Source organism: Psychrosphaera sp. B3R10, assembly GCF_018861025.1.
Classification (GTDB): Bacteria; Pseudomonadota; Gammaproteobacteria; order Enterobacterales; family Alteromonadaceae; genus Psychrosphaera; species Psychrosphaera algicola.
In genome coordinates, this window is record NZ_JAHKQH010000007.1 from 1 (window position 1) to 57,671 (window position 57,671).

The 57,671-nt window shown below is 39.8% G+C and carries 50 protein-coding genes, 4 tRNA genes and 1 riboswitch (1 of these 55 running past the window's edge); of the genes, 24 read left to right on the forward strand and 30 right to left on the reverse strand.

Annotated features, from left to right (window positions below; genetic code table 11):
* Nucleotides 1-372 precede the first annotated feature (372 nt).
* From mmsB to KO525_RS01340, 5 genes are read right to left on the reverse strand one after another with little or no spacing between them, the layout of a single operon-like run.
* Nucleotides 373-1,260, reverse strand: coding sequence for a 3-hydroxyisobutyrate dehydrogenase (gene mmsB, locus KO525_RS01320; protein WP_215961993.1), 888 nt, complete (start codon nucleotides 1,258-1,260; stop codon nucleotides 373-375).
* Between the two features lie 11 nt (nucleotides 1,261-1,271).
* Complete coding sequence (locus KO525_RS01325; RefSeq protein WP_215961994.1) at nucleotides 1,272-2,399, reverse strand: enoyl-CoA hydratase/isomerase family protein; 1,128 nt, start codon at nucleotides 2,397-2,399, stop codon at nucleotides 1,272-1,274.
* Nucleotides 2,400-2,412: 13 nt separating this feature from the next.
* On the reverse strand, nucleotides 2,413-3,189 hold the full coding sequence (locus tag KO525_RS01330) for an enoyl-CoA hydratase (RefSeq protein WP_215961995.1): 777 nt from the start codon (nucleotides 3,187-3,189) through the stop codon (nucleotides 2,413-2,415).
* Nucleotides 3,190-3,198: 9 nt separating this feature from the next.
* On the reverse strand, nucleotides 3,199-4,356 hold the full coding sequence (locus KO525_RS01335) for an acyl-CoA dehydrogenase family protein (protein ID WP_215961996.1): 1,158 nt from the start codon (nucleotides 4,354-4,356) through the stop codon (nucleotides 3,199-3,201).
* A gap of 28 nt (nucleotides 4,357-4,384) precedes the next feature.
* Nucleotides 4,385-5,878, reverse strand: a complete 1,494-nt coding sequence (locus KO525_RS01340; protein WP_215961997.1) for a CoA-acylating methylmalonate-semialdehyde dehydrogenase — start codon at nucleotides 5,876-5,878, stop codon at nucleotides 4,385-4,387.
* Between the two features lie 129 nt (nucleotides 5,879-6,007).
* On the opposite strand from KO525_RS01340, the gene KO525_RS01345 reads away from it, so the two are divergent.
* The 3 genes from KO525_RS01345 (at nucleotide 6,008) to phoR (ending at nucleotide 9,023) form a co-directional block, all read left to right on the forward strand.
* On the forward strand, nucleotides 6,008-6,919 hold the full coding sequence (locus KO525_RS01345) for an AraC family transcriptional regulator (protein WP_215961998.1): 912 nt from the start codon (nucleotides 6,008-6,010) through the stop codon (nucleotides 6,917-6,919).
* A gap of 89 nt (nucleotides 6,920-7,008) precedes the next feature.
* Entirely contained in the window at nucleotides 7,009-7,695 is a 687-nt protein-coding gene (gene phoB / locus KO525_RS01350; protein ID WP_215961999.1) for a phosphate regulon transcriptional regulator PhoB, read from the forward strand.
* A gap of 5 nt (nucleotides 7,696-7,700) precedes the next feature.
* On the forward strand, nucleotides 7,701-9,023 hold the full coding sequence (gene phoR, locus KO525_RS01355; RefSeq protein WP_215962000.1) for a phosphate regulon sensor histidine kinase PhoR: 1,323 nt from the start codon (nucleotides 7,701-7,703) through the stop codon (nucleotides 9,021-9,023).
* A 118-nt stretch (nucleotides 9,024-9,141) separates the two neighbouring features.
* Here the strand turns inward: phoR and KO525_RS01360 are convergent, their stop codons facing one another.
* On the reverse strand, nucleotides 9,142-9,741 hold the full coding sequence (locus KO525_RS01360) for a GNAT family N-acetyltransferase (RefSeq protein WP_215962001.1): 600 nt from the start codon (nucleotides 9,739-9,741) through the stop codon (nucleotides 9,142-9,144).
* A 228-nt stretch (nucleotides 9,742-9,969) separates the two neighbouring features.
* Here KO525_RS01360 and KO525_RS01365 point away from each other — a divergent pair, with 228 nt between their 5' ends.
* Complete coding sequence (locus KO525_RS01365; RefSeq protein WP_215962002.1) at nucleotides 9,970-10,818, forward strand: tryptophan 2,3-dioxygenase; 849 nt, start codon at nucleotides 9,970-9,972, stop codon at nucleotides 10,816-10,818.
* Nucleotides 10,819-10,873: 55 nt separating this feature from the next.
* Here the strand turns inward: KO525_RS01365 and KO525_RS01370 are convergent, their stop codons facing one another.
* The 8 genes from KO525_RS01370 to xylB all read right to left on the reverse strand — a co-directional run bounded on the left by KO525_RS01370 (nucleotide 10,874) and on the right by xylB (nucleotide 20,926).
* Entirely contained in the window at nucleotides 10,874-13,468 is a 2,595-nt protein-coding gene (locus KO525_RS01370) for a hybrid sensor histidine kinase/response regulator (protein ID WP_215962003.1), read from the reverse strand.
* Nucleotides 13,469-13,711: 243 nt separating this feature from the next.
* Complete coding sequence (locus tag KO525_RS01375; RefSeq protein ID WP_215962004.1) at nucleotides 13,712-14,521, reverse strand: crotonase/enoyl-CoA hydratase family protein; 810 nt, start codon at nucleotides 14,519-14,521, stop codon at nucleotides 13,712-13,714.
* A 135-nt stretch (nucleotides 14,522-14,656) separates the two neighbouring features.
* Entirely contained in the window at nucleotides 14,657-15,022 is a 366-nt protein-coding gene (locus tag KO525_RS01380) for a hypothetical protein (protein ID WP_215962005.1), read from the reverse strand.
* 120 nt (nucleotides 15,023-15,142) lie between these two features.
* Complete coding sequence (locus KO525_RS01385; RefSeq protein WP_215962006.1) at nucleotides 15,143-15,334, reverse strand: helix-turn-helix transcriptional regulator; 192 nt, start codon at nucleotides 15,332-15,334, stop codon at nucleotides 15,143-15,145.
* Nucleotides 15,331-15,744 (reverse strand): hypothetical protein, encoded by a 414-nt coding sequence (locus tag KO525_RS01390; RefSeq protein ID WP_215962007.1) that lies wholly within the window; start codon nucleotides 15,742-15,744, stop codon nucleotides 15,331-15,333. Before KO525_RS01390 ends, KO525_RS01385 begins: the two co-directional genes overlap by 4 nt.
* A 376-nt stretch (nucleotides 15,745-16,120) precedes the next feature.
* Nucleotides 16,121-17,701, reverse strand: a complete 1,581-nt coding sequence (locus KO525_RS01395; RefSeq protein WP_215962008.1) for a sugar porter family MFS transporter — start codon at nucleotides 17,699-17,701, stop codon at nucleotides 16,121-16,123.
* A 209-nt stretch (nucleotides 17,702-17,910) separates the two neighbouring features.
* Nucleotides 17,911-19,230, reverse strand: a complete 1,320-nt coding sequence (gene xylA / locus KO525_RS01400) for a xylose isomerase (RefSeq protein WP_215962009.1) — start codon at nucleotides 19,228-19,230, stop codon at nucleotides 17,911-17,913.
* Nucleotides 19,231-19,471: 241 nt separating this feature from the next.
* The gene (xylB, locus tag KO525_RS01405; protein WP_215962010.1) at nucleotides 19,472-20,926 is read right to left on the reverse strand and encodes a xylulokinase; all 1,455 of its coding nucleotides are present in this window, start codon (nucleotides 20,924-20,926) and stop codon (nucleotides 19,472-19,474) included.
* Between the two features lie 238 nt (nucleotides 20,927-21,164).
* Here xylB and KO525_RS01410 point away from each other — a divergent pair, with 238 nt between their 5' ends.
* Nucleotides 21,165-22,370 carry a DNA-binding transcriptional regulator gene (locus KO525_RS01410; RefSeq protein WP_215962011.1) on the forward strand — a complete coding sequence of 402 codons (1,206 nt, stop codon included), beginning with the start codon at nucleotides 21,165-21,167 and terminating at the stop codon, nucleotides 22,368-22,370.
* Between the two features lie 61 nt (nucleotides 22,371-22,431).
* Here the strand turns inward: KO525_RS01410 and KO525_RS01415 are convergent, their stop codons facing one another.
* Nucleotides 22,432-23,322 (reverse strand): alpha/beta hydrolase, encoded by an 891-nt coding sequence (locus KO525_RS01415; RefSeq protein ID WP_215962012.1) that lies wholly within the window; start codon nucleotides 23,320-23,322, stop codon nucleotides 22,432-22,434.
* 333 nt (nucleotides 23,323-23,655) lie between these two features.
* Between KO525_RS01415 and KO525_RS01420 the strand changes: the two genes are divergently transcribed.
* Nucleotides 23,656-24,381, forward strand: a complete 726-nt coding sequence (locus tag KO525_RS01420; RefSeq protein WP_215962013.1) for an RNA methyltransferase — start codon at nucleotides 23,656-23,658, stop codon at nucleotides 24,379-24,381.
* A gap of 180 nt (nucleotides 24,382-24,561) precedes the next feature.
* Here KO525_RS01420 and KO525_RS01425 read toward each other — a convergent pair whose 3' ends face one another.
* Entirely contained in the window at nucleotides 24,562-25,434 is an 873-nt protein-coding gene (locus KO525_RS01425; protein WP_215962014.1) for an NAD(P)-dependent oxidoreductase, read from the reverse strand.
* A gap of 118 nt (nucleotides 25,435-25,552) precedes the next feature.
* Between KO525_RS01425 and KO525_RS01430 the strand changes: the two genes are divergently transcribed.
* Nucleotides 25,553-26,545, forward strand: coding sequence for a 2-hydroxyacid dehydrogenase (locus KO525_RS01430; protein ID WP_215962015.1), 993 nt, complete (start codon nucleotides 25,553-25,555; stop codon nucleotides 26,543-26,545).
* 157 nt (nucleotides 26,546-26,702) lie between these two features.
* Nucleotides 26,703-27,389, forward strand: coding sequence for an SDR family oxidoreductase (locus KO525_RS01435; protein WP_215962016.1), 687 nt, complete (start codon nucleotides 26,703-26,705; stop codon nucleotides 27,387-27,389).
* Nucleotides 27,390-27,465: 76 nt separating this feature from the next.
* Here the strand turns inward: KO525_RS01435 and KO525_RS01440 are convergent, their stop codons facing one another.
* The 12 genes from KO525_RS01440 to hemA form a co-directional block, all read right to left on the reverse strand.
* Entirely contained in the window at nucleotides 27,466-28,257 is a 792-nt protein-coding gene (locus KO525_RS01440; RefSeq protein ID WP_215962017.1) for a PhzF family phenazine biosynthesis protein, read from the reverse strand.
* Nucleotides 28,258-28,364: 107 nt separating this feature from the next.
* Complete coding sequence (locus KO525_RS01445; protein ID WP_215962018.1) at nucleotides 28,365-29,507, reverse strand: succinylglutamate desuccinylase/aspartoacylase family protein; 1,143 nt, start codon at nucleotides 29,505-29,507, stop codon at nucleotides 28,365-28,367.
* Nucleotides 29,508-29,533: 26 nt separating this feature from the next.
* Nucleotides 29,534-30,910 carry a lysine-sensitive aspartokinase 3 gene (gene lysC, locus KO525_RS01450; protein ID WP_215962019.1) on the reverse strand — a complete coding sequence of 459 codons (1,377 nt, stop codon included), beginning with the start codon at nucleotides 30,908-30,910 and terminating at the stop codon, nucleotides 29,534-29,536.
* Between the two features lie 89 nt (nucleotides 30,911-30,999).
* Nucleotides 31,000-31,194: riboswitch (Lysine riboswitch) on the reverse strand.
* Nucleotides 31,195-31,339: 145 nt separating this feature from the next.
* Nucleotides 31,340-32,458 carry a beta-ketoacyl-ACP synthase III gene (locus KO525_RS01455; RefSeq protein ID WP_215962020.1) on the reverse strand — a complete coding sequence of 373 codons (1,119 nt, stop codon included), beginning with the start codon at nucleotides 32,456-32,458 and terminating at the stop codon, nucleotides 31,340-31,342.
* Between the two features lie 347 nt (nucleotides 32,459-32,805).
* A complete protein-coding gene (kdsA, locus tag KO525_RS01460; protein ID WP_252736757.1) occupies nucleotides 32,806-33,666 on the reverse strand; it encodes a 3-deoxy-8-phosphooctulonate synthase in 861 nt (286 codons plus the stop codon).
* 29 nt (nucleotides 33,667-33,695) lie between these two features.
* Complete coding sequence (locus KO525_RS01465) at nucleotides 33,696-34,952, reverse strand: DUF819 domain-containing protein (protein ID WP_215962021.1); 1,257 nt, start codon at nucleotides 34,950-34,952, stop codon at nucleotides 33,696-33,698.
* A gap of 287 nt (nucleotides 34,953-35,239) precedes the next feature.
* Complete coding sequence (locus KO525_RS01470; protein WP_215962022.1) at nucleotides 35,240-36,043, reverse strand: tetratricopeptide repeat protein; 804 nt, start codon at nucleotides 36,041-36,043, stop codon at nucleotides 35,240-35,242.
* Nucleotides 36,044-36,192: 149 nt separating this feature from the next.
* On the reverse strand, nucleotides 36,193-36,555 hold the full coding sequence (locus KO525_RS01475; protein WP_215962023.1) for a SirB2 family protein: 363 nt from the start codon (nucleotides 36,553-36,555) through the stop codon (nucleotides 36,193-36,195).
* Between the two features lie 51 nt (nucleotides 36,556-36,606).
* Nucleotides 36,607-38,157, reverse strand: a complete 1,551-nt coding sequence (locus KO525_RS01480; RefSeq protein WP_215962024.1) for a DUF3369 domain-containing protein — start codon at nucleotides 38,155-38,157, stop codon at nucleotides 36,607-36,609.
* Between the two features lie 66 nt (nucleotides 38,158-38,223).
* Complete coding sequence (prmC, locus tag KO525_RS01485) at nucleotides 38,224-39,084, reverse strand: peptide chain release factor N(5)-glutamine methyltransferase (RefSeq protein ID WP_215962025.1); 861 nt, start codon at nucleotides 39,082-39,084, stop codon at nucleotides 38,224-38,226.
* Nucleotides 39,077-40,162: a peptide chain release factor 1 gene (gene prfA / locus KO525_RS01490; protein ID WP_215962026.1), complete on the reverse strand. Its 1,086-nt coding sequence runs from the start codon at nucleotides 40,160-40,162 to the stop codon at nucleotides 39,077-39,079. The genes prmC and prfA overlap by 8 nt, the downstream gene beginning before the upstream one ends.
* On the reverse strand, nucleotides 40,159-41,409 hold the full coding sequence (gene hemA, locus KO525_RS01495; RefSeq protein WP_215962027.1) for a glutamyl-tRNA reductase: 1,251 nt from the start codon (nucleotides 41,407-41,409) through the stop codon (nucleotides 40,159-40,161). The genes prfA and hemA overlap by 4 nt, the downstream gene beginning before the upstream one ends.
* A gap of 130 nt (nucleotides 41,410-41,539) precedes the next feature.
* On the opposite strand from hemA, the gene lolB reads away from it, so the two are divergent.
* From lolB to KO525_RS01510, 3 genes are all read left to right on the forward strand, one after another.
* Nucleotides 41,540-42,196, forward strand: a complete 657-nt coding sequence (lolB, locus tag KO525_RS01500) for a lipoprotein insertase outer membrane protein LolB (protein ID WP_215962028.1) — start codon at nucleotides 41,540-41,542, stop codon at nucleotides 42,194-42,196.
* 3 nt (nucleotides 42,197-42,199) lie between these two features.
* Nucleotides 42,200-43,063: a 4-(cytidine 5'-diphospho)-2-C-methyl-D-erythritol kinase gene (gene ispE, locus KO525_RS01505; protein WP_215962029.1), complete on the forward strand. Its 864-nt coding sequence runs from the start codon at nucleotides 42,200-42,202 to the stop codon at nucleotides 43,061-43,063.
* 71 nt (nucleotides 43,064-43,134) lie between these two features.
* Nucleotides 43,135-44,091, forward strand: a complete 957-nt coding sequence (locus tag KO525_RS01510) for a ribose-phosphate pyrophosphokinase (protein ID WP_215962030.1) — start codon at nucleotides 43,135-43,137, stop codon at nucleotides 44,089-44,091.
* A gap of 147 nt (nucleotides 44,092-44,238) precedes the next feature.
* Here KO525_RS01510 and KO525_RS01515 read toward each other — a convergent pair whose 3' ends face one another.
* On the reverse strand, nucleotides 44,239-46,140 hold the full coding sequence (locus KO525_RS01515; RefSeq protein ID WP_215962031.1) for a choice-of-anchor I family protein: 1,902 nt from the start codon (nucleotides 46,138-46,140) through the stop codon (nucleotides 44,239-44,241).
* A 287-nt stretch (nucleotides 46,141-46,427) separates the two neighbouring features.
* Here KO525_RS01515 and KO525_RS01520 point away from each other — a divergent pair, with 287 nt between their 5' ends.
* The 8 genes from KO525_RS01520 (at nucleotide 46,428) to KO525_RS01555 (ending at nucleotide 51,135) form a co-directional block, all read left to right on the forward strand.
* Complete coding sequence (locus tag KO525_RS01520; protein WP_215962032.1) at nucleotides 46,428-47,051, forward strand: 50S ribosomal protein L25/general stress protein Ctc; 624 nt, start codon at nucleotides 46,428-46,430, stop codon at nucleotides 47,049-47,051.
* 27 nt (nucleotides 47,052-47,078) lie between these two features.
* On the forward strand, nucleotides 47,079-47,669 hold the full coding sequence (gene pth / locus KO525_RS01525; RefSeq protein ID WP_215962033.1) for an aminoacyl-tRNA hydrolase: 591 nt from the start codon (nucleotides 47,079-47,081) through the stop codon (nucleotides 47,667-47,669).
* A gap of 43 nt (nucleotides 47,670-47,712) precedes the next feature.
* The gene (ychF, locus tag KO525_RS01530; protein WP_215962034.1) at nucleotides 47,713-48,804 is read left to right on the forward strand and encodes a redox-regulated ATPase YchF; all 1,092 of its coding nucleotides are present in this window, start codon (nucleotides 47,713-47,715) and stop codon (nucleotides 48,802-48,804) included.
* A gap of 471 nt (nucleotides 48,805-49,275) precedes the next feature.
* Nucleotides 49,276-49,352, forward strand: a tRNA-Met gene (locus KO525_RS01535).
* A gap of 39 nt (nucleotides 49,353-49,391) precedes the next feature.
* A tRNA-Leu gene (locus tag KO525_RS01540) sits at nucleotides 49,392-49,476 on the forward strand.
* A 38-nt stretch (nucleotides 49,477-49,514) separates the two neighbouring features.
* Nucleotides 49,515-49,589 (forward strand) — tRNA-Gln (locus tag KO525_RS01545).
* Between the two features lie 9 nt (nucleotides 49,590-49,598).
* Nucleotides 49,599-49,673: transfer RNA gene (locus KO525_RS01550), tRNA-Gln, on the forward strand.
* A gap of 121 nt (nucleotides 49,674-49,794) precedes the next feature.
* On the forward strand, nucleotides 49,795-51,135 hold the full coding sequence (locus KO525_RS01555; RefSeq protein WP_215962035.1) for an OmpP1/FadL family transporter: 1,341 nt from the start codon (nucleotides 49,795-49,797) through the stop codon (nucleotides 51,133-51,135).
* A gap of 32 nt (nucleotides 51,136-51,167) precedes the next feature.
* On the opposite strand, the gene KO525_RS01560 is transcribed toward KO525_RS01555, so the two are convergent.
* Nucleotides 51,168-52,376: an FAD-dependent monooxygenase gene (locus tag KO525_RS01560; protein ID WP_215962036.1), complete on the reverse strand. Its 1,209-nt coding sequence runs from the start codon at nucleotides 52,374-52,376 to the stop codon at nucleotides 51,168-51,170.
* Between the two features lie 221 nt (nucleotides 52,377-52,597).
* Here KO525_RS01560 and miaB point away from each other — a divergent pair, with 221 nt between their 5' ends.
* The 5 genes from miaB to lnt form a co-directional block, all read left to right on the forward strand.
* Nucleotides 52,598-54,028 (forward strand): tRNA (N6-isopentenyl adenosine(37)-C2)-methylthiotransferase MiaB, encoded by a 1,431-nt coding sequence (gene miaB / locus KO525_RS01565; protein WP_215962037.1) that lies wholly within the window; start codon nucleotides 52,598-52,600, stop codon nucleotides 54,026-54,028.
* Nucleotides 54,029-54,063: 35 nt separating this feature from the next.
* The gene (locus KO525_RS01570) at nucleotides 54,064-55,140 is read left to right on the forward strand and encodes a PhoH family protein (protein ID WP_215962038.1); all 1,077 of its coding nucleotides are present in this window, start codon (nucleotides 54,064-54,066) and stop codon (nucleotides 55,138-55,140) included.
* Nucleotides 55,133-55,597 (forward strand): rRNA maturation RNase YbeY, encoded by a 465-nt coding sequence (gene ybeY / locus KO525_RS01575; RefSeq protein WP_215962285.1) that lies wholly within the window; start codon nucleotides 55,133-55,135, stop codon nucleotides 55,595-55,597. Before KO525_RS01570 ends, ybeY begins: the two co-directional genes overlap by 8 nt.
* 71 nt (nucleotides 55,598-55,668) lie before the next feature.
* Complete coding sequence (locus KO525_RS01580; RefSeq protein ID WP_215962039.1) at nucleotides 55,669-56,544, forward strand: HlyC/CorC family transporter; 876 nt, start codon at nucleotides 55,669-55,671, stop codon at nucleotides 56,542-56,544.
* Between the two features lie 3 nt (nucleotides 56,545-56,547).
* On the forward strand, nucleotides 56,548-57,671 hold the 5' portion of the coding sequence (gene lnt / locus KO525_RS01585; RefSeq protein WP_215962040.1) for an apolipoprotein N-acyltransferase. Its footprint extends 508 nt past the window's final position; only the first 1,124 of its 1,632 coding nucleotides appear in the window; it begins with the start codon at nucleotides 56,548-56,550; the stop codon falls past the right edge of the window.

Sequence of the window (57,671 nt, forward strand, 5' to 3'; positions counted from 1 at the left end):
GAGGCGCATAATACACTCTCCAATTTTGGTGTCAACCCTTTATTTAATAAGTTTTTAAAGACTTTTTAAACACTTGATTGACGCTGCCTTTTGCCAAGGCTTTGAAGTAGGAATGCGCCATGCGTTTCGATCAGACCCAACGAGACACAGCCGAACAGTTGCAATTAAATTCACTTTTTTTGTTTGTTCGGTTAAATATCAATCAAAACGATTATAATACGTACTAAATAGGTACAAAAAGCTTGGGTCACACCTTTAGAGAGTCGTAATTCAATAATGGATAGGAGTCCAAAAGTCCGGAAATTAACTATAGTAAACTTCCGGTTTAGTGCAAATTAGAATGTAAAATTTTCCAAATTAGGCGATTAATACCTATTTAGAAGAAAATTGCTCAAATATACTTGAGAAGTCTTTTTTGCCATTACCTGATTTTTGATGAATTGAGTACAAGTTTCGAGTTAAAGCTCCTAATGGCGTTGTACTTTGTGAACCAACAGCAGTATCCATGGCTAGCCCCAAGTCTTTCAACATCAAGTCTGTCATAAAACCACCTTGGTATTCATTACTTGCAGGTGAAGTTGGCATAACACCCGGACATGGGTTATATACGTCTAATGTCCAATTACTACCAGAACTCTTGGACATGATTTCAGATAAGACTGTTGGGTCTAGTCCATTGTCTACACCAAGTTGTAATGCTTCAGATGTGCCAACCATTAAAATACTCAGCAGCATATTGTTGCAAACCTTCGCAACTTGACCAGCGCCAACCTCGCCAGCGTGAAAGATGTTTTTACCCATTACTTCTAACAAAGGTTTTGCTTGATTAAAGGAAGATAAAGAACCACCAGTCATAAAACTTAATGTTCCAGCTGTCGCGCCCGCTACCCCACCCGAAACAGGTGCATCAATAAAATTGATTTGTTTATTGGCTAAAATAGCCGCGACAGATTGCGCTGTTGCAGAGTCAATAGTAGAGGAGTCGATGACAAGTGTGCCAACATTAAGATAATTAATGAGTCCGTCTTCACCAATATATAACTCTCGGACATGTTTTCCCGCAGGCAACATACTAATGACGACGTCACAATCTTGAACGATATCCTTTGGCGTATCTGCAGTAGTAGCACCTAATGCGACAAGTTGTTCCACCGCTTTCGGAAATAGGTCAAATACATTCACTTCAAAACCAGCTTTAAGTAAATTAGCAGCCATAGGGCCGCCCATATTGCCTAAACCAAAAAATGCTATTTTCATCATAATATTCTTCCTTATTTGCCCAAATCTTTTAACGGATGTAAATCTGTTGTCCAAGGAGAGGTAAACATTTTATTTAACATCTGAGGATCTACATCGTGCACCGTTTCGTAAAACCAACTAGGGCAGTAATCTTTATCTATTAATAGTGCACGCACACCTTCAGCAAATTCGCCAATGGCTGAACAATTACATGACAATCCAAGTTCCAGTCGAAAACAATCGGCTAATGACAATGATTTACCCAAAGCCAACTGTTTCATTATTATATGTGCTGTAAGCGGGCTCCCTTTTGCTAGGCTGTCCTGCGCTTTTAACATCCATTTATCATCACTAGCATGGTCGATAATTAATGTCACAGCCGAGCTAACATCTTCTGTTAATGCTAAATCGCTCAACAAAGTGTTAAATCGACTTATATTGCCAACAGGCATATGTACCTGGTCTTTTTGTTCAAATTTAACGAGAACATCGGAAAGCTTTTGGTGGTTTAGAGCTTCAGTATCGCCCCACTTCACTAAAAGTACTTCTTCAATTAGATCACCTTGATGCTCACTCAATACAAAATGATCTGCAAGTTGTACAAATTTGGCGTCACTGCCATTAATTGATGCCCCTGTTAGCGCTAAAAAAAGCCCCGCACCTTTTGGCATTTTGTTTAAGAAGTAAGTACCACCAACATCCGGATATAGGCCAATCGTAATCTCAGGCATGGCAATTCGGGATTTTTGGGTAACAACCCGATGACTTGCTCCTGCAAATAGTCCTAAACCGCCTCCCATAACAATACCGTGACCCCAACATAAAATGGGCTTTCCGAATGTATGAATTAAGTAATCTAGTTCGTATTCTTGTGTGAAAAACGTTTCTATATAAGGTGCAATAGCCGATTTACCAGCTTCGACAGTTGCTTTATATAGTTGAACAACATCACCTCCAGCACAAAATGCTTTTGCGCCGCTGCCCTCTAACATTACCAAAGCAATATCTGAACGTTGTTGCCATTCTAATAACTGCTTGGTGAGTAACTTCACCATTTCTAGGTTTAGTGCATTTAACGACGTCTCTACATTTAGTGTCGCAATGCCAATCTTTTTACCAGAAACACTTTCTAACTCACGAAATAAAACAGGTTCATTCATTTGAATCTCCTTGTTATTCATTCATCCATATTGCAGGGCGTTTTTCTAAAAAGGCAGTGACGCCTTCTTTCTGATCTTTGGTATCGAATAAAGCGACAAATTGTTCACGTTCATTGGCCAATGCAGCATTAATTGAGCCGTTGCGTCCTGCTTGAATTAGCGATTTACAAGCTGTTATAGAACTCGGGCTTTGTTCAGCTGTTTTCTCTGCTAACGCCAAAGCTGTATTGTATGCCCCACCTTTCGCGACAACTTCTTCAACTAAACCAATTTGCAGTGCTTTTTCTGCTGTTAAGCGCTCACCACATAGGATCATGCGTTTTGCCCAGCCTTCACCGACAAGCCATGACAAATGTTGCGTTCCACCAGCACAAGGCAATAGTCCAACTTTAGCTTCAGGTAATGCGAGTTGCGCCTGCTCTTCACAAACACGAATATCACACGCTAGCGCAACCTCTAATCCGCCCCCCATGGCATAACCATTAATTGCAGCTATAGATACTCCTTGGAAATCTCGTAATGCCTCAAAAGCAGCACCAAAAACACGAGCCATGTCTGACGCAACACCTTTGTCACCGTCGGCAAACAATTTTAGATCCGCCCCCGCAGAAAAGAATTTTTCACCTTCGCCTGTAATGACTAATGCATAAACGGCTTTGTTAATATTAAGCGCCTCGACCAACGTTTTAAGTTCCGATAGCGACTCAAACGTCCACGTATTCGCTGGAGGGTTCGCGATCATAATTGTGGCAACGTGCCCAGAGATAGATAGTTTTAATAAATCAGACATTTGTATTCCTTATTTTATTTCTGCTGCGGCTTCATCTAAAAGACGACGAGCGATGATCAACCGCATTATTTCATTTGTGCCTTCAAGAATTTGATGCACGCGAACGTCCCTAAAGTGACGCTCTAATGGGTATTCTTTGATATAGCCGTAACCTCCATGAATTTGCAGTGCTTCATTACACACTTGAAATCCAACATCCGTCGCAAATCGTTTTGCCATTGCGCAATACGCCGATGCTTCAGGGTCATTTGAGTCAAGCTTAAACGCAGCTAGACGGATCATTTGCCTGGCTGCAACTAATTCTGTTGCCATATCTGCTAATTTAAACTGCAGTGCCTGAAACGCGGCTAATGGTTTGCCAAATTGCGAACGTTCTTTCATGTAATGAATAGCAGTATCCATTGCCTGTTGTGCTGTCCCAACAGAACAAGCACCTATGTTAATTCGGCCACCGTCAAGCCCTTTCATAGCAAATGAGAATCCTTGACCGAGTTCACCTAATAGATGATCCGTTGGAATACGGACATTATCAAACGTAATAAGACGTGTTGGTTGGGCGTTCCATCCGAGCTTTTCTTCTGCTTTACCATAAATCACGCCTTCCGCATCTGCCGGTACAACAACGGCAGAAATGCCTTTGGCCCCTTCGCCGCCCGTGCGCACCATTACAACAAGAACGTCAGTTTCTCCAGCGCCAGAGATAAACATTTTAGAACCGTTAATCACAAAGTACTCGCCATCGAGTTTAGCGCTAGTTCTTAATGACGCCGCATCAGAACCCGCACCGGGTTCTGTGAGACAATACGACGCAAGTTGTTCACCCATTACAAGCTTCTCACACCATGTTGATTTAACCGACTCAGTTCCCCAAGTTGATATCATCCAAGTCGCCATATTATGAATAGTCAACATGGCTGTAGTTGCCGTACAGCCCATAGAAAGCTGTTCAAATATGAGCGCAGAGTCTAATCGACTTAACCCCATGCCACCGGCGTCTTCTGGCGAATACAAACCACAAAAGCCAAGTTCACCGGCTTTTTGCATCACATCTTTTGGAAAAATATGCTCTGCATCCCACTTGGCCGCATTAGGTGCAAGCTCAGAATCAGAAAACTGTTTTGCCAAGTCGACAAATGCTTTTTGATCTTCATTTAAATTAAAATCCATCGTTTAACCCCTGTCTGCTTTGGCGCTCTTATTTTAACGTAATCGACATGTTAGGACCTGACGCTGCTGTTTCTTCGTCAAACCAGCGAGATGTAATCGTTTTAGTTTCTGTATAAAACTTAACTGCTTGTTTACCATACGCATGCTGGTCTCCGGCAAACGAACCTTTCCAACCGGTAAACGAAAAGAATGGCAATGGCACCGGAATAGGAATGTTGATACCAACTTGCCCCACTTCAATATTGTGTTGATATTTACGAGCTGAACCACCAGATGAGGTAAAAATAGACGTTCCATTACCGTATGGATTACGGTTTATTAGGTCTATGGCGTCGTCAAGCGTATCTACGTTCATGGTTAAAAATACAGGACCGAAGATCTCTTGTTTATAAATTTCCATTTCTTCGGTTACATCAGTAAACATAGTTGGGCCAACCCAGTTACCATTTGGAAATCCAGGGACTTCGCAGCCACTGCCATCTAATACACAAGTCGCCCCTTCTTTTTTACCTTGAGCAATTAGCGATTCAATTCGAACTTTTGCTTGAGGTGTAATTTGTGGACCATAGGCGGCTTCAGGATCGGTATAATGACCCGGGCGTACGGAGGCAAGTTTTTGTTGAATTTCTGGGATCCATTTTTGTGCTTCACCAACAAATACAGCGACCGAAATTGCCATGCAGCGCTGACCTGCAGCCCCAACAGAGGCTCCAACGATATTATTAACAACGGCGTCTTTATTTGCATCTGGCATAACAACCATGTGATTTTTCGCACCTAAAAACGCTTGAACGCGTTTCATGTTGTCTGTACCTGTCTTATATATATATTGACCAACACCTACTGAACCAACAAATGAAATGGCCTTCACTTCAGGTTCGTTTAACAAAATATCCACTTGTTCTTTGTCACCGTGAACAACTTGTAACACACCTTTTGGTGCGCCGGCTTCTTCAAATAATTCAACTAAGCGTGTTGGTGTTAATGGATCTTGTTCAGAAGGTTTTAAAATAAATGTATTACCGCAGGCCACAGCTAATGGGAACATCCATAATGGGATCATTGCAGGGAAGTTAAACGGGGTGATTCCCACACAGACGCCTAAAGGTTGGGTATAACTATATGTGTCAATATTGCGCGCTACGTTTTCTACGGTTTCGCCCATCATCATTGAAGGAATATTTGCTGCATGTTCTACAACTTCAATACCACGCCAAACATCGCCCATCGCGTCTTCTTTCGTTTTACCTAATTCTTCGCAAATAATACCGGCGATCTCTTCTTGGTGTTTTTTCAACAAATACGCGTAATTCATCATAACCCGAGCTCGTTGAGGAACCGGGACTTCTTTCCACGTTTTAAATGTTTGCTTTGCACTCTCTATTGCCGCGGTCATTTCCGCTTTGGTTGCACACGGAACTTTGGCTATAACCTCTTGAGTCGCTGGGTTTGTTACGTCTATCGTTCTAGTAGATTTAGAATCTACCCATTCGCCGTTGATAAATAGTGGAACCTGTTTCATGCCGTAGCCTCTTTGATGCAAGTGGTCGTTATTATTAATTTAGTTCTATATGACTAAATAAGATACTTGCATTAAAGCAAACTATTTTTCTAATTAGAATTGAATAAATTGCTTTTATGATGGACTATATTGGCACAAACCATTCAATTACGTAACGATATGAGTACACCTTCTAACTGGCCTCTTTCCGCAGGTAGCGTGCGTTATCTTGTGCCCCGTGGAATAGTTGAAAAACTCGACGTGAACCCAATTAGCCATTTACTGTACCCTACAGCATTTGGTTATTACGAACATGCGCGTGAACATAAGGTTATACGCAATTCCCATGACGACCACTTGTTGATGTTTTGTGTCGATGGAAACGGTCATATTGAAACAGCACAAACCACCACCGAACTTGCTGCCCAGCAAGTGGTTATATTACCCAAAGGCATGGCGCATTCTTATTGGGCAAATGCAAAGTCACCATGGACTATTTATTGGGTTCATATTCAAGGTGCGTTATTTGAAAATATATTGGATATTGTTGGGTTTACGCCAACCAACTTAGTTTTTAACGTTCATAACAAAATACAATATGAAGAAAACTTTCGGGCATTGCTCGAAATACGTAAATTGAGTTACCAAACTAATGCATTTTATTTGGCCGGTGCCATAATCCAACGATTACTCATCGAACTGAGTGTGCAATATCCAAATAGCAGTCGTAACAAAAAACAATTACAGTTCCAACAGATAGACATTTATCTACAACAAAACATTGCTAAAACATTAACATTAGATGACATGGCTGTGGCGTTTGGGTTATCAAAATTTTACTTTGCAAAAAAGTTTCAGCTTATTGTCGGCGTTAGTCCTGTTCGCTATTTTATTGAAAAGAAAGTCCATTACGCCTGTCAATTACTGGATAGCAATGACAACTCGATTAAAACTATCGCAAAACAACTTGGCTACGATGACGCCTACTACTTTTCAAGATTGTTTAAAAATATCATGGGGTTATCCCCACAACAGTATCGTAACTCAGATCATGGACGTTAAAAATAGCCATTGATGCTCAAACTGTCATAAACCTGTCATAAAAAATCGCAATAATGCACCGCGTCATTACAAGGTGTAGAGCGGAAAATATGTCACATAAAATACTCATTATCGAAGACGAATTTGCGATCAGGGAAATGTTAACCTTTGTCATAGAACAAGCCGGTTACAAAGCGGTTGCTGCAGAAAGTTACAACGAAGCACAACAATATCTTTTAGAAGAAACGCCAGCGTTGATTTTATTAGATTGGATGCTTCCTGAAATGAGCGGTATTCAAATTGCCAAAAAATTGAAGCAGTCTGATAACTTTAAGAACATACCAATCATAATGTTAACCGCACGTAGCGAAGAAGACGATAAGATCCAAGGATTAGACGTTGGCGCTGACGATTACATAACTAAACCATTTTCACCAAAAGAACTTGTTGCCCGTTTAAAAGCTGTCTTAAGACGAACACAACCTACGGCAACAGATGATCCAATTGAAATTATTGGATTGCGTTTAGACCCATCAAGCCATAGGGTCACACTTGAAGGCGGTGATCTGCATTTAGGTCCCATGGAATTTAAACTACTTCACTTTTTTATGACACACCAAGAGCGTGTTTATAGTCGTGATCAGCTACTGGATAACGTTTGGGGAACCAATACCTACGTTGAAGACAGAACTGTTGATGTTCACATTCGTCGCCTAAGAAAAGCACTGCAAACACACGATAAACTAATACAAACCGTTCGCGGTTCAGGTTACCGTTTTTCAACTCGTATAGATTAATTTATATGAATCACTCCCCATCCATCTGGCAGATAACGTCGCGATTATTTTGGTATTATCTGCCTATTGCAGTTGTTGGATTTCTACTTAATATTTGGTATTCAGTAACAATTGCGTTTTGCTTGATTGTAATTATTTCCAATTATCGCCAGATGTTAAAACTCACGCACTGGTTATGGCATCAAAGAGGTATTTATCCACCGAAAGCTCATGGATTATGGTCGAGTGTTTTTGATGGGATCTATGGCCAACAAAGACGAAACGCCAAAAAACGAACTGAATTAAGCACGATAGTTAGGCGTTTTAGACTCGGTGCCGAGTCATTACCAGACGCAGTATTATTGTTTGACGAACATCGACATATATTATGGTGTAATCAACTCGCCCAGGATATGTTGGGGTTAAAGTGGCCAACGGACAAAGGTAATCGACTCGATAACCTCGTTAGGCATCCCGCCTTTATTGATTACTTAGATGAAGAAAACTTTAGTGCTCCCTACGACATTCCTTCACCGACTAAAGAACACATTCGACTTGAAGTTCGTGTTGTACCTTATGAAACAAATAAATGGACCCTGTTGATTAGAGATATTACCCACCTACATCAATTAGAACAAATGCGAAAAGATTTTATCGCTAATGTGTCACACGAGCTTAAAACCCCCTTAACGGTCATGCGGGGTTATTTAGAGATGACACCAAACAAAAATGATCTATCGGAAGAAATGTGGCAAAAAGCGCAAATGATGATGATGCAACAAGCAACGAGAATGAATGACTTAGTTGAACAGTTATTATCACTTTCAAAGCTAGAAGGTCAAAATCCAGATTTCGCCCCTGCATTTGTCGACGTGCCAAGTTTATTGGAAATTTTAACTAATGAAGCAAAATCTATATCAAATGGCCGACATATTATAGAAACTAATATTGACGATGAACTTTGCTTGTTAGGACTTTCAACAGAACTCAGAAGCGCATTTTCCAATTTGGTTTTCAACGCAATAAGATATACGCCCGATAATGGAAAAATCACTATAAAGTGGCATAAAACACGTACGGGAAACGCTAAATTTTCGGTTATTGATACCGGCTCTGGTATTCAAGCAAGTCATATCCCACGGCTAACCGAAAGATTTTATCGCGTTGATGAAGCCAGAGCTCGACATACTGGTGGTGCGGGATTGGGACTATCAATCGTCAAACATGCACTTAATCATCATCAGTCAAAACTAGAAATTTCCAGCGAACTAGGAAAAGGCAGTGAATTTTCATTTCAATTCCCGCCAACGTTAGTAGCATTAAGGCCTGTTAACCAAGCGGTAGGTTAGCCCATTTAAACAGCTACTCCTTTAATTGATGGAAAGACGACATTGTATCGTCTGATGTTTTGTCAATCCGCCTAACCTACAAATGAAGCACATCTGCTAGCAATAACATTAGCCTAACTTAAAGCTGTTTCATTTGCTGGAGTTTAAAATCTAGTGACTTTTTAACTGAAGGCCATTCTGAATTTATAATTGAAAATACCACAGTGTCGCGCAAGACACCGTCCGCTTCTATCGTGTGATTACGGAGTATGCCGTCTTGCTTTGCCCCAAGTCGTCTTATTGCTGCTTGTGACTTGACATTATGCCAGTGGGTTCGAAACTCAACAGCAATGGCCAGTTGCTTTTCAAATGCATGTTTAAGCAGCAACTGTTTACATTCGGTGTTTACCGACGTTTTTTGAAACGACTTTGCATACCAAGTAAAGCCTATTTCCAACCGCTTATTTTTTGCCACAACGTTACAAAAACGAGTGCAGCCAATAATTTTGTTGGTCGGTTTATGCCATACCGAAAACGGTAAGGCCAAACCTAATTCCTGATCAGCAAGAGCACGCTTAATGTAATCCTCAATTGTCGATTCAGACGGTACACCAGTGAACCATAACTCCCAAAGCTTACCATCTTGCGCTGCAGCTAACAGCGCCTCTAAATGAGCTATTTCTAATGGCAGCAACTTTACTGTTTCATGTTCTAGTTCAATAGGTTCTAACCAATTCACGTGCTTTACTCGCTTTGTTTTTTTGGGGACAGTTCCAATATTGCCTTGAGTTTTCAGGAGTAACAACCATCGAGATGCAAAAAATAAAATTAGGCAATGCAAACTTATGTAAACGTTTTGCAAAATCCAAATGTTGGTTCAAATAAAGTCATAAGACAAAAACATGTTAAAATTATTTGAACGTCACACACCAATTTCAACGATTAATGTCAAAATGGAGCTGTATTAATGACTTGCCCCCACGCCGGAAACTACCGAGAAGTTGAAGCATCTATTATCACTGATTTTAAACAGGATATGAGTTACGGCGATTACCTGCAATTAGACAAAATATTGTCTGCTCAGCAACCTCTGTCGACTGAACATGATGAAATGTTATTTATTGTTATTCATCAATCAGGCGAATTATGGCTCAAATTAGCTGGGCACGAGTTGTCTGCAGCAATGGACATGATTAAGTCACAGCAATTTGGACAGGCTTTTAAGGTCATATCGCGGGTTAAGCAAATTTTTCTACAACTGACTCAAGCTTGGAATATCTTATCAACTTTAACCCCTGTCGATTACTTAAAGTTTAGAGATGTTTTAGGGCATAGCAGTGGGTTTCAGTCATATGGATATAGAAAACTGGAATTTATGTTAGGTAACAAAAATTTAGAATTACTAAAGGTTCATGAAGCAACCCCTGAGATACATGCTGAATTAACTGCATTATGCCATGCACCAAGTATTTATGAGCTCACTCTGCAGGTCATGAGCGCCCAAGGACTAAAAATTGATGACATTGCTATCGACCGTAATTTTGCTGAACCTTATGTCCGAAATGATTCAGTATTAGAGGCTTGGAAAGAAGTTTATCACCATTCTGACAAATACTTTGAATTATACGAACTGGCTGAAAAATTAATGGATATTGAAGACGTATTTCAAAACTGGCGATTTAAACATATGTATACCGTTCAACGTGTCATAGGCAACAAAATGGGCACAGGTGGTAGTTCTGGTGTTTCATTTTTGAAAAAAGCCCTAGATATAAATTTTTTCCCTGAACTTTTGGAAGTTAGAACCTTATTATAAAAACGGCATATTAACTAAGGCCCCTATTAAATTGGCCTTAGTTAATCTTGATTATCTAGCCTAAGACTTGTTTGATCATGTCAGCAAGTACCTTAAAGTCAAAAGGCTTAGACATATAGTCGTCCATACCGGCGTGCAAACAACGTTGTTTGTTTTCTTTTGACACATCTGCCGTGAGTGCAATGATATAAGATGGCTTTAATTTTTTTAACAACTCAACATCTCTGATACACCTAGTTGCATCATAACCATCCATTCCTGGTAACATACAATCCATCAAAATGAGTTCAAAAGGATGCTGTTCAAACATTGCCACTGCCTCTTCACCACGCTCAGCTCGCACTGCGCATAGGTCCAATGACTTCAAAAAGCGCTCTGCAACAAGATAATTGATATCATTGTCCTCTACGACCAATATCTTTTTTTGTTCAAACGAATCTGTTTCATGGTATTTCAACTCGTCTGCTTTCAGTTGTACTTCATCATGTAAAGCAATGGAACCAATTCGCTCCATTTCAAACGCAGCAACAAGCTGGCTTATACACAAAGGCTTTAAAATAACCCGCGTAATATGGTGGGTGGTAAAAAGTAATCCATCTTCTGGATATTGATCACAAATCAAAATACGGGCGCAAGACTCTGGGATCACATTATTAACCGACATAATAAAATTTAGACCTGAGCCGCGTTCTTGTTTTTCGTCTACGATCAGATAGTCAATTTGAAAATCAGCTGGTCGATTGGCACCAATAAAGTGTTTCGCATCCAGTTCCGACAAGAAAAATGATACATTCGCACCTTGTTGACGAAAATAATGATTCGCCACTTTCAAACTCGTTTCATTTTGAATAACAATAACGACATTTTTATTCTCAAGTTCGGGGATTACCGGGACCGTATTTCGACTTTCGGCTAGTTCGACCTTAAGGACAAATTTAAATTTACTTCCCTTCCCAACTTTCGATTTTATGATCAGGCGCGAATCCATTAATTCCAATAAAGATTTACATAACGACAACCCGAGTCCTGTCCCACCATATTCCCTCGTTGTAGAACTATCAGCTTGCTCAAAAGAATTAAAAATATGCTTTTGTTTACTCGATTCAATACCAATTCCAGTGTCCGATATGCAAACTTCTAAATTAGCCGCATTATCACCAACAAATTCGACAGCACAGGATAACTTTACTTCCCCTGCGTCGGTGAATTTAATGGCGTTAGACAATAAGTTTCCAATAATTTGAGTTAGTCGAATATCGTCAATAATAGCGGTCAAATTATCTAGTTCTGTGGTATCTACGACAAGCTCAAGTCCTTTACGACAAGCGTTACCATAGTGAGACAGCGCGACATTGGAAAACAAAGTCGCTAAATTGGTTTCAACCGGATGAAGCAGCAACTTCTCAGCTTCAATTTTTGAAAAGTCCAAAATGTCGCTGATGATCTCCATCAACAAGTTGCCGCTGTTATAAATTGTTGCGACCTTTTGTTTCTGCAAAGGGTTTAATTCTGTCTGTGACAGCAATTGGCCCATGCCGATGATGCCATTAAGCGGGGTTCTTATTTCATGGCTCATATTCGCCAAAAATTCACTTTTTGCCAAATTTGCTTGTTCTGCTTGATTTTTAGCCAGCTCTAACAAGCGCTGTTTTCGTTCAATCGTATTTGAAATAAACCTCGAAAAAACCACTGCGACTAAGCCAAATATAATGATGCTGATCATCATGACTAGATTCATTTTACTTGTAAGATTAGCGACATTTTCTTCAATCGACGCTCTTGGGATAAGACCTATAAAGCTCCAATCTAAATAATCAGAATAATATTGGGTAACTAAATATTCTTTGTTGTTGATATCGACATATTGATTTGGTGCTTGAGCCAATGGCGATGACATAGCGCTAAGAAGTGATCCACCGGAGATATCTTTAATAAAACCAAATACATTATTCTCCTCCAGTGTGTCTGCAAGGATACGCCCTTTCTGCTCTACAACTATGATTCGAGCGTCTTGTCCAAAATCCAAGTCGCGTAACATTTTGGTGAAACCTTTTAAGGTGATATCCATACCGAATACCCCTATATTATTATCCTCATCATCTTTAATTAATCGAACAGTTGAAATGAGCGCAGTATTGTCGGGTTTCCAATAGTAAGTTGGGGTGCGAACAACCTCCCCTCCTGCGGCTAATCCCGTCTTATACCAAGGACGTGTTCTTGGGTCGTAATTTTTTTCGGTAGAGCCTAGGGGCCACTGCGTATAACCGCCATCCTCGGTCCCCATATAAGCGTAAGCAAGCTTTGGATAATTGGTAGATAACGTTTGAAACAAGTTAAATAGTCTAACTTCTTCTTCGCTACCGAGTAACGGCTGCATTTGTACTGCGTTACTCTCTAAGTATTTAGTTAAGTTACCCTTTACACTTTGAAACCTATAGTCACCACTGACATAACCCACATTGTTTTTGTACTGTGAGAATATCAAACTAACACGGTCTTCTATTTGCTTTACATCTTTTTGAAATCCATTTTCAAATGACTTTGAGGCGTAGGCCTTGGCTTCTTGACTCTCCAAGTAATTTGTCACTAGCAATGGTAAAACGACGGCAATTAGAAAAGCCGCAATAAGTTTAATTCTAAAATTTAGCATAAGTAGGCCAAATAACCTCCGATAATTCTCAAGCATTCAAACAAGCACAAATAAACCGGATGACTAATTTTAGAAAGTTCTGGAGGAAGCCACATTAAGTAATTCAACAGGCGACTTAACACAAAACAATGTCAATCTTACAAAGTCATCCAGAACTTTATGTAAACTATAGCCTGCTATTAGGTAATTAGGAAACTCAAACAAAAAATGTCTTTAATTATGCATTATTTGAGCTTTATATTTTTAACGTATTTTACTATTTTGAAATGGAATTGCTTTGCCTTTTGCTCTGGCAACTGCGATTTTTTGATTTCGTTTCGTTAGCACGCGAACTTGCAACAATGATTCGGCCGCCAACATAGCTCGCTCTGAACGATGCCACTTGGTTGTATAAAGTCGCTTAATTGCACTTATCGCATCAGGCGAACGATTCATTAACCTATTTGCAAAGTCTCGACAGCTTTTATTTAAGTCATTTGTCACGTCCGTTATAATTCCTAATTCTTTCGCTTTTGAGGCGTCAAACTCTTCTGCCGTCATCGCAAGTTTCATTGCTTGATCCATTGGTAACAAGTAACTTAACGCTTTATTTCCTCCCATATCAGGAATTAATCCCCAATGATTTTCCATGATGCTGAAACTGGCAGTATGTTCGGCAATTCTAAAGTCGCCACCCAATGCGATCTGTAATCCTCCGCCCCAGCATCGTCCACTTATCGCCATAATCACAGGAACGGCGAGACCTCGCCATTTGGTCGACACACGCTGAGCCAAGTTTGAATTACCGGGTAACCATTTAAATAGTAAACGAATGCCACTCATCGGTTTTTTAATAATTGAACCGACGTCTAAACCAGTACAAAAATCAGGTCCTTCGCCTTTTACAACAACACAACGAACATCATGATTAGATTTAATTAATTTAATCGTTTTATCAAGAGCTTTGAACATCTCCATATCGAGTGCATTTAACTTTTCTGGCCGGTTAAGAGTCACCCAGGCGATGCCATCGTCATCGATGTTAAGTAAAATTCTGTTTTGGATATTTTTCATATAGTTTAATCAGCTTTTCATCTGGTCTGACAAGATGCCATAGATTCATTGAAATTGCACTGTTCTTTGATGGCAATCAGTTACATAGCAATCAGTTCTATTTTTATTTTATAAGTGAGCAAATAGCCAAATAAACTAGCCAGAAATAACAAAAAGCCAAATAGCAAATGGCCAGCAAGTTAGGCCGATGACTCTAAAGTAAGGCCTGAATTTATCGGCAGACCAATTCGCAAACGCTCTGTGTCGTTTTTCGCCAATCATAAAAAGACCAATACCTACCCCGATAAAACCAAAGGCAATTAGATTGATAATTAGTGGCGAAGTGGTTTTAACAGAGTCACTCAAAAAGAGTAATCCAGCAATGAGTCGCGCCACAATTTCAAAAGGATGGAAGTAACGCCATTGGGAAAATGAAATTATTTTTATTGAAAATGCGTGTGGCGCATACGCCATATAAACACAAAACATCAAAAAAAGACCGGCAAATAAGTCGACAAACATTGAACAGCCCTCTTAGTAATTTAATATTAAGTTACGCTATTTATTTCGACTTTAAAAATAAAAAAGTCGGACAATATTACTTAAAATATCGTGCCCGACTTAATTCAACATTTATTCGATTTAGTCTGACTCAAAAATATCTTCTATCTTTAATGAGAACAACCTAGCCGCTTTGAAGGCAAGTGGTAAACTTGGATCAAATTTACCTTTTTCAATTGCGTTAATGGTTTGCCTTGATACTTCTAATCGTTCAGCCAAGTCGGCCTGCGTCCAATCTCGTTCTGCTCTCAATACTTTTAGTTTATTTTTCATTGGTACTTCCTTAAACCAATTATTGTGCTGACCAAATACGTTATACCGATGAGCATAACCAAATGCGATATCTCAGCGTCTGACTCGATGACATTAGCGATATCCAAATTTGAATAGGCTAAACCAAATACAAGACCCACTCCAAGCGCAATTGCCATGGCGTTAAGTTGTACCTTTTGCTGCATCTCATCCAGACCAGCCAGATGTTTTTTATTAGCCCAAATCATGCCAATACCAACAAGTAAGTTAATTGCCACAGATATTGAACTCATTGTTGTATTGCCATCCCAGATAAACACCGGACCAAAACTAGCAATCGCCATTGTGATTAACCAGGCAAACGTCCAAGCTGCTAGTCGCTTTGTATTGTTAATATTTTGCTGTTTCCAATTATTGTTTTGTTCACTCATTTGTAATCTCCGCTTGTCATAAAGTAAAATACACTTTACACAAAGTAACAGCAAAACAAGTAAAGTCAAGTGAACCTGACAAAAAGATTGGTATTGATTACTTATTGTTGAATAAAATTAAAGGTCAAACAACGCAACCAGACATTATTTTCTCATAGTAATTTAGCCATTTGGCACCCAAATGGATAAATTAAACTCCACTGTAGCGGTGAAAAGCAGTAGGTGAAGTAGAATTTAATTTAAACATAATGTCGTAAATTAAATGACCAGAGGACGCCAGCACATAGTTTACGAAATGAAATATAATAATATGGCCAATAGAACCAGAAGACCGGCCACTGGCAGGCAGTGACCAACCATTTTAAATGATGCGAAGTTAACCTTGGTTAAATTCCACTTCCAGTTGTTCTAATGTTTTTCCTTTGGTCTCTGGGAAGAGTTTAACAACAAAGATTAAGCTGACTAACGCAAATAATCCGTAGAGTAAAAAGGTCATTGAAGCACCTAAAGACTCAAGCTCTATCGGGAATACTAAAGTGACTACAAAGCTAACAACACTGTTTATCACACTGACAAACGAAATCGCCACGCCACGTAAGTGGTTTGGAAATATCTCAGAAAACAACACCCACATCACTGGCCCTAAAGAGAATGCAAAAGAAGCGACAAACGCTAATATACCAAATAAGACCAATCCAGCATTCATGTCTGTTGAGACAGCAAGTAACTCACTTTGTAATTTGTTATACGTATTGTCATCCAAGTATTGCTTAATTTGTTGTTTAAAAACCACATCAGATTCAAATGTGATATCAACAACATTTCTCAAATCGATTAGTTGCGCCTGTGGTAACTCACTATGAGCGGTAACAACCTGTTGGTAGTCGATTGCAGATAGTTTATAGGTCGCTTGATTAAAACCATACGAACACAACGTCATCGACACGAATACGCCTGCAAGGCCAATAATTAACAAAGGTTTACGGCCCAGCTTGTCGATAAAATACATTGCCAATACGGTAAAGACGACATTTATTAACCCGACAAATATTGCCTGAGCAAACGCAGCATCTGTGCCGACACCGCTCTGTTCAAATATGCTCGGGGCGTAAAAGAATATCGCATTAATCCCTGTTATTTGCTGTGCGATACCAACAATAAGTCCGATGCTCAGAGCTAATCTCAATTTTGAGCTAAACAAGGATTGTAAACTTGTTAGTAGACCGGTGGACTTTTCCTTTGCTGAATCTTCAATCTGGCCAATCTCTAACTCTATTTCAGCGACCGAGTTTTTATCTCGTAATGTCGTCAGTACGTGTTTTGCGTCATCTTTATTATTTTTTAACAACAACCATCGTGGGCTTTTTGGGATCAAATACAATAGTCCTAGCCAAATTATCGCAGGTATAATTTCTAGCCCTAACATCCAGCGCCAGATATTGTCCTGCAGTCCAATCATCTCAGTAAATGTAGAGGTAATTTGACTCGCTTGAAACAAGTAGTAATTGGCAAAATAAGCTGCAGAGAAACCAATAACGATATTGAGTTGGTTCACAGAAACCATCTTACCTCGCTTAGCGGCAGGTGAAATCTCGGCGATATACATAGGAGCAACCATTAGGGAACAGAAAGCTAACCCCCCAACAAATCGGGCAATGACCAACATCCAATAACTAGTCGCCAATGCAGAAAAAACAGCGGATACTAAATATAGCAAGGCAATAACTCGAAGCAAATTTCGCCGGCCAAACTTATCGGCCAGGGGACCCGCGACTAATATTGCCGCTGTAGCGCCTAATGTTGGAGCACTAACAACAAACCCGAGTTCAATTGGAGAGAGATTAAACTCTTCAACAATATATTGGATTGCGCCTGATATTACAGAGGCGTCAAAACCAAAAATAAACCCACCTAATGACACACAGATTGTGTAAAACATGACTCGTGATATTGGCATTTTTTATTATTCTCTGTTGTTTATATTAGCCACGCCAACAAGAATGTAAGCGCTATCATTTATTCATTATGAACTAAATAGAATTGAATAAAAACCGCTATTATTAAAGTTGAGAAAAATAATTAAAAGTTAAATTTTGCAGAAGATAGAAGAAGTCTGAAAATTGAATGCCAGCAAGTGTTGCTGGCATTCGAAGACAAATCATTTGATTAACCGAATAGTACTCGGTTCACTTGATTTTCTAATAGTTCTTGCTTGCCACTTTGATGGCGAGGAGAAAGATTATTAGTCACTGTATGGTTTGCCAACGATTCTAACGTGAAGTCACCAGACGTAATGCCTTTACCTAAATCACCGCTCCACCCTTTATAGCGATTCGCAACCGCTTCAGACAGGAAGTTCTTTTCTAACATTTGAGCACCTTTTTTCAGGGCTAATGCAAGGTGATCCATGCCACCAATATGACCAATAAACAAGTCACTTGGGTCGCTAGATTGACGACGTAGTTTAGTATCAAACAAGAAACCACCCGTTTTAAAGCCACCCGCTTTCAAAATGTCACACATAACCATAGTTAATTCTGGTACGTCTATAGGGAACTGATCAGTATCCCAACCATTTTGAGCATCTCCGCGGTTAGCATCGATAGAACCAAATAAACCTAATGAAATTGCCGTTGCGATTTCATGCTGGAATGAGTGCCCTGCTAACGTCGCATGATTTACTTCAATGTTAACTTTAATTTCATCTTCCAAACCAAACTGTTTTAAGAAACCATAAACGGTTGCAGTATCATAATCATACTGATGTTTAGTAGGTTCTTGTGGTTTTGGTTCAATAAGTAATGTGCCTTTAAAGCCAATCTTATGCTTGTGCTCAACAACCATTTGCATGAAACGACCCATTTGTTCACGCTCTTGACGTAAATCAGTATTAAGTAATGTTTCGTAACCTTCACGACCGCCCCACAATACGTAGTTTGAACCGCCAAGACGTTTAGTCGCGTTCATCGCATTGCAAACTTGCGTTGCTGCATAAGCAAAAACTTCTGGGTTTGGATTAGTTGATGCACCAGCGGCATAACGTGCGTTACTAAACGCATTTGCCGTGCCCCACAATAACTTCATGCCAGTTTCTTCTTGTTTTTGTTCAAGAACGTCTGTCATTTCTGCAAAGTTATTAACATATTCTTTAATACTATTTCCTTCTGGAGCAACATCAATGTCGTGGAAACTATAATACGGCACACCTAATTTTGAGAAAAACTCAAATGCGACATCCGCTTTTTCTTTTGCTCGGGTCATTGCGTCACCAGCTTGTAACCAAGGACGATTGAACGTGCCTTGACCAAAAACGTCCGCGCCGTCCCAACAAAAGTTATGCCAATAACATGCACCAAATCTTAGATGTTCTGCCATTGTTTTACCCAAGATAACTTCTTCGGCATTGTAATGATGGAACGCTAGTGGATTATCACTGTCAGTACCTTCAAACTTTATTTTTTCGATATCTTTGAAATATTGAGTCATCTAAGACTTCTCCTGCTCATGTGCAAAAAGCACCTTAACTTATGATGTCGCCATCATCGCCAAGAAAGTGTGCTTCAACAATTATGTTTTTTAAAAGCGGACTTTCGCTTTTTAGTGGTTTGGTTTTATTTCGTTCTTTTTCTAGTTTTAATGAATTGAAACCAGATATTTAGGCTAGATTGATTCAGCTAAGACATAACCTCAGTTACTAACCAAGGTTATGATTTAGCTTATTCGAGGTTTAAAAAAGTGGGACTAGCGCGTTATATAATTTTCTAAACTTAACTTGTCGTTGTTTAAAATGTTCATGTTGCGCTAAGTTTGGCTTGTGCAACTCAACCATTGGCGGCACAGGGCAGATATCACTGAGTGCTTTATCTGTTTCAACCCCAAGTTGTGCCAAACGTGCAGCACCAAGTGCAGGACCAACTTCGCCACCCGTTCTAAAGCTCACTGGACGACCTAATACATCAGCTACCATTTGACGCCAATACGGACTCTTAGCTCCGCCACCAATTAATGTAATATCGTCAGGAATTAACCCGGTTGAATGTAACGCGTCTGCACCATCAGCGATTGCAAGCGCGACCCCTTCCAATACGGCATAGGTCATTTCTTCTTGGCTTGTTTCACCTGTTATGCCAAAAAAGCTTCCCTGTGCATGTGGGTTGTTGTGGGGCGTTCGTTCACCAGCGAGGTAAGGTAAAAATACACATGACGTTGTTTTATCAAACTCAGTTTTTTGCATGTTATCCAACAACTCAACAACTGATTTACGGGCAATATTGTCTGCAAACCACTGCAAACAACTCGCCGCACTTAACGTAACGGACATCAAATGCCAAGAATTGGGTAATGCGTGACAAAAGCTATGTACCGCAGAATCTGCGTTCATGTGGAATCCGTCTGCAGCAGCAAAATAAACGCCAGATGTTCCTAGCGAAATCATCGCCTGACCAGGATTGACGATACCAAGTCCAATAGCACCTGCCGCATTGTCACCAGCCCCAGCAACGACAGGGACAGAATTTAATCCCCAACGTTTCGCTAATTCAGGATTTAAATGGCCTGTAATTTCACTTCCTTCAAACAATTCCGGCATTTGCGTTTGTGTCAAACCGCAAGCGGCTAACATAGCGTCATCCCAGCATCGCTTGCCGACATCTAGCCAACAAGTGCCTGCCGAATCTGACATATCACTGGCAAATACGCCGGTTAATAAAAAACGTAAATAGTCTTTAGGCAAAAGGACTTTTTCGACTTTGGCAAAATTTTCAGGCTCGTGATTTTTAACCCATAATAGTTTTGGCGCGGTGAACCCAGGCATAACGATATTGCCGGTTATTTCTCTCGCGTTTGGAACAGTTGCTTCAATATCAAGACACTCCTGTTCACAACGCCCATCATTCCAAAGAATTGCAGGTCTAATTACGTCATTGTTCTTATCTAACAATGTCGCTCCATGCATTTGTCCAGAAAGTCCAATAGACAAAATATTGCTCAACGATTGCTTTGCAGAAAGTTGATCAAAACAATGTTCAAGTCCTGTCCACCAATCTGACGGAGCTTGCTCAGACCAAAGGGGTTTTGGTCTTGATACTGAAAATTCACTAGAAGCCGAGTCTACTATTTCGCCTGCCGTGTTCATTATGACTAATTTGATACTTGACGTACCAAGATCGATTCCCAAAAACATACGTTCGCCTTTTTGATTTTGATGTTTACACTTCTTTGTATATCGCAAACACCAATTTAAGTTGCGCCTATGGTTTTAAAATTCGTCTCTTCGCACAATTACGAAATTTCATAAGCACGTTTACATTTTCGCCAAATCGCTTTATTAACGTTACGAATACCCTTATTGTAAGTTTGACAATAATAAAAAACATAAATCAAACAGGTACGGATTATGATAATTCGTGAGGAGAGCAATCATGTTTCAATCAAGGCACAGTATTACCTTGTTGTTTAACGCAAATAAAGTGTACGACCGTCAAGTTATTGAAGGTATTGGCCACTATTTACAAACCTCTAAAGTTGACTGGGATATCTACTTAGAAGAAGACTTTCTAACCCGCCTAGAAAATATCAATGACTGGGCTGGTGATGGAATTATTGCAGATTTTGACGACGCCGAAATTCGTACTGCATTAGCTGATTTAACAGTCCCTGTTATCGGTATTGGAGGTTCTTATCAAGATAAAAATGACTATCCTTCTGGCCCCTATGTAGCCACTGACAACTTAGCTGTCGTAGACGCAGCGTACAATCACCTCAAACAAAAAGGACTAGAGCAATTTGCATATTATGGATTGCCACATGATAAAGATCACCGTTGGTCTGAGGAACGAGAAAAAGCAATTTCCGAGTTAACAAAACAAGATGGATATAGCTGCCAGGTTTATCTTGGTCACAACACTAGCCCAGATACATGGCAGTATTCGATGAATCGACTTGCTGATTGGATCCAAAGTTTGCCTAAACCCATTGGTATCGTTGCGGTTACTGATAGCCGTGCTCGTCACTTGTTGCAGGCCTGTGATCATTTAGGTATCGCAGTACCAGATCAAATATCAATAGTAGGTATCGATAACGACGATATTGCCCGGTACTTAAGTAGGATCAGTTTGAGTTCAGTAACTCAAGGTTGCTTTGAAATGGGTTATAAAGCCGCTAAGTTTTTACACCGAAAATTAGATGGTATCGAAATTAAAAACAACATTATAAAGGTACCTCCAACAGGGGTTGCCGAGCGTCAATCATCAGATTTTAAAGCATTAAATGACCCGCATGTTATTCAAGCGATGCAGTTTATTCGCCAAAACGCTTGTCGCGGTATTAAAGTTGATCAGGTCACCGATTACGTTGGGATTTCGAGAAGTAATTTAGAAAATCGATTTGTTGCGGAGCGTGGACACAGCATCCACACTGAGTTACACAATGAAAAACTCGCCAGAGCATGTAAAATGTTAAAAGAAACAAGTGTACCAACGAAGGAAGTCGCGTGTATTTGTGGTTACCCATCATTGCAGTATATGTATGCAATATTTAAAAAGCATTTTGATGTTACCCCAACTCAATTTAGGGATAATCATAATAAAAACAAAGTTGCTTCATTAGCATATGAGCACGAGTTTTAACTTATTCCAAGCACCATTTATAGGCGCCATATTTAGACGCTATTTATTGCATAAATAGCGTCTAAAACTCAAAACCTCGGCTCAATTTAAACAGCTGGCTGTCAACATTAGCCAAATCTAAAACCACGTCAAAATGATTACGAGACTCGATCTCTAGAACGCTATTTACAATACATTGTTGTTCTAGGTGAGCAGCAAACTCCTTCGACTGTCGTTTAAACTCAGACGTTTCATTGTTGCCAAAGGCGATAACAAAAGGGCAATTATTTTTAAACTTAAGTCTAATCGGGCTATAGACAGCAATTTGATCCTCAGGAAGACGTAGAACGTCATTAATATCGGTATTTGTAATTGGCTCTATGTCGTAAATACCGCTAATTGCAACAACCCCTTTAACCAAATTTTTAGGAAGCGAAATTTTGATGTCATTATCCGAACGCCATTTAGGCCAATGAGTCGCACACATCATCGCTGCAATATGTGCTCCACCTGAGCTACCTATGAGCACGATCCTTTTTGGATCAAAGCCAAAAGAGGAAGCATTTTCATAAAGATAAGCTATTGCTCGACGATTTTGCTCGATAATTTCAGCCAAATTAACATCGGGCAGCAGTGCATAGTTAATCACCGCAAAATAGTCGCCATGTTGCTGAAAATTCGTAGCCGCAAACCCAGAGACTGATTTATCTAACTCTTGCCAAACTCCCCCATGGAGGTAGATATAAAGTGTTTTACTGTTTGTAACATCACAATGCGGCACAAATAAGTCGAGTTTTTCAGCATCTGAAGAACCGTAAGACAAGTTTTCTAACACACTTTGTGTTTCCCTCGCCCACCAAAGTGCCTGCGCACTTCTTTCCGCGTAGCGGGCTATATACACTTGAATATCTTCAATGCAACTACTAGGGGAATACTCTTTTTCTAATTCTAATTTTTCGAGTTTTCTATACATTTGGATACTATATTGACACACATAACATCAAGAAAATCACAACTGATAAACAGCTGCAATAATATGCACAAAATCATTCCCCATTTGACGTACGAATTTGTTTACAAACTAAAGCAGATCACATAGAACGGCCTACTTATTGGCATTGCGCCTTATGTCATGTATTGGAAAAAATACAGCTAATTTACAGATCGATTCTATTTGCCAAAATCGGCAGTTTTACGTTAAGCAAAACTTAATATTGAGGAAGGTTATTAAATTAATATAGGTTTCATCAGTTTATTTTTAATGGGTATAATGGCGCATTAGCTCCCTGTTACTCATAAGAGATTTATGCTTTCTAAAAATCAGATGAAATTAGCACGTTCGTTAGGTCAAAAAAAATTCAGAAAAAGTCTAGGACAGTTCCTTGTGCAGGGGGAAAAGAATGTCCTAGAATTATTGCAATCAACGCTCAAAGTTGATCAAGTTTTTGCCACTGACTCATTCGTAAGTCAGCATGAAACACAAATTAGAGGTTTGCAGGTTACCGTTACTGACGAGGTGACGTTATCTAAAATAAGTACATTAGCTGCTAACAATACCGTTATCGCCATCGTTACGACGCCCCCCAACGTATCTTTTCAAGACCGTGGTTTAACCATTGCATTGGATGGTGTCTCAGATCCAGGTAATTTAGGGACGATTATTCGAGTTGCTGATTGGTATGGAATACAACAAGTCGTATTAGGGACAAATTGTGCTGACCCTTATAATCCAAAAACTATAAGCGCAACCATGGGCAGCTTTACTCGCGTTGAAATTGTCTTCGCTAATTTAGCCGAGATATTACCTACAACAAATCGGCCTGTTTATGGTGCATTTTTAGAAGGTGAAAACTTACATCAAGCGACACTTTCAAATGAAGCAATTATCGTAATGGGCAGTGAGTCACACGGAATTAGTAGAGAGGTTGCTGCGTACATCAACAAACCAATAACTATTCCACGTTTTGGTTTTGCAGAATCACTCAATGTTGCAATGGCTACAGGAATTATTTTAGATAACTTTATTCGCTAGGACTAACGGTTGGCCTTATTGGTTACAGGCTTGTAAATGAAAGTTTTAACGACCAAACATTTAGTTGCGTTATTGTTAGCCACCAAATGTTCAACAAGCAAACAAAATGTGACCAAATAAAATTCTGAAGTCCGATTATCAGTATTTTAATTGATCACAATCGTTTTGTTGATTGTGTTGTTACTTGCGACTTTTTTCTAATTTAGCTAACAGACTCGACGTATCCCAACGTTCACCACCTATGGCTTGCACTTCGCTATAAAACTGATCAACAAGCGCTGTTAGTGGCAAATGACTGCCATTTTTACGGGCTTCACTTAGGGCAAAACCCAAATCCTTGCGCATCCAGTCAACGGCAAAACCATGTTCATATTCTCCTTGCCACATTGTTTTATGACGGTTGTCCATTTGCCAACTGCCAGCGGCACCTTGAGATATTGCTTCGATAACTTCAACGCCATCTAATCCAGCGCTCCGAGCAAAATGAAGCCCTTCAGCAAGTCCTTGCACAACACCTGCAATACAAATTTGATTAACCATCTTAGTCAATTGACCGGCGCCAACCTCACCTAGTCGTTTAGAGAATTTAGCAAAACTATCTATTACGGGTGCTGCAAAATCGTAATCCGCCTGTGCCCCACCAATCATAACCGTAAGCACGCCGTTTTCAGCACCTGCTTGACCACCTGAAACAGGGGCATCTATAAACCTAATGCCGTGTTCGTTGGCTTTGGCATTAACTTCTCGAGCAACTTCAGCTGACGTTGTGGTGTGATCGACAATTAACGAGCCCTTGGCTAATCCGGCTAATACACCGTTGTCACCATATATGACCGATCTTAAGTCATCGTCGTTGCCAACACATACAAACGCTATTTCACAATCTTCTGCGGCAGTTGCCGGCGTTAAGGCCATATTGCCACCGTATTGCTCTACCCATAATTGGGCCTTGCTGGCGGTACGGTTATAGACAGTGACATCGTGACCTGCATTTAACAAATGTCCAGCCATTGGAAATCCCATGACGCCCAAACCGATAAAACATATTTTCATAAAACAATTCCTGTGAAAAAGTCATTATTCCTGACTTTATTGATTTAAATCTATTAACAACACTACTATTTACGTTACGGTGTTTATATTCACTCTATGTGCTCAGGATAAACCTATTATGTCAAAATTTACAGTCGCAGTATTCAGCAGTAAACCTTACGATAACCAAAGTTTATTGCAGTGCACAACAGATGACATTGAATTTCAATTTTTTGAAACTCGATTGACTGAAGCTTCTGTACTAATGGCACAAGGCGTTGATGCAGTCTGTGTTTTTGTAAATGATATTCTCAATCGTGAAGTTTTAACGCAATTGAAAAATATGGGGATCAATAAGATCGTATTGAGATGCGCCGGTTTTAATAACGTTGATTTGTCTGCTGCTAAAGAACTAGAAATGTCCGTCGCTCGTGTCCCAGCCTACAGCCCAGAAGCTGTCGCTGAACATACAATTGCATTATTGTTAACCTTAAATAGAAAGTTGCACAAGGCCTATAATCGAATAAAAGATAATAACTTTAGCCTAACTGGATTGATGGGTTTTAACCTTAGTGGTAAAACAGTGGGAATTATTGGCACAGGTAAAATTGGCGTCGCTACGACCCAAATCCTTAGAGGATTTAAAGCGAATGTAATTGCCTATGATCCAAATCAATCCGAGGAATTTAAAGCGCTTGGCGGTGAATATGTCTCAATTGATGTTCTCTATAATCAATCAGACATAATCAGCTTGCACTGCCCTTTATCGCCAACAACACATCACCTCATTAACGACCAAGCACTGGAAAAGATGAAACAAAATGTCATGTTAATTAATACCAGTCGCGGAGCATTAATCGATACTCAAAGTGTGATTAAACATCTTAAAAATAAAAAAATTGGGTATCTTGCGCTAGATGTTTATGAACAAGAAAGCGAATTGTTTTTTGAAGATCACAGTTTTGATATCCTTCAAGACGACACTTTTCAACGCCTTTTAACCTTTCCAAATGTATTAATAACCGGACATCAAGGTTTCTTTACAGCAGAAGCTTTGGAGCAAATTGCATCAATCACCATTAGTAATATTAACGATTTAAAAGCGAATCGCCCCTGTATTAACAGTTTATAGTTTTGTTCTATATTGCAGTATGACGCTGAGTGAGATACCGTGCTACCGATGTAAACGTTTAACCAACTTATCGGGTGCAGATGTCATTACCCTATTGGTCCATGTTTAAGTTAACGAAAATGCCAAAATAAGGCACAACATTCAAAGTGAATTCTACATGCATATATTAATTACAGGCGCATCTTCTGGAATAGGCAAAGCCCTATCTATTTTATTATCAAAAGATGGTCATACCTTAAGTCTTTGTGGTCGCTCGAAGCAAAAACTTGCATCGACGCTAACCCAATTGGAATTACCAGCAGCAAATCACGCAAGCTTTTGTATAAGTGATTTTGAGGCGGTAAATGATTTCTGTGTTAACTCAATTGAGCATTCAGGCGCCATTGATGTCCTAATTAATTGTGCAGGGCTAAACTCGGCTCGAGGTGCGGGTCACGAATTACCCATTAACGAATTAGATTGGATGATGAAAATAAACTGTTATGCACCAATCCAATTTATGCAGTCCGTATTGCCAGATATGATTGCGCGACAACAAGGTTTTGTCATTAACGTAATGTCAACGACATGTCTATTCTCAAACCCCGGAATTGCGGGCTATTCTGCGAGTAAAGCGGCATTTGATTCTTATACCAAAATAATGCGCAAAGAACTCAGGGAAAATAATATTAAAGTGAGTTCAATTTACCCAGGCGGTGTCGATACCGATTTTAGAGAAACTAGCCGACCTCAATACCTATCCCCTTACGATGTAGCCGTCGCGATAAAACATGTCATTGATATGCCTGAAAATGTGCAACCTCACGAACTTGTTATCCGTCCGCAATGTGAAGAAAACTTCTAGCCAATGTCATCTCGCCTAATCTGGTGAAATTGAAGATTCGATTATAGACCTCTCATACGAGCGTTCTATAATCGTCTTAGATGTCGATTGTCCCTGTCAGATATACAACGGCCTGTCCTGAAACTAAAACTTGCTCACCAACAATAGAACAAAACAGTTCACCCCCTCTAAAAGAGGCTTGGTAAGCTTTTAACTCAGTTTTGTTTAATTTTTTAGACCAATATGGTGTTAAACCAGAATGAATGGATCCGGTTACAGGGTCTTCATCACCACCATTCGCAGGCCAAAAATAGCGTGAGACAAAGTCATATTTGTCGCCTGTTGCGGTTACAACAACATCCAATGGTGCCAAGGATTTTAACGCTTCTGACTCATACTGCAACGAAGTCACATCTTCTTCTGTTTCAAAAATAGCAAAATAAGCCTGCCTATTTTTTAATACTTCAATTGGTTTCTTGCTTAAACCTGCAAGTAATTCTGATGGAATATCTAACACTGGTTCTGGCTCTTGATTAGGAAATTTCATTTCGATAAAACCAGTAGGTTGTCTAGATATAAACAAGTCTCCAACTTTATCTGTACTAAATTGTAGTTCACCTGTTACTTGGTAATACTCAAATAATACAAATGACGCGGCTAATGTTGCATGACCACAAAAGTCGATTTCAGTAATAGGAGAAAACCACCGAATATCGTAAGCATTATGCCCCTTTATCGAAATAAAAGCGGTTTCAGACAGATTATTCTCGATTGCGATTGACTGCATTACACCGTCATCGAGCCAAGTATCTAACAATACGACGGCTGCAGAATTACCTTTAAACTGTGTGTTGGTAAATGCGTCTACAATATAAATTGGCAACTTCATTTTTATCCTTAAACCTTTGTGGATAGTTACTTAGGTAAAGCAAATATGATCATTCTAATTAATGAACTATAAAGCAAAAACATGGTTTTGGGATATAAAACAAAAACTTATTGTGCGGCAATTTTAAATAATTGAGTGCCAATTTGCACCGCAGCTGAGGGGTAATGCAAGATAACAATACCGCTAACGGGAGAAACGATTTCTTTAATTGCTTCCTGCGTATCAAATTCGAGTGAATTTAACACTCTTGCCAATACTTGTCCTTTTTGCACAATTTGCCCAGGTTTGGCCAAATATTCAACCATGCCAGCATATTTTGAAAACAAAGTACGGTATTGGCTTAAGTCAGTAATCGTAACATCTTTTGCCGGTAACGGTTTAAAGCCATCGATAAACTGATGAGTCTGCAAATAGTTTAATATACCGTCTGCGTCCATTTTAGCCTGTTCAAGACAGATGTTTTCCTGTGAACCAAGTTCAACGGTATAAGCTTGTACCCTATACTCAAATGTTAAGCCCTGTTTCGCAAAGAGTTCTGCCAATTTTACTAATGGAGTAAAACTGGCTTCGTCGAGTGCACCGGCAAACTTTTCTGGAATTGAAATAACGGTTTCAATTTGAAATTGAGTTGCCTGCTCTGCGAGAAAATTAGGGCTATAGATATGTCGAGTAGAAGATGGACCCGTATGTAAATCTAATACAAGATCCGCTTCAATCGCCATATTTTGCAACGTTGAATTTAAGTATTGGGCGGTGTTTACGCCCCATTGGGACTCAAGTTTATTTTCGAGTTGTTGTTTTAAGAACAATCGTAATTTAAACACAATGTCGTCTTCCATTGCATTTTTAGAGCCTTGCTGTGCAAACGCTTCAGTAATCTTAGGTAAATCTAATGTGGAAAAAAACGCTTCTATTTGCTGCTCATCGTAATGATAAAAACGATTCCAATTATTACCATTCGTTGCGTCAAACCGGCCTTGCAAATATTCGCCTGCTCGTTGTGTGCGTCCAAACGGATTGCAATTTGGAACGAGGACAAAATTAGCATTGAGATGACACTCCTGCAGTTTTTGAATTAACTTTAGAATGACCGCACTGCCCTGCATTTCAGCCGCGTGCACTGCACTTTGAATATACACAGTACGTTGTGCATCAGCAGTTTCCGGGCTTAACCGATAAACAGGAATGCCAATCTCTTGACCGGCGATATCCTGATTTAAGGTAAGCAATTGCTTTTCAATTTTTATCATTAGGTGATTACAACATCTAGCCTTTATTACGCAGCAAAAAGATCGTCGTGTATTCTACGAACAATGTTTTCTGCGGATGCTTGTTCTACTAAGAAGCACACATTATGTTGCGAGGCACCATGACAAATCAAACGCAATTGATCGTTTTCAACTGTTCTAAATATACTGCTAATACGGCCTGTGCCATCTTGGCCACTGTGGATGTGATTACCAATAACCGCTACAAGTGCCAAGTCAGACTCGACCTTCACTGAACAGAAATCTTTAAGGTCACGAATACAAGCGTCTGTTAAATCAGCCATCGGTGTATTAGGTGGGTTATCAATTGTTAATGCGACAGAAATTTCAGACGTTGTGATCAAATCAATTGATAGTTTGTGTTTTGCTAAAATCGCAAATACGCGCGCCAAGAACCCCGTTGCATGTAACATTTCAGGACTTGTTACCGTGATCAATGTTTGATCTTTTCTAAGTGCTACAGCACGAAATGCCGGTTTATGACTGACTTCTTTCGAAATCCAAGTGCCACCGGCATTTGGCTCTAAGCTAGAACCAACAAACACTTTCACGCCACTTCGAATTGCTGGTATTAACGTCGCTGGATGTAAAATCTTAGCACCAAACGTGGCCATCTCAGCCGCTTCATTAAAGCTAATCTCACCGATTGGTCGGGCTTTGTCGGTGATACGTGGGTCAGTAGTATAAATCCCCGTTACGTCTGTCCAAATTTGTAATGCAAAGGCGTCAACCGCTTCTGCAAATAATGCAGCGCTGTAATCCGAACCACCACGTCCTAGTGTAGTTGTATTGCCAAAACTGTCCTGACCAATAAACCCTTGAGTAATAACAACTTTTTCTTTAAAAAGTGGTACCAAAACATCCGTAGCATGTTGTTTAGTAACGGCAAGATTTGGCTCTGCTTTGCCAAATGTACTGTCAGTTTTAAGCACCTGGCGACCGTCAAATGACGTTGCTACATCGGCGTTTGCAACCTTGTTCATTACCGCTGCAAATAACTGACTCGACATTCTTTCACCAAAAGACAAAATTTCATCTTTCAATTTAGTAGAGGTTAATACGTCGTCCTGCGCTGCAACTTCAGCAAGTTGCCCCAACAGTTGTTCGATAACTTGTTCTAAATCTTGCGGGCGACCCAAGTCATTTAGAATTGAATTTTGTATATTTCTGATCTGTTGCAAAACGCTTTCGCGCTCATTTGCGCTTAGACTCTCATTGCCAAGTTTAACCAAAAGGTTAGTTACGCCAGCGGATGCTGAAACGGCAACAAGACGGATATCGTTATTATCCAAAATAATTTGAGCGCAACGGCTCATCGCTTCAAAATTTGCGACACTTGTGCCACCAAATTTGGCAACAGTTAAAGATTGTAATGAGTTAGACATTCAGTCTTCCTTAATAAAATTTATAGAAATCAATTTATTAAGAAGAACAAGGCATATTTAGGTAGGACTTACAAAGTAAGACGTCTTTACATGCCAGAAGCTCTCCACCTTAATAAACATTGTTTATTAAATATCCAGGTGACAACTGCAAGGATTCAACCTTGCGAGCCGAAATCACTTATTCTCAACTAAGTGCTTTCTCGGCGTTGTGCCCCATCATTAACTTGCCTCGAGATTGAGATCTCTTCAGTTAACTGCCTGACCAACGCGCCTCTTCTGGTGTTGTCGGTTAATAACTTAACCAACAACCTGTTCCAAACCTGCTGGAACGCGTGTATTAAACAAAAAATTAGAGTAAAAAGTCAAGAAATCATTCAAACTTTTTAAACTAATACATAACTAATTAAAAACAATATAAAAACAATTTGATTAGATTTTCTCTAAACTAATGCAACCCACACTGTATCCGGCACCAAAACTGCACAAAATCCCTTTATCTCCAGAGGTAAAATCATCTTTGTATTTATGAAACGCAACAATAGAGCCCGCTGACGCTGTATTCGCAAATTCATCTAAAATTAACGGCGCATCTAAAAACTCAGGTTCACGGCCTAATAACTTTTTAGCCGCAAACAAATTCATATTTATATTAGCTTGATGCAGCCACATACGCTTTACATCTGTAACTGGCCAATTGTTTTTTCCTAAATGCTCAGTAATCACTGTGGTCACCATTGGCAATAACTCCTTGAATACCTTTCGGCCTTCTTGAAAAAAGAAACTATTGTCGGCAGGCAAAGATTCGTAACAATGGTCCACATAACTATGGTTACAGCGGATGTTATTTGAGAACTTAGTAACTTGACTGGTGTTAATGATCTTAAATTGATTGTCTGACGTTGCAGTCTCTGTCGATTCGATGATTAATGCAGTTGCAACATCACCAAATATAAAATGGCTATCACGGTTAGAATAGTCTAATTGTGGCGTAGTGAACTCCGGATTTACGATCAGAACCGTTTTTGCAGAACCACTTTTAATCGCATTTACCGCATTAATAAGCGCAAACGTTGCCGTAGAACAAGCAACGTTCATATCAAAACCAAATCCTTGAGCCCCTAGAATACTTTGCACTTCGACTGCCATAGATGGGTATGAGCGCTGCATATTTGACGAACCTAAAATGACTAAGTCGATATCTTCGGCATTTTTGTTTGCGTCTTTTAATGCTTCTTTGGCAGCTTCAACCGCCATCAAAACCATTTCAGGCGGTGTATCGACATCATTCTTCACAAGCTTTGGGTGCATAACATTAATGTCAGTAACACCGTCTTTACACATCATATAACGTGATTTAATGCCTGAAGCTTTTTCTATAAATTCTACACTGGATGTTTTTTTGGCTTCAACAGTTCCAGCTGCAATTTCAACGGCATTTTCGCTATTAAACTTCTCTGAAAATGCATTTAATACATCTACTAACTCTTGATTAGACACTTTATAAGGAGGCACAAATAGGCCAGAACCTGAAATTACAACACTCGTCATATACAACTCGAATTCTTAATTATATCTTATGGTTATTATTCGCCTGGCGAACCCAAAGTGCAACCTTTTCGAAAAATAAAGACAATTAAACTCAAAATAACTTTAGATACCGGAAGTTAATTAGTCATCTGACGTGTTGAAGCGAAATGTTAAACACCCTAAAACTTATATTTATTGTGGCGAGCATTTGCACTCATTAGATTATTACAGTGATTTTAATTACATAGTAATTAAAGGGAAAAACAAGCATTGAATTTATCGTGGTTAAGTATTTATTTTTAAATGAAAAGTATATTTAAAAAGCGTCAGTAAACTTAAAATTGGGGAGCTTACTGACGCTATTGATATTAGTTAGCTGCTGTATCCAATGGGGCAAATGACTTTACAAGATCGTCTATTTGCTTCATTTGAGACAAGTACCCTTCCAGTTTATTTAGCGGTAATGCACAAGGTCCGTCGCATTTTGCTTCATTTGGATTTGGATGCGCTTCAATAAATAACCCTGCAATACCTAACGCCATACCAGAACGAGCTAGCTCTGCTGCTTGTGCTCGTCTGCCATCCGCTGAATCGGCACGTCCACCAGGGCGTTGAAGCGCGTGTGTCGCATCAAAAATAACAGGCGCTAAACGTTTCATGTCGTCCATTCCCAACATGTCTACAACAAGGTTGTTGTAACCAAATTGACTACCACGTTCACATAAAATAACTTGGTCGTTACCAGCTTCATTAAATTTGTTGATGATATGACGCATTTCGTGTGGTGCTAAAAATTGCGGCTTTTTAACATTAATGACCGCATTGGTTTTAGCCATCGCCACAACTAAGTCCGTTTGACGGGCTAAAAATGCTGGTAATTGAATTATATCCACAACTTCAGCAACAGGCGCTGCTTGATGTGGTTCATGAACATCGGTGATAATTGGTAAATCAAATTGTGCTTTTACTTCTTCGAAGATCTTCAGCCCTTCTTCAAGACCCGGACCACGATAGGACGAAACAGACGAACGGTTCGCTTTATCAAATGACGCTTTAAAAACATATGGGATCCCAAGTTTAGTGGTAACTTCTTTATAATGTTCAGCAATTTTCATCGCCAAATCTCTAGATTCCAATACATTCATGCCACCGAACAATACAAACGGTTTGTCGTTTGCGACTTCAATGCCGTTTTTTAAATTGATAGATTGCGTATTTATTTCAGTCATTACTGTTTCCAATTAGTTTAATACAATGTCTAGATGGCAACTGATTGTAAAATCATGCCACAAAACCAAGCTGCAAATGTGCCAATTGCATACCCCAAAACAGCCAATAAAACACCTACTGGTGCCAAAGACGGATGGAACGCAGACGCAACTACTGGGGCAGACGCAGCGCCACCAACATTTGCTTGGCTACCAACCGCCATATAAAACAATGGCGCTTTGATCAGCTTTGCTACACTCAACATTAACGTTGCGTGGATCAACATCCAAACGATGCCAATGACAAAGTATACTGGAGTATCGGCAATTGCCGTTATATCCATATGTAAGCCGATAGAGGCGATTAAAATATACAAAAATGCGCTGGCGATTTTTGAGGCCCCAACGGTTTCAATTTTTTTCAGTTTAGTAAAGGACAACGAAACGCCAATTGCGCTGGCCGAAACAATCATCCAAAAGAATTTGCTGTGAAAACTGAGTTTTTTACCTTCCGGAAAGTTTTCAATCATCCAAGGCGTTATCAAGTCTGCAAATAAATGAGCAAAACCTGTGACACCAAAGCCAATCGCACAGATCATCATTATATCCGGCAGCATAGGCATCCGGGCATTCTTTTTCTCAAAGTCTTCTACTTTTTTCCGTAATGCATTAATTGCAGTGGTATCAGCACCGGTTTTTTCGTCAAACCGTTTGGCATTACCAGCAAGAATTAATAAAACGGCCATCCACATGTTAGCGACAAAAATATCCACCGTAACCATCGCAGAGAAAATTTCACCACCGACATCATATGATGAGAGTTCAAATACTTCTTTCATCGCACTTTGGTTAGCACCGCCGCCAATCCAACTTCCGGCAATTGTTGTCATACCTCGCCAAATCCCCTCAGGGTTTACGCCAAGTAAATCTGGAACAAGTGCGGAGACAACTAGCAGCGCGATTGGTCCCCCAACCACGATGCCGAGAGTGCCGGTAAGAAACATGATCAGTGCTTTTGGTCCTAATTTTATTATCCCTTTTAAATCTACACTTATCGTTAATAACACTAAGCAGGCAGGTAACAAAAATCTTGACGCTACATAATAAACACTCGAATTTGCACCATCGACTATGCCAGCTGTATTTAAAATAGAGGGAAGGAAATAACACAAAAATAATGCGGGAACGTATTTGTAAAACTTTTTCCACGAGGCGTTTTCACTTTGATTTGTATAAAATACAAACCCCAGAATAATTGCTAACAAACCTAAGACCGTGGCGTCATTTGTGATCAATGGCGTCGCCATATAAACCTCATTATTATTTTTATTTTGTAGGGAAACGACAACCTTTTAATTGCTCTAAGTGGCATTATTTTGAGTTGTCGAACAGAGGAGAATTTATACCACTTTTTTACATATTTTCCAAAACGTTATATGTAATACCATTTCACTATTTTCAAACAGGAATGCTTAATCAACGAGTGACTCTAAAAACATTTTATTTCAAGGATTAAGTGGTGTAAGCAATTAAAAACAACAAAAACAGAAAATAGCACCAAAACCAAGATGCTTTATCGTCTATTGGCGCAACTTTAGTGGATGGTTTCTAGTTGACCGTGGAGATCATCCATCTGCATTTTCAAGAACATAGTCATGGGATCGTTTGGACACGCCTTAATGAAGTAATCAAAGTCGTCTTTGGCCCATTTGTCGCATTCGAGTTGCTGTAATACAAGGCCTCGGTCGCGACGTTCATAAGGATCTTCAGGAAGTAATTCCATTAAGGTTTCGACGCAGTTTAATGCCTCTTCTAAAAACCCTTCTTCAAGCATAAAGATTTTTTGTTCGGTTAATAAAATTTTGACAATTTCATCAGTCGGGATAGGTTTTGCAAACGTCGCAATTTCGTTTGTCATGCTGTCGCGCACATCATCAGAGGAGATGAGATACTCACAACCGCCAGATAAAGCGTCTACTACAATTAACTCAGAATTAGACAATTTGATAACCAGTCCAATTTGTTCTTCAACTTCGGCAATTGACGCATCAAAACCGAGCTGTTTCAATAGGTACGCTAAAACGACACTCATGCTCAGGTAATTGCCTGTGCGGTGCATTATGCAATACGATATATTGGCCAATGAACTTTCAGGTATGGTTTGCATGCCGGGTCCTGAAAACGCTAACTCGTCAAAAATCACGTCCAACAATGCATAAAACCTGTCGGTTGGATTGAGTTCAGAATGATCAATATTTTTCAGATAGGCAACATGCGCTGCTAACTGCTCTTCAATTTCTTTGATTGAAAAAACATATTGCCAATTTTGTTCTAATAACAGGACTTCTTGTAACAATTCATCAGACGATTCCGCCTGATACAACCAATTTGCTGACATAACTTCTCTATAATGACGGTACTACTAAGGGTATATGTAGTCGGCACAGAGGGAATTCAACCCAATGTAGATATCACATTAACGATTCTTTCATTCGCTAATCGAATCTGTGCCGCTTATAAGACGAGTAAAAAATAAATGTAATGAGGCTAGAATACGCTTTTGGTTGCCGCTATTTTGCCGGCAAATAATAAACACACGGTCGCCGCGGCCAAAAAGCTATAACTCTTTGCTGGTTTTGCCGACTTAATCGCTACAATGGCAAACCCTATATAACCGATAACAAACAAAACCTTAGCCGTTAACCAGGCTGTTTGGATTGGATATTGTTCAATGACAAAGCACATAGCCACTGCTGATATTAGCAAAAATGTATCTATAATGTGTGGGGCGATTGCCAAGAATCGAGTTTTTGGTCGATTCTGAATTTTAAATCGATAAAAACGATAATAAAAAAATACTACGCTTAACAGCACAAAAGCCAGGTGACTATGTTTAACAGCAAAATACATTTTTTTCCCTATTTAATACTTATGTAATTGTAATTACCTAGTGACAGTAAATTAGTCTGGATAGAGGTTCATTAACTGCTCTAACTCAGCCGCAGAGTCCATCAATATGCTGACAAGTTTTGGATCAAACTTTTTACCACTTTGCTCCATTATAAACTTATGCGTTTCTTCTGGTTCCCACTGTTCTTTGTAACAACGTTTGTGGCGTAATGCATCATATACATCAGCTAATGCAACAATTCTTGCAAACACATGGATATCCTCGCCGGATTTACCGTCTGGATAACCAGTTCCATCCCAATTTTCGTGATGCTCTTTTGCAATAATGGCGCCCGCTTTGATAATGTTTCGATTAGAGCCTTCAAGTATTTTGTAGCCGACTTGAGCATGCGTTTGCATCATTTGCCATTCATCTGGATCTAACTTCCCTGCTTTGTGCAGTATGTGTTCTGGTATCCCTACTTTGCCAATATCGTGAAGCGGTGCTGCATTTTTTACAAGTTCAGCGTCACTGACACTTAAGCCAGACTTAGAAGCTAACATATGACTAATATTTGCGACTCTACGCACATGATTTCCAGTTTCCGTCGAACATTGTTCAACCGCTTCACCTAAACGATAAACGAGTTCACGTTGAGTATCTTCTAATTCGATTTGCAATTGAACATTTTCGTAGGCAATTTGAACATTTTGCGCAAACATTTCGATTAATACTTTTTCATCAACGCCAACGTTCGTTGGTAAACCCGAAATGTAGAGTATTGAATTGCTTGAAAAACGACTCGAACAATAGGCAACTAAATAGTCACCATGATAAACAATCGATTTATTTGTAATGGCTTCTTCAAATGCGAGGCGAAGTTCATCTTCTAAAACATCATTGACGCTTTTGCCTACAGTGTTTTCAAAATCGCCTTGAGCCGCGATAACGCGCAAGTTTTGTTGGTGTTCTGACTCTGTACAATTAACCATTAATGAATTCGTTACATACATGGCTTTTTCTTCGCCACAACCTAAAACTGAAGTTAATTGTTGTAACACGCCGTCAATAAACTGATCCATCGAATGGATAGAGAAAATGTTAGCTGACGCTTCAATAATTTTTTTCAATCCCTGTCTACTATGTTCAAGCGCAATAATATCTCTATAAGCGCGTAAGCTAGACATAACGACAGTAAACAGTTTTTGTGCGGTTAATTCTGTTTTTGATTTGTAGTCATTTATATCGAAGTTGACAATGACTTGGCGTTCGGGAGCTTGACCGGGTTGGCCAGTCCTAAGAATAATTCTAATTTTTTGGTTTTTGGCTTCTTCACGAATAAATTTAGCGACTTGCAACCCTGCATCGTCGGTTTCCATTACCACATCTAATAGAATAATCGCGGCGTCAGGATGTTTGATGATGAGTTCTTTACCCTCTTCACCGCTGTATGCGCTGATAAATTCAAGGGTTCGGTCTTGAAAGGTAAAGTCGCTTAACGCCAATTTGGTTACGGCATGAACTTCAGGCTCATCATCGACAATTAAAACCTTCCAACTTCCTACTGTCGCGACTTCTTCGTCGTCAAACTGATCATCCGCAAATAAAAAATCATCGTTCATATTGCTGCCTTCTAGTTCTATGTTCTTCAACTTCGCTATGCGAACAATATGAGCCTAACCCAATTATCAGAAATAGCCAATTGAAACTCGGTCATTACCACTTAAATCTTTAAATGTATCAACATATTGAAAATTAAAGTCGCGTAATATGTGGCGTACTTCCACACCTTGCTCAAAGCCATGCTCTAGAATTAGTTTGCCGTTTCTTTTTAAATGACGTCGAGCGTTTTCGACAATATAACGAATGTCAGCCAATCCATGTCCTTTTGCAACCAAAGCCGTTTTAGGTTCAAACCTAACATCGCCCAGATTAAGATGTGGGTCATTTTCGTCGATATAGGGTGGGTTAGAAACGATAAAGTCGAATTTTTGATCAGCCAATGCGGTAAACCAACTGCTTTCAACAAATTGACAATTAGGGATCTGATTCAGTTTGGTATTATGTCGCGCTAGCAATACGGCCTCGGGTATAATGTCGACACCAGTCCATTGCCATTTAGGTAAACTACTCGCTAATGATAATGCGATAGCGCCAGTACCAGTTCCTAAGTCGAGACCTTCTCCCTGCTCTGGTCCCTTAGATTCGATGATTTCCAGAACTTTTTCGACCAAAATTTCAGTATCCGGTCTTGGAATTAACGTCGAGTCGTTTACCGCCAACTCTAAATCCCAAAATGCGCGTTTACCGACAATATGCGCGATAGGACGCCCAGTTTTTCGTTCTTCGACAAGCGAAAAAAATTGGTCGCACTGCGGTGTTACTAACAACTTTTCGGGCCAAGTGAACAAGTATATTCGTTGGCAATCTAACACATGACACATCAGCAGTTCTGCGTCTAACTTGGCAGAGTCAGACAATGCAGAAAATTCGTTTGCTGCATTGTCTAACAGCTGTTTAATACTGTTTGGTAAATAGGAGTTATTCATCAGCCATAGACGCTAGTAAGTCCGCCTGGTATTCGTTCATTAACGGCTGAAGTACACAGTCTAAATCACCTTCCATAATTTCATTTAATTTATATAAGGTTAAATTGATACGATGTTCTGACATACGCCCCTGTGGGAAATTATAGGTACGAACACGTTCAGAACGGTCTCCACTGGCGACCAAATTACGGCGCATGCTGGTTTCCTCAGCGTTACGTTTTTCATCTTCCGCAGCTTGCATCCTAGCACTCAATACAGACATCGCTTTGGCTTTGTTTTTGTGCTGTGAACGTTCATCCTGACACTCAACGACAATCCCCGTTGGGATATGGGTAATACGTACCGCCGAGTCTGTTTTATTAACGTGCTGACCACCGGCACCAGAAGCACGGTAAGTATCAATTTTTAAGTCCGCTGTATTTATTTCGATGGCTTCTGCCTCTGGAACTTCAGGCATAACAACTACAGTACATGCAGAGGTATGCACCCGACCTTGAGATTCTGTTTCTGGCACACGTTGTACTCGGTGACCGCCAGACTCAAATTTCATCGTTCCGTAAACATTATCACCTGTGATGTGGGCAACAACTTCTTTAAATCCGCCATGTTCGCCTTCGTTGGTACTCATAAGTACCACACGCCATTTTTTAGATTCAGCGTAACGGCTGTACATTCTAAATAAATCACCGGCAAAAATAGCCGCTTCATCACCACCTGCACCTGCTCTAATTTCTAAAAAGCAGTTGTTCGAGTCGTTTGGATCACGAGGCAACATTAAAATTTGTAATTCATCTTCGTATTTTTCAATGCTGACTTTTGCTGACTTTAATTCTTCCTGCGCCATTTCACGCATTTCCGCATCGTCTTCTTCTAACATTGCTTTCGCTTCGTCTAAATCTTCACGGGCAGCTTGGTACAATTTAAATGTTTTTGTAATGTCTTCAAGATCAGAATATTCTTTCGATAACGCTCGAAATTTTTCTTGATTACCAATGACTTCTGGGTCACTCAACAAGGCTTCTACTTCTTCGTAGCGCTCAGAGAGGCCTTCTAATTTACTCACTATCGAATCTTTCATTGGATCCCCAATACGGTTTTAATAATAGCCAATTCTTCATTGTTTTGTTTCTCTGCCGCATCTTTTAATGCAGACGTCGGCGCATGAATGAGTCTATTGGTTAATTTGTTAGCTAACTCTTTAAGTACCTGCTCAGCATCATTGCCAGATTGCAGTTGATTAAGGGCTCGCTCTAATAATTCGTCTTTGACAGAAATACTTTGATCTCTGTAATCTTTGATTAGATCAACTGAGTCTAAACTGCTCAACCAATCGTCAAAGATAAATGCTTTGTCATTAATGATAATTTCTGCGTCTTCAGCGGCTGCACTTCTCGCCTGCATGTTGTTCGCTACAATATCTTGCAAATCGTCTACGGTATACAAATAAGCATCGTCTAAATCAGCAACTTGTGACTCAATATCTCTCGGTACCGCTAAATCAACGAGAAACATTGGTCTGTGTTTTCGTTTTTTCAGTACATTTTCTATCATGCCTTTACCGATAATAGGCAACGTACTGGCAGTCGAACTGATAACAACATCCGCTTCCATTATTTTTTCAGAAATCTGACTTAAGGTACACGTTTTGGCAGAGAATTGCTCAGCTACGGCTTCTGCACGGCTTAACGTCCGGTTCGCTACAGTGATGTCTTTTGCGCCTTGCTCATAAATATGTTTTGCTACAAGTTCGATAGTTTCACCGGCACCGACTAACAAAACGCGTTTGTCTGTAAATTGGCCAAAGACTTGTTTTGCTAATGTGACAGCAGCAAAAGCTACTGATACGGCGTTCACTGAAATATCGGTTTCCGTTCGAACTTTTTTGGCAACGGAAAACGACTGTTGAAACATCCGCTCAAAATACGTTTTAATCGTACCTACAGATTTGGCTTGTTGGTAAGCTTGTTTCACTTGCCCCAATATTTGGGGTTCTCCAATCACCATTGAATCTAACCCACTAGCGACGCGCATTAAATGGCGAGTAGCGTCTACATCACGATGGATATATAAATGCTGTTGAAGATCAGCAGGGTTGAGCTGATGAAAATCAGCTAACCATTTGATTACTTTTTCAGGTTCAGCCACGTCGCCAAAGCAATAAATTTCGGTTCGGTTACATGTCGATAAAATGACAGCCTCGTCACACCCCGCTTCTTTTTGCACAGTTTTTAGCGCGTCCGGTAAGTTATCCGGCGTAAACGCTAAGCGCTCGCGTAACTCAACCGAAGCCGATTTGTGATTTAAACCTAGTGCAATAACCGTCATATATTGGCTTTTAAGCGCCCTGAAAATTGAAAAGCGTGCAATTCTACGAAAAACCCAAGGTTTTTAAAAGACTGAAATAGCATGTTAGAATCGATTTTGTCGATTAAGTCACTTTTAAGCTGGAAGTTGTGTGAAAAATAACCATTCATTGTTCAAAATGTCCCGATATACATTAATCCTAAAGTTTTTAACCTCAGTTTTGTTGGTAAATATCTTGGTTGCCTGCTCATTAATGCCAAAAACCAATATAAAAAACATCGCAGACATGCAAACTGCAGCAGAATTATCACATTGGACGGCCCGTGGAAAAATGATGATTGCCACGAACAATGAAAAAGTATCGGGCTATTTTTATTGGCAACAAAAAGGCGACAATTTTGAATTTTCACTGAATACCTTAATTGGTATTAATATGTTCGAATTATCTGTTAACGATGATGAAGCCGAACTGACTATTGACGGTAAAACGTATTATGGACATACCGCTGAAATATTAGTTGCGCAGCTAACGGGTTATCAGTTACCTATTTCACAATTACGTTTCTGGGTCCTTGGTGTTCAGCAATCCACTGAGCAATCGACTAAAAACAATCTTAAAACCAAGACAAAGTTAGATGAGAAAGGCAGATTAAAACATATTGAAGTTTTTCATGGCGATGCTATTTGGCAAATTGATTACCAAAGTTGGCGTTCTGTGATGCAATTTGATTTACCGAAAAGCTTACAGCTAAAATCGCCGAATAATCGTATTAAACTCTCTATTACAGACTGGGCATTACAAGGTTAATCCATGACACATCAAAAACTAACCTTACCTTCACCGGCAAAGTTGAACCTATTTTTACACATTAATGGTCGGCTAGAAAACGGCTATCATGAATTGCAATCTTTGTTTCATTTTATCGATTATGGCGACACGATGACCTTTGAAACAAACGCCAGTGGGAAGATTACGCTGTCTTGTAATATCAAAGCATTAGAAACTGACGATAACTTGGTCCTCAAAGCAGCAAATCTACTGGTTAACTTAACACTAAATAAGGTTGAAAAAGGCGTTCATATTACATTAAATAAACGGTTGCCAATGGGTGGTGGCGTTGGTGGAGGCTCGTCAAACGCGGCAACCACAATGTTAGCCCTCAATTCACTATGGGACTTAGGGCATTCCACCGCCGATTTAGAGGCCCTAGGGAATACACTAGGTGCCGATGTCCCTATTTTTATTCGTGGCAAAAGTTCAATTGCTGAAGGTACCGGAGACAAAATGTGTACCTATAATGTACATAATGCTTGGTATTTAGTATTAACTCCTAATGCCCATGTAAATACTAAAGAATTATTTAGTCATCCTGAACTCCCGAGAAACACGCCAAAACTCGACAATAACACGTTAAATTACAGTGGGATCACGACAGATCTAAAAAATGACTTCCAAAGTTTAGTCGTTAAAAAGTATCCAATCATTGCCAAAGCACTGCAGTGGTTGTTAGAATACGCGCCGTCTCGTATGACTGGGACAGGTGCTTGTGTTTTTGCAGAATTTGCAACTGAACAACAAGCCCAAAAAGTATTTCAACAATTGCCTGAAGAGTTATCTGGATTCGTCGCGAAAGGTTGTAATATTTCGCCGACACATCAAGTTCTTTTTGGATAATATCGTGGAGGTTACGGCAACTTTTGTCTATCCTCTGAAAATGTATCGCAACAAAGCCTTAGGAAATATCCGTGCCTGATATTAAGATTTTCGCTGGAAACGCTACCCCAGAACTTGCAGAAGTCATCAGTAAACGTCTCGACATAAACCTTGGAAACGCAACAGTTGGTCGCTTTAGCGACGGCGAAATTAGTGTCCAAATCCATGATAACGTACGTGGTTCAGATGTATTTATCGTGCAATCTACTTGTGCACCATGTAATGACAACCTAATGGAACTCATTGTTATGGTCGACGCCTTGCGTCGTGCATCTGCCGGTAGAATTACCGCAGTCATTCCATACTTTGGTTATGCCCGTCAAGACCGTCGTGTTCGTTCTGCTCGTGTTCCAATTACAGCGAAAGTTGTCGCAGACTTTTTGTCTAGCGTTGGTGTAGACCGCGTTTTAACGGTTGATTTACATGCCGAACAAATCCAAGGGTTTTTCGACGTACCAGTTGATAACGTATTTGGTAGCCCTATTCTAGTTGAAGACATGCGCAAACATGGCTTTAACATTGCCGACGATACCGTCATTGTATCACCAGATATTGGTGGTGTTGTGCGTGCTAGAGCCATCGCGAAATTATTAGATGACAAAGATTTAGCGATTATCGACAAACGTCGTCCGCAGGCGAATGTTGCACAAGTAATGCACATCATCGGTGATGTAGCAGGTCGTGACTGTATTATGGTTGATGACATGATTGATACCGGTGGTACATTATGTAAAGCGGCAGAGGCATTAAAGCAACACGGCGCAAAACGAGTATTTGCCTATGCAACTCATCCAGTATTTTCAGGCAACGCGATCGAAAACTTAAAAAATTCAGTTATTGATGAAGTTATCGTGACAGACTCTATTCCTTTGTCACCAGAAATTGCAGCATTACCAAATGTTCGTAAATTGACACTAGGTAACATGCTAGCTGAAGCAATTCGTCGTTTAAGCAACGAAGAATCTATCTCTGCGATGTTCGAACACTAATCTCGTACACATCTACCAGAGATCAAAAAAGCGACAATAAGTCGCTTTTTTTGTGCTTGTTGGTCAACGTTAAACTGAACAACGAGTCAAAGATATCAAATAAGCATCAAGAGACAATGGCTATCCCTTGATGCTGTTATTGCTAAATTACTTTTCAGTTACTTGATAAATAGTAACTGTACCACTTACTTCATTACCAATGATCAACAACGGATTTCCTGATGGGCTATCTTCAGCTGATACAAACTTGATGCTTTCAGGTCCTAAATCTCCTGCAGAATCGACGTTTTCGCAATCCATCCCTTCAGCTTCATCACATGGATTATCTAGGTCATCATCCATTTCGTAATCTACGTCAAAATCACGATTGTTATAATGGGCAACAAAGCTAGCATTAAATGGGTTTGTTACGTCATAGACAAATAAGTCCCCGGCACGTTCTTGAGCAATAAATGCGTAGTTACGGTTTTCAATCATTCCCACATCAATAGCTTCTGGCTCACCACCTTTGTCATCTGAACGATTATCACCGGTATTCTCCGTATGTGCTGCATTAAAGTATTCACCTAGAATCGCAGATGAAATTTTACCAAACTCATCACCTGAATCGTAAACTTGATTGATGTTTTGATCCCAAATCGAAAATGAACGTGCTCCGTAGCTGTATAGCGATTCAAATTCGCCGTCGTTATCCGCATCACCCATCGACGTTGTAACTTTTAATCGACCTAAGCCATCTTTGCCACCAGAGTGATCATATATTGACTGTAACTCAGTAGATAACGTCTTATTTTCTTCATCCGGGTCAATAAGATCTTTAACTCTTACTTCTTCCGAATACGCATCGTAGTCTCGAGAGTCACCTTCATTCGCAGAAACTATAAAGGTCGCACCGTTCCAACTGTAAGTAGCAATAGAATCAGGTTGATACATACCTAATAACCCAGGTACAGATTGGAATGTCGCAAGTTCGTCCTTGTTGGTAAAGTCGAGCTCGTAGTTTGACCAATCTTTATAACCGAGCGGTTTAACTTCAACGGTCATCTTCGTTAAATCAACCACACCAATTGCATTGTTTTCTTGCAGTGATACGTAAGCCATCTTGCTATCAGCAGAAACAGCGATGTATTCAGGTTCAATATCTTTTGCTGCCGTGTTGCCCGTTGGTCCCGCAAACTTCACGCCCATTTCTTGTAAAAGGGTCATTTGTTCTTCTGGTGTATCGTAATCTTCTGGGTCTAATAAATCGCTTTTAAATACCAAATCAGAAGTGAAATTAACCGCTTCTGCTTTATCTGCAGGCACAGATGACGCCACTGCAATGACGCTAATCGTCCCTTCTGGATCAACACTATAATCAGTTGCAGGTTCACCTTCATTAGCAACCAATACCTTAGTGCCATCTGGTGTAAATGTTACCATATCTGGTAAGGCGCCAACTTCAACTGCTTTGACAAAAGTTCCTTTACCCATAACGTCTAATTCGTAAAACAGTACAGCGCCGTTATCTTGTTTTACTTTCGCTTCAACAGCGATGGCTAACAAGTTGCCCTTTATCGCTATCGAGTTTGCTCCGCCAAGCATAATTGTTTTATCTGAGTCATCAGCTTGTTTAACCAAAACTGAATCGGCATAGGTAAATGCTGTTGATGAAAGGCTATTATCGCTAGTCGGTGTACTAACTGGGACAGTAGATAATGTTGCTAAACTGATAACGTCTATTTGATTTGTAGCGCTGTTGACTGCAAACGCTGAGTTTGACGTTTTATGAAACTGAACAATTTCCGCCGCTGATTTTCCATAAACTCCTGTCGCGAAACGACCAACTATCTCGATGTTTAGCTCAACAGGATAATTTTTTCCCGCCGCACCATCAGCGCCCGCTGCGCCATCAGCACCTGCAGCACCATTTGCACCATCAGCACCGGCTTCACCAACCAGCCCTTGTTCACCTTGAATGCCCTGCTCTCCATCTTCAACTGAACATCCTGTTAAAATCCCGACAATAGTCGCACTCAATAATGTTAATTTTAAATTAGCGAAACTCATTTTATCCACTTACCTATTATTTTTATTAAATTAGGTCGAAGAGGTTAATGAACAAAGATGTAAATTTGACGGCAGTTTTGAAACAAATTTATGACCAATAAAAAGTAATATGACACTTTTTTTTAATCACAATAAAAATGACGTCTTTTTGTAATGTTCATAAAACGGTTGTGGTCTATTGACCTTTCAATTAGAATACGCCGCCTCTCATTTTTGAGGGGGTCGAGTTTTCTCTTGGTCGCGGGAGGAAACATACTTAACTTATTTAAAGTTTTTTGGAGAATTCCATGTCTGAAGCTATTTACACATTAGAAGCTACAGTTCGTTCTGATAAAGGTACGGGTGCGAGCCGCCGCCTACGTCACGACAAACAAGTTCCTGCAATTATATACGGTGCGGATAAAGAGCCGCAAAACCTAGCCCTTTCTCATAATAAAGTATGGTTAGCGCAGGAAAATGAAGGTTTCTATTCACATATCCTTACGTTAGTAATTGATGGTGCAAAAGAAGAAGTTATTCTTAAAGATATGCAACGTCACCCTTGGAAAAACCAAGTTTTACACTTAGATTTCCAACGTGTAGACGCGAAACATAAATTACACACTAAAGTTCCTGTTCACTTCGTTGGCGAAGAAGCAGCAATTAAGAAAGGTGGCGTAATTACTCACGTTGCAAATGAATTAGAAATCACTTGTCTTCCTAAGAACTTACCTGAGTTCATCGAAGTAAACGTTGCAGATATGGAAGTTGGTCAAACTCTTCACATCAGTGAAATTACGTTACCAGCTGGCGTTGAATCTGTTGAGTTAACTAAAGGTGAATCTCACGACAACGCAGTTGTAACATTGCACGCTCCTAAAGGCGCTGCAGCAGCTGACGAAGACTCTGAAGAAGCAGCTGACGCTGAATAATTGAATGATTGAGCTTACGGACAATTCGTGAGTAGCACCATTCAACTTATCGTGGGCCTGGCAAATCCAGGCCCCGAATATCAACACACCCGCCATAATGCTGGAGCTTGGTTCATCGAAGAACTTTGCCGAGCCAATAATGTTTCTTTAAAAAACGATCCTAAATATTTTGGATATACCGCAAAGATCAATTTTGCTGGACAAGATATTCGTCTCTTAGTACCAACCACGTTCATGAATTTAAGCGGTAAATCAGTTGCTGCCCTTGCAAATTTCTTCAAGATAAAACCAGAAGAAATCTTAGTTGCACATGACGAACTTGATATGCAACCTGGTGTTGCCAAGTTTAAAAAAGGTGGTGGCCACGGCGGTCATAACGGATTAAAAGATATTATTGCAAAACTCGCAAACAATAGAGAATTTTATCGTCTGCGAATTGGAATTGGTCACCCCGGAAGTCGGGAAAAAGTGACAGGTTGGGTGTTGGGTAAAGCCCCCCGAAATGATCAAGAATTAATGGATGCAGCGATTGACGAAGCCGTTCGTTGCACCGAGATCTGGCTTAAACAAGATTTAAAGAAGGCGCAAAATCGCCTTCACTCGTTTAGTGCCAGTTAACAAACTAATTGCTTACATAGCAAATTAACAAAAAGGAACCATCATGGGTTTTAAATGTGGCATCGTTGGTCTACCCAATGTCGGAAAATCAACATTATTTAATGCTTTAACAAAAGCAGGTATTGAAGCAGCAAACTTCCCATTTTGTACAATTGAACCCAATACTGGTGTAGTTCCTGTTCCAGATCTTCGATTAGACAAGTTGGCTGCAATAGTTAATCCACAACGTATCCTGCCAACAACAATGGAATTTGTTGACATCGCAGGTCTAGTAAAAGGTGCGAGTAAAGGCGAAGGGCTTGGTAATCAATTTCTTGCTAACATTCGTGAAACCGATGCAATCGGTCACGTTGTTCGTTGTTTTGAAGACGAAAATATCGTCCACGTTGCCGGAAAAGTAAACCCACAGGAAGATATTGACGTAATCAATACTGAGTTGGCCTTGTCTGACATGGACTCAATTGATAAAGCAATTTTCCGTAACTCAAAAAAGGCCAAAGGCGGCGACAAAGACGCTAAATTTGAAAATGCGACACTTGAGAAATTAAAAGCGGTTGTTGACGAAGGTGGCATGGCTCGTTCTGTTGAGTTAACAAAAGAAGAATTAGCTGCAGTAAGCTATTTAAATCTGCTTACGATGAAACCAACCATGTATATTGCCAACGTTGCTGAAGATGGATTTGAGAACAATCCATTTTTAGATTTAGTGCGTGAAATCGCAGAAAATGAAAATGCAGTTGTCGTAGCGGTATGTGCGTCGATTGAATCTGAATTGTCTGAATTAGAGCCTGAAGACCTAGCCGAATTTATGGAAGACTTAGGTTGGGAAGAACCAGGTTTAAATCGAGTGATCCGTTCAGGTTATGAATTATTAAATCTAAATACCTATTTCACTGCAGGTGTCAAAGAAGTTAGAGCCTGGACATATACTGAAGGTTCTACTGCGCCACAGGCGGCTGGTAAAATTCATACGGACTTTGAAAAAGGCTTTATCCGAGCTGAAATCGTCAGTTATAACGACTTTGTTGAATTTGGTGGTGAAGCGGGTGCCAAAGACAACGGTAAATGGCGATTAGAAGGTAAAGATTACATTGTTAAAGATGGTGACGTAATCCATTTCCGATTTAACGTGTAAACCTATATTTATCGATAAAAGGGGCTTAAGCCCCTTTTTTAATGCCTAACGTTTATTATGAAACAAATCGCTCTTCAGAGTTACTAGGCAAAGGATTGTTATCACGCTCGAAAATATTGTTAATCAACATTATCAAATTTACATTTTTTGTTCCGTTTACCAAAAAATTCATATTATTTTAAAAAAATAGCAATTTTATGTCCGACAAATGACGACATAAAGTCAAAGTTAGGTCTATTTAGTCAAATTTATCCCTATTACAAAATCTATTTTTTACCGAGCAGCCAAAATAAGTTTAAACAGACAAACTTAAACTGAGTATTTTTTAACTATAAATCATGCTCTTTTTCGCCAATATGAACAAATTAAAAGCAAACGCACTATTTTTTACAATTTTCTTCAAAAATGGGTTGACGTTAAAAGGCGTCATCAGCATAATACGCGCCATCGCTTGAGGCGGTATTCAAGAGTGGCTACGTAGCTCAGCTGGTTAGAGCACATCACTCATAATGATGGGGTCCCCTGTTCAAATCAGGGCGTAGCCACCAATTCTTGAATTCCCTACCATGCTCAAGAGAAAAAAATTTGCGGGAGTGGCGGAATTGGTAGACGCGCTGGATTTAGGTTCCAGTATCTTAGGATGTGAGAGTTCAAGTCTCTCCTTCCGCACCATTATAAATATGTGGAACACATATTCAAAAAGTTTCAGTTGGGATATCGCCAAGCGGTAAGGCAGCGGGTTTTGATCTCGCCATTCCCAGGTTCAAATCCTGGTATCCCAGCCATCTCTTAATTGGGATATCGCCAAGCGGTAAGGCAGCGGGTTTTGATCTCGCCATTCCCAGGTTCAAATCCTGGTATCCCAGCCAAATTAAGGCCTTGCTTATGCGAGGCCTTTTTTTTTATCTATCCCTTCCGGCTATTTAATTTGCTTGTTGTAGCAAAATTAAACTACACTGACTTTAATCTAAAATTATTATTTTAAAATCAATGCGTTTAGCTACTAAGATCATTTTACTTTGCATTTTGTATTCGTCAGTTGCTGCAAGCGATGAGTATCATTACAAAAACCTATTGGTTGGTACAAAAGCCATTGGACTTGGAGGCGCCTTTACCGCCATTTCTGATGACTTATCCGCGGTATTTTTTAATCCAGCGGGATTAACCAATACGGTGAATTCTAATTCAGCCTCTATATCGACCTTTGCATGGGAAAAAACCACTTTTTATGATGCTTTCTCAGATGGCTCTGATTTTGCTCGATCTTCGTTTTCAATTGTCCCAAGCTTTTTAGGGGTAGGTAATAAAAAAGGTGACTGGCATTGGAGTATCGGTTTTGGTGTATCTGATCTGTCTACCGAACGTAATTATAGTGAAGTTGTGCATCCAATTATTGGTGACGAAAATAATACAATTGGAGAACAAACTGAGTTTGGTAATGTTGACTTGGACAATAGTTCACTGAATTTAGGTTTTGGAGCCGCTCACAGGATTAATTCAAATCTCTCATTTGGTGGCTCATTTATTGTAAAATACAAAAAATTTGAAACAATCCAAGGCTCTGGGGTCAGTCAAATATATTTTACTCCTACGGACGATATCTATTCGGGCTTTAGTGCATTGCGCAGAATAAAAGATGAAACAATACTAATTACACCAACTTTAGGGATCTTGTATCAGACACCCGCTTTGAATATCGGTTTAAAAATAGCTAAAGATTTCACGATAGACCGTTCATTTACCGCCGTTCATAATATTTTTGTTAGCTCGCCTACCCCATTACCGCCAACATCTAAGCCTGCTACGGTCGGTACTGTTGAGGGCACTGAAGCACAGGAATCGAGCGCAAATATTACCCTAGGTTTAGCAAAACGAAGAAATAACTTTGAATGGAGTTTTGACGTTGACTATTTTAGTGAAGTCACTGTTGAAGAACACGTCATTAACGAATTCCACCCGCCTATTACCAGAGATTTAGAACGTGTCGTTAATTACTCACTTGGTTTAACCTTTTATAAAACCGATCGTAAATACTTCAGATTTGGTATTTTCACTGACAATAGTAACGGCAAAATTGACACAACACAGCCTTTCCAGCGCGTTGAGGATATCGATATGTTGGGACTTAGTGTTGATTATACGAGTGACAGCTTTGGTTTCCCAATGTCTGTCGGAGCCTATATAAAATATGGTAAAGGTGATGTCCGCCTAGGTGATCTGCGGGTCGTAGAAAAAATAGTTGGTTTACCTTTGTATCCACCTAGGAGTGAATTTGATTTATCAGAAGCGTCTAAGTCTTTATTTGTGGTATTCCTAAGCGCCAACTTTTAACCGTAAACGATTAGAAATCTAATTAAGAATCACTATAGTCCTACGGCTTTTTTAAGAGCCTGAGCTTTTAGCCACGCCTGATTGTGTACGACTCCTAAAACTATATTTCTGACAGATTTTAAGACCGCTTTGTCGTTACTAAAAGAATGATAAAATAGGTCCATCGCCCCAGACATAATTTGCGCATCTGCTTTACGTTTAAATTGATACCGACGCAACGATGACGCCAGTAAACCGTGTTGACTTAAGTCCGTATTATTTAATAACTCCATCAAGGTCTCTACGTCTTTAAAGCCTAAATTTACGCCTTGCCCTGCTAATGGGTTAATAACGTGCGCTGCATCACCCACTAAAACGACTCTGCCATTAAAATATTGATTAGCCTGCCTTCGAACGAGTGGAAAACTAGCGCTGGTCACAACATTAAAATCCCCAACCAAAGGTGGAAAACAATTTATGATTTCCTGTTTTAGTGCCTCTGGAGAAAGTTGTTTTAACTGAGCAATTGTTTGTGGTGCGTCGTACCAAATTAGACATGAATAGCCATTTTCTAGTGGTAAAAACGCTTTGGGACCAGTTTGTTGAAATTCTTGCCACGTAATATGTTGAGTTGGAAACTCAGTTTTAATGGTAATGCTGAAACAGTGCTGAGCGTATTCCCAACCGGTCGTTCCTATATGGGCAAGTTGCCGTGTTTTACTCAATGCGCCATCCGCACCAATAACCAACTTTGCAAATACATCAACTTGATTTTTTGACGAACCAGGTTCTGATAAGCGCAAAGTGACTTTGTCATCATCTTGTTTTAAAGACGACAAGTGGGCATTACTTAACGTAATTTTATTTTCCGAAGTATTTAGAATCCTATCAAATGCAGCCAACTGAATTGCTTCATTTCGAACTAAATAACCAAGATGAGGTCGTTCAATTTCTGTAGCGTCAAAAATCAATTTATTGTCGCGCTGCTCCCAGGTAGCTAATTGATCAAATCGACATTTATCGCTCTCGCCGATCGCCGACCAAATGCCCAGTGACTGCAATAAAGTCTCACTCGCCAAATTAACAGCAGATACACGCAATGGCGGTCGGGCCAATTCATCTTGTTGCGGAACGCGTTGTTCGAGCAATAAAATTGAAAGCCCCGCATTTTGCAATGCAATTGCTTGGGTTGCTCCAACCATGCCACCGCCAACAACGACAACATCAAACTGACATAGATTTAATGAATTTAAGTCGACCACTGTTCTTATTCCTAACGATAATTCTCCGCATTATGCCTGAATTATCTATGATTTGAAGATAGTTAGAAGATCAAGTCAGTTAATTAACCATATTCCCTTTAATCCATACTCTTTTAACTGTAAAATACGCGGCCATTTAAAGAATTAACTTTTCACGGTGAAGTGAGTAACTCATTTACCCAAAAATGATTATTCCCACAGATATTGATGACGAGAGAAGAATGACGAAAAAACTACATATTAAAACTTGGGGCTGCCAAATGAACGAGTATGACTCGCAAAAAATGGCGGACTTACTCGATGACAGTCATGGATATGAGTTTACGGACGAAGCAGAAGATGCCGACGTAATTCTTTTGAACACCTGTTCTATTCGCGAAAAAGCACAGGAAAAAGTATTTCATCAATTAGGCCGTTGGAAAAACCTAAAGGCAAAAAAACCAAGTTTGATCATTGGTGTAGGCGGTTGTGTTGCTTCTCAAGAAGGCCAACATATTCGTGACCGTGCCCCATATGTTGATATGGTCTTTGGCCCTCAGACTTTGCACCGCTTACCTGAAATGATTGAACAAATTAAAGCAGGCGACGGCGCATCAGTAATTGATATTTCATTCCCTGAGATTGAAAAATTCGACCGATTACCAGAACCGACGACTAATGGCCCAAGCGCGTTTGTGTCGATAATGGAAGGTTGCAGCAAATACTGTACGTTCTGTGTTGTTCCATATACCCGCGGCGAAGAAGTATCACGTCCTGTGGACGATGTATTATATGAAATCGCTCAACTCGCTGAACAAGGTGTTCGTGAAGTCAATTTGTTAGGTCAAAACGTAAATGCGTTCCGTGGGGCAACTCATGACGGCGAAATTTGTCATTTTAGCGAATTACTGCGTTTAGTGGCCGCCATTGATGGTATCGACCGAATTCGTTATACGACGTCTCACCCAGTAGAATTTACAGACGATATCATTGAAGCTTATCAAGACGTTCCAGAGCTTGTCGACCACTTACATTTACCCGTGCAATCTGGTGCGGACCGTATTCTGAATTTAATGAAACGTGGCCATACTGCCATTGAATATAAATCGCAGATCAGGAAATTACGTAAAGTTCGTCCAAATATCAGTATGTCTAGCGACTTTATTATTGGTTTCCCTGGCGAAACAGCGGAAGACCATGGCAAGACCATGAAGCTGATTGAAGATATCGGTTTTGACCACAGCTTTAGTTTTATCTACAGTGCTCGTCCTGGTACGCCAGCGGCTGATTTACCAGACGACATTTCTGAGAAAGAGAAAAAAGAGCGTTTGCACGAATTACAAAAAGTCATCACCCATCAAGCGATGTTGATTTCTCGTCAAATGATAAACACTGAGCAACGTATTTTGGTTGAAGGTCCTTCAATTAAAAATCCAATGGAACTGCGTGGTCGTACTGAAAATAATCGTGTAGTTAATTTTGAAGGCCCGCATTCTCTAATTGGTGGATTTGCTGATGTTAAAGTTGTCGACGTTTACACCAACTCATTACGTGGTGAATTTATTCGCGGCGAAGATGAAATGGGCTTACGTCAAGATACAACACCTGCGGAAATATTGGCAAAAAGACAAAACTTACAAGATGATTTAGGCGTTTCTACTTACGCTCCATAAGTTTATTGCACAAGCAAATATAAAGGAATTTTAGATTGTCTAAAAAAATTAATACAGTGGAAATATTTTTAGAACCAGCCGACAAAGATCGGTTGGCTTCATTAATTGGTCCTTATGATGACAATATCAAACATATTGAACGTCGCATGGGTGTTGAAGTCACTTATCAAGGCAACAAATTTAAAATTGTTGGTAACCCGTTAAATATCGCCGCTGTAACTGACGTTCTAAAAAACCTTTATATTGAAACTCAGCCCAATAGTAAGCATAAAAATAAAGTCAAAGCTCAGGAATTAACCCCTGACCAAGTTCATCTTGCAGTGCAGGGTTCTAAGTTATTAGATCAATCCAGTGACAGCACTGATGACGACATCGTGGTTCGTACCCGTAAAGGCAATATCAAACCACGTAATCAGAATCAAGTTGCGTATGTTAGAAACGTATTAAATCATGACATCACTTTTGGTATTGGTCCTGCCGGTACGGGTAAAACTTACCTAGCCGTTGCCTGCGCTGTAGATGCGTTAGAACGTCAAGAGGTACGCCGCATATTGTTGACTCGCCCTGCTGTTGAGGCAGGTGAAAAACTTGGTTTCTTACCTGGTGACTTAAGCCAAAAGATAGACCCTTATTTACGTCCTCTATACGATGCTCTATTTGAAATGCTTGGCTTCGAGAAGGTTGAACGCCTCATCGAACGTAACGTTATTGAAGTAGCACCGCTTGCTTATATGCGTGGCCGAACATTAAATGACGCCTTTATAATTCTTGACGAAAGTCAAAATACCACCGTCGAACAAATGAAAATGTTTTTAACTCGCATTGGTTTTAACTCCAAAGCGGTTATTACCGGCGACATTACTCAAATAGATTTACCTCGTGGTGCTAAATCAGGTTTACGCCAGTCAATTGAAGTATTGAGTGAAGTAGAAGATATCAGCTTCAACTTCTTTATCGCTGACGATGTTGTGCGCCACCCTGTGGTTGCAAAAGTTGTTATGGCGTATGAAAAGTTTGACGAAGTACAACGCCGTGAAAAAGCTGAACGTGATAAAGCTTGGGCAGAAAAAGCAAAAGAAAAAGCGGCTAGTGAAGACAAATCAAATGATTGAACTTGACCTACAAGTTGCCACTACAGATAAGCACATTCCTACCGAACAACAGTGTAACGATTGGGTGGCGGAACTATTACCTGCCTTTCAAGAACATTCTGAACTTACGATTCGAATTGTCGATTCAGCAGAAAGTCAGCAATTAAATTGCCAATATCGCGGCAAAGATAAACCAACAAACGTTTTATCTTTTCCCGCCGAGATCCCAGATTACGTCTCACCAGAAATGGATTTTCCATTATTGGGCGATCTGATTATTTGCGCTCAAGTGGTTAATCAAGAATTTGTTGAACAAAATAAAACTTTTGAAGCCCATTGGTGTCATATGATCATCCACGGTTGCTTGCATTTACTCGGTTACGACCATATAAATGATGCAGAAGCCGAGGAAATGGAAAGTATCGAAATAGAATTTTTACAAAAAATGGGTTTCACAAATCCATATATCGATCAATAATCGGATCAGATGAAACCGATTAATATTTCATCACCAATAATTTTAAGCAACATAGGAACATTCTGACCAGAATGAGCGACGACAACCCACATAGTAGCAACGGTTCTTCAAATAAGAGCTGGATTGACAAACTTGGTCAAATCTTTAATGACGAACCGAAAACCAAAGAAGACATTATCAATGTCATTAGTGTCGCTGCTGAAAACGACCTAATTGATATCGGCACTAAAACGATGATTGATGGTGTTATGGAAATCGCTGACCTGCGGATCCGTGACATAATGATCCCGAGATCGCAAATTATCACTTTAGACTTATCAGATTCTCCTGATGTGTTTTTACCGACAATGATTGATTCAGGTCACTCACGATTTCCTGTCGTATCAGAAGACAAAGATCATGTCGAAGGTATATTACTTGCCAAAGATCTTTTGCAACTGTTAATAGACAGAGAACAAGAGATAGACTTAAAAAAACTACTACGCCCTATCGTTATAGTTCCTGAAAGCAAACGCGTAGACACCTTATTAAAAGAGTTTCGACAAAATCGTTATCATATGGCCGTTGTCGTTGATGAATACGGCGGCGTGTCTGGACTCGTCACCATTGAAGATATTCTCGAGCTTATCGTTGGAGAAATTGAAGATGAATTCGATTCTGAAGAAAACCAAACTAAAGATATTCGTAAAGTTTCGAAACATGTTTATATGGTGCAAGCATTAACCGAAGTTGATCAATTTAACGATTATTTCAAAACCGAATTCGCGAAAGAAGACGCCGATACTATCGGTGGCATTATACTTCATGAGTTTGGTCATATGCCGGAAAAAGGCGAAGAAGTCTTTATTAAAGGCATTAACTTTAAAATCCAAAGTGCTGATACACGTCGTATTCAGCAAGTCACAGTGACATTACCAAAAATGGAAGAAGAGTCCGTCGAGACTTAATATATGGAAATAAAGCCGCTGTTAAAAAAAGATTGGGTGAACTACATCCAATCTTTTTTTGTAAATAAGTTATACGCACAATACATCGCCCTATTTTTGGCTGGTGCTTTCAACCTATTTAGCTATGCGCCATTTAGTGCATGGCCAATTGTTATTATTACTTTAAGTATCCTCATCTTTGCAGTTTCGAAAGCTCAAACTGCAAAAGTCGCATTTCGATTAGGCTTTTTTTATGGACTAGGTTGGTTTGCCACTGGCATAAGTTGGATCCATGTCGCAATCGCAGACTTCGGTGGTATGCCTACAGCAATTAGTATTCTACTGATGGCGTTGTTAGACGGCTACTTAGCCCTATTTCCGGCATTAGCTTGTTACCTTACAAAACGATTTTATATTTCAAACATTGGTTTTGCTTTTATTCCGTTTTGGCTCATTTGCGAAGCAATCAGAGGATGGTTTTTAACAGGCTTTCCCTGGTTATCAATTGGTTATACGCAGACAGATGGGCCACTCGCTGGTTATGCACCAGTCATTGGGGAATTTGGGATCCAAGCGCTTTTGCTTATTATCGCGGTGTTAATTAAAACTCTTTTGTGTCATTTGTTTTATCGAATAACTAAGTCTCAGCCAAACCCCGATACACCTAAAACACTGTCAGTTACGGCAATAACTATCCTACTAATTATTGCTGTAGGCAATGGCCTCAAATCATTGAATTGGTTTGAACAAACTGATAAATCCACCAGCATTGCTCTGGTCCAAGGTAATATTGAACAAAGCATTAAGTGGCAGCCTGAAAATGAAATGCCAACGATGCAAACGTATCTAGCCATGAGCCAGCCGCATTTTGAATCCAGCGACATTGTCATTTGGCCAGAAGCAGCAGTGCCTCGATTAGAAGTAATTTCTAATGACTTCCTAAGGGAAATTGATTTAATCGCGGCAGATTCCAATACCGCGTTAATTACAGGTATCGTTGACTACCAACCTGAAACCAATAAAGCCTTTAACAATATTATTGCTTTAGGAAAAAAATACAGTAACGACTCATTTGGACACTACAAATACCTGCACAATAATCGATTTAGTAAACACCACTTGCTTCCCATCGGTGAGTTTGTGCCTTT

Bases quoted from the DNA above. Each gene is read 5' to 3' on its own strand.
- KO525_RS01420 (WP_215962013.1), top strand. From the start codon at position 23,656: ATGCTTTCTAAAAATCAGATGAAATTAGCACGTTCGTTAGGTCAAAAA.
- KO525_RS01395 (WP_215962008.1), bottom strand. From the start codon at position 17,701: ATGCCAATATCACGAGTCATGTTTTACACAATCTGTGTGTCATTAGGT.
- hemA (WP_215962027.1), bottom strand. From the start codon at position 41,409: ATGACGGTTATTGCACTAGGTTTAAATCACAAATCGGCTTCGGTTGAG.
- prfA (WP_215962026.1), bottom strand. From the start codon at position 40,162: ATGAAAGATTCGATAGTGAGTAAATTAGAAGGCCTCTCTGAGCGCTAC.
- KO525_RS01325 (WP_215961994.1), bottom strand. From the start codon at position 2,399: ATGAATGAACCTGTTTTATTTCGTGAGTTAGAAAGTGTTTCTGGTAAA.
- KO525_RS01390 (WP_215962007.1), bottom strand. From the start codon at position 15,744: ATGAGTGAACAAAACAATAATTGGAAACAGCAAAATATTAACAATACA.
- ychF (WP_215962034.1), top strand. From the start codon at position 47,713: ATGGGTTTTAAATGTGGCATCGTTGGTCTACCCAATGTCGGAAAATCA.
- KO525_RS01435 (WP_215962016.1), top strand. From the start codon at position 26,703: ATGCATATATTAATTACAGGCGCATCTTCTGGAATAGGCAAAGCCCTA.
- KO525_RS01470 (WP_215962022.1), bottom strand. From the start codon at position 36,043: ATGTCAGCAAATTGGTTGTATCAGGCGGAATCGTCTGATGAATTGTTA.
- KO525_RS01555 (WP_215962035.1), top strand. From the start codon at position 49,795: ATGCGTTTAGCTACTAAGATCATTTTACTTTGCATTTTGTATTCGTCA.
- KO525_RS01330 (WP_215961995.1), bottom strand. From the start codon at position 3,189: ATGTCTGATTTATTAAAACTATCTATCTCTGGGCACGTTGCCACAATT.
- ispE (WP_215962029.1), top strand. From the start codon at position 42,200: ATGACACATCAAAAACTAACCTTACCTTCACCGGCAAAGTTGAACCTA.
- KO525_RS01440 (WP_215962017.1), bottom strand. From the start codon at position 28,257: ATGAAGTTGCCAATTTATATTGTAGACGCATTTACCAACACACAGTTT.
- phoR (WP_215962000.1), top strand. From the start codon at position 7,701: ATGAATCACTCCCCATCCATCTGGCAGATAACGTCGCGATTATTTTGG.
- KO525_RS01425 (WP_215962014.1), bottom strand. From the start codon at position 25,434: ATGAAAATATGTTTTATCGGTTTGGGCGTCATGGGATTTCCAATGGCT.
- KO525_RS01370 (WP_215962003.1), bottom strand. From the start codon at position 13,468: ATGCTAAATTTTAGAATTAAACTTATTGCGGCTTTTCTAATTGCCGTC.
- KO525_RS01430 (WP_215962015.1), top strand. From the start codon at position 25,553: ATGTCAAAATTTACAGTCGCAGTATTCAGCAGTAAACCTTACGATAAC.
- lysC (WP_215962019.1), bottom strand. From the start codon at position 30,910: ATGTCTAACTCATTACAATCTTTAACTGTTGCCAAATTTGGTGGCACA.
- miaB (WP_215962037.1), top strand. From the start codon at position 52,598: ATGACGAAAAAACTACATATTAAAACTTGGGGCTGCCAAATGAACGAG.
- xylB (WP_215962010.1), bottom strand. From the start codon at position 20,926: ATGTTTTTGGGAATCGATCTTGGTACGTCAAGTATCAAATTAGTCATA.
- KO525_RS01515 (WP_215962031.1), bottom strand. From the start codon at position 46,140: ATGAGTTTCGCTAATTTAAAATTAACATTATTGAGTGCGACTATTGTC.
- phoB (WP_215961999.1), top strand. From the start codon at position 7,009: ATGTCACATAAAATACTCATTATCGAAGACGAATTTGCGATCAGGGAA.
- KO525_RS01480 (WP_215962024.1), bottom strand. From the start codon at position 38,157: ATGAACGATGATTTTTTATTTGCGGATGATCAGTTTGACGACGAAGAA.
- KO525_RS01335 (WP_215961996.1), bottom strand. From the start codon at position 4,356: ATGGATTTTAATTTAAATGAAGATCAAAAAGCATTTGTCGACTTGGCA.
- KO525_RS01445 (WP_215962018.1), bottom strand. From the start codon at position 29,507: ATGATAAAAATTGAAAAGCAATTGCTTACCTTAAATCAGGATATCGCC.
- KO525_RS01465 (WP_215962021.1), bottom strand. From the start codon at position 34,952: ATGGCGACGCCATTGATCACAAATGACGCCACGGTCTTAGGTTTGTTA.
- kdsA (WP_252736757.1), bottom strand. From the start codon at position 33,666: ATGACTGAAATAAATACGCAATCTATCAATTTAAAAAACGGCATTGAA.
- prmC (WP_215962025.1), bottom strand. From the start codon at position 39,084: ATGAATAACTCCTATTTACCAAACAGTATTAAACAGCTGTTAGACAAT.
- KO525_RS01455 (WP_215962020.1), bottom strand. From the start codon at position 32,458: ATGACGAGTGTTGTAATTTCAGGTTCTGGCCTATTTGTGCCTCCTTAT.
- KO525_RS01380 (WP_215962005.1), bottom strand. From the start codon at position 15,022: ATGTTTGTCGACTTATTTGCCGGTCTTTTTTTGATGTTTTGTGTTTAT.
- ybeY (WP_215962285.1), top strand. From the start codon at position 55,133: ATGATTGAACTTGACCTACAAGTTGCCACTACAGATAAGCACATTCCT.
- KO525_RS01365 (WP_215962002.1), top strand. From the start codon at position 9,970: ATGACTTGCCCCCACGCCGGAAACTACCGAGAAGTTGAAGCATCTATT.
- KO525_RS01415 (WP_215962012.1), bottom strand. From the start codon at position 23,322: ATGTATAGAAAACTCGAAAAATTAGAATTAGAAAAAGAGTATTCCCCT.
- KO525_RS01475 (WP_215962023.1), bottom strand. From the start codon at position 36,555: ATGTATTTTGCTGTTAAACATAGTCACCTGGCTTTTGTGCTGTTAAGC.
- KO525_RS01580 (WP_215962039.1), top strand. From the start codon at position 55,669: ATGAGCGACGACAACCCACATAGTAGCAACGGTTCTTCAAATAAGAGC.
- xylA (WP_215962009.1), bottom strand. From the start codon at position 19,230: ATGACTCAATATTTCAAAGATATCGAAAAAATAAAGTTTGAAGGTACT.
- KO525_RS01340 (WP_215961997.1), bottom strand. From the start codon at position 5,878: ATGAAACAGGTTCCACTATTTATCAACGGCGAATGGGTAGATTCTAAA.
- mmsB (WP_215961993.1), bottom strand. From the start codon at position 1,260: ATGATGAAAATAGCATTTTTTGGTTTAGGCAATATGGGCGGCCCTATG.
- KO525_RS01410 (WP_215962011.1), top strand. From the start codon at position 21,165: ATGTTTCAATCAAGGCACAGTATTACCTTGTTGTTTAACGCAAATAAA.
- KO525_RS01385 (WP_215962006.1), bottom strand. From the start codon at position 15,334: ATGAAAAATAAACTAAAAGTATTGAGAGCAGAACGAGATTGGACGCAG.
- KO525_RS01520 (WP_215962032.1), top strand. From the start codon at position 46,428: ATGTCTGAAGCTATTTACACATTAGAAGCTACAGTTCGTTCTGATAAA.
- KO525_RS01375 (WP_215962004.1), bottom strand. From the start codon at position 14,521: ATGAAAAATATCCAAAACAGAATTTTACTTAACATCGATGACGATGGC.